The 44,213-nt window shown below is 60.0% G+C and carries 43 protein-coding genes, 1 tRNA gene and 1 pseudogene; 11 read left to right on the top strand and 34 right to left on the bottom strand.

Annotated elements, in window-relative coordinates; genetic code table 11:
- The first annotated feature begins 303 nt into the window (after nt 1–303).
- The 4 genes from P7F28_RS12715 (at nt 304) to P7F28_RS12700 (ending at nt 4,171) form a co-directional block, all read left to right on the top strand.
- Nucleotides 304–1,518: a DUF2863 family protein gene (locus tag P7F28_RS12715; RefSeq protein WP_277184840.1), complete on the top strand. Its 1,215-nt coding sequence runs from the start codon at nt 304–306 to the stop codon at nt 1,516–1,518.
- Nucleotides 1,519–1,714: 196 nt separating this feature from the next.
- Nucleotides 1,715–2,728: a response regulator transcription factor gene (locus tag P7F28_RS12710; protein ID WP_277184839.1), complete on the top strand. Its 1,014-nt coding sequence runs from the start codon at nt 1,715–1,717 to the stop codon at nt 2,726–2,728.
- 68 nt (nt 2,729–2,796) lie between these two features.
- Nucleotides 2,797–3,471, top strand: a complete 675-nt coding sequence (locus tag P7F28_RS12705) for an energy-coupling factor ABC transporter permease (protein WP_277184843.1) — start codon at nt 2,797–2,799, stop codon at nt 3,469–3,471.
- 124 nt (nt 3,472–3,595) lie between these two features.
- Complete coding sequence (locus tag P7F28_RS12700; protein WP_277184838.1) at nt 3,596–4,171, top strand: BspC domain-containing protein; 576 nt, start codon at nt 3,596–3,598, stop codon at nt 4,169–4,171.
- Between the two features lie 43 nt (nt 4,172–4,214).
- On the opposite strand, the gene P7F28_RS12695 is transcribed toward P7F28_RS12700, so the two are convergent.
- Both P7F28_RS12695 and yaaA read right to left on the bottom strand, forming a co-directional pair.
- The gene (locus tag P7F28_RS12695) at nt 4,215–5,366 is read right to left on the bottom strand and encodes a M14-type cytosolic carboxypeptidase (protein WP_277184842.1); all 1,152 of its coding nucleotides are present in this window, start codon (nt 5,364–5,366) and stop codon (nt 4,215–4,217) included.
- A 34-nt stretch (nt 5,367–5,400) separates the two neighbouring features.
- Nucleotides 5,401–6,180: a peroxide stress protein YaaA gene (gene yaaA / locus P7F28_RS12690; protein ID WP_277184837.1), complete on the bottom strand. Its 780-nt coding sequence runs from the start codon at nt 6,178–6,180 to the stop codon at nt 5,401–5,403.
- Nucleotides 6,181–6,236: 56 nt separating this feature from the next.
- Here yaaA and P7F28_RS12685 point away from each other — a divergent pair, with 56 nt between their 5' ends.
- The 6 genes from P7F28_RS12685 to P7F28_RS12660 all read left to right on the top strand — a co-directional run bounded on the left by P7F28_RS12685 (nt 6,237) and on the right by P7F28_RS12660 (nt 11,880).
- Nucleotides 6,237–6,737 carry a putative toxin-antitoxin system toxin component, PIN family gene (locus P7F28_RS12685; RefSeq protein WP_277184836.1) on the top strand — a complete coding sequence of 167 codons (501 nt, stop codon included), beginning with the start codon at nt 6,237–6,239 and terminating at the stop codon, nt 6,735–6,737.
- Nucleotides 6,738–6,777: 40 nt separating this feature from the next.
- Nucleotides 6,778–7,959 carry a pyridoxal phosphate-dependent aminotransferase gene (locus P7F28_RS12680; RefSeq protein WP_277184835.1) on the top strand — a complete coding sequence of 394 codons (1,182 nt, stop codon included), beginning with the start codon at nt 6,778–6,780 and terminating at the stop codon, nt 7,957–7,959.
- 63 nt (nt 7,960–8,022) lie between these two features.
- Nucleotides 8,023–8,811, top strand: a complete 789-nt coding sequence (locus P7F28_RS12675) for an oxepin-CoA hydrolase, alternative type (protein WP_277184834.1) — start codon at nt 8,023–8,025, stop codon at nt 8,809–8,811.
- 4 nt (nt 8,812–8,815) lie between these two features.
- Entirely contained in the window at nt 8,816–9,541 is a 726-nt protein-coding gene (locus tag P7F28_RS12670) for a histidine phosphatase family protein (protein ID WP_277184833.1), read from the top strand.
- Between the two features lie 26 nt (nt 9,542–9,567).
- The gene (locus P7F28_RS12665; protein WP_277184832.1) at nt 9,568–10,638 is read left to right on the top strand and encodes a phosphotransferase; all 1,071 of its coding nucleotides are present in this window, start codon (nt 9,568–9,570) and stop codon (nt 10,636–10,638) included.
- A gap of 12 nt (nt 10,639–10,650) precedes the next feature.
- Nucleotides 10,651–11,880: an acyl-CoA dehydrogenase family protein gene (locus tag P7F28_RS12660; protein WP_277184831.1), complete on the top strand. Its 1,230-nt coding sequence runs from the start codon at nt 10,651–10,653 to the stop codon at nt 11,878–11,880.
- Here P7F28_RS12660 and P7F28_RS12655 read toward each other — a convergent pair.
- The 28 genes from P7F28_RS12655 to P7F28_RS12520 all read right to left on the bottom strand — a co-directional run bounded on the left by P7F28_RS12655 (nt 11,861) and on the right by P7F28_RS12520 (nt 38,854).
- Nucleotides 11,861–12,322, bottom strand: coding sequence for a MaoC family dehydratase (locus P7F28_RS12655; RefSeq protein WP_277184830.1), 462 nt, complete (start codon nt 12,320–12,322; stop codon nt 11,861–11,863). The genes P7F28_RS12660 and P7F28_RS12655 overlap by 20 nt on opposite strands.
- Nucleotides 12,319–12,777 carry a MaoC family dehydratase gene (locus P7F28_RS12650; protein WP_277184829.1) on the bottom strand — a complete coding sequence of 153 codons (459 nt, stop codon included), beginning with the start codon at nt 12,775–12,777 and terminating at the stop codon, nt 12,319–12,321. The genes P7F28_RS12655 and P7F28_RS12650 overlap by 4 nt, the downstream gene beginning before the upstream one ends.
- A complete protein-coding gene (locus tag P7F28_RS12645; protein ID WP_277184828.1) occupies nt 12,774–13,859 on the bottom strand; it encodes an acyl-CoA dehydrogenase family protein in 1,086 nt (361 codons plus the stop codon). The genes P7F28_RS12650 and P7F28_RS12645 overlap by 4 nt, the downstream gene beginning before the upstream one ends.
- A gap of 10 nt (nt 13,860–13,869) precedes the next feature.
- Complete coding sequence (locus P7F28_RS12640) at nt 13,870–15,066, bottom strand: acyl-CoA dehydrogenase family protein (RefSeq protein ID WP_277184827.1); 1,197 nt, start codon at nt 15,064–15,066, stop codon at nt 13,870–13,872.
- Nucleotides 15,067–15,118: 52 nt separating this feature from the next.
- A complete protein-coding gene (locus tag P7F28_RS12635) occupies nt 15,119–15,586 on the bottom strand; it encodes a DUF1178 family protein (RefSeq protein WP_277184826.1) in 468 nt (155 codons plus the stop codon).
- A gap of 276 nt (nt 15,587–15,862) precedes the next feature.
- Nucleotides 15,863–16,447: an NUDIX domain-containing protein gene (locus P7F28_RS12630; protein ID WP_277184825.1), complete on the bottom strand. Its 585-nt coding sequence runs from the start codon at nt 16,445–16,447 to the stop codon at nt 15,863–15,865.
- A gap of 50 nt (nt 16,448–16,497) precedes the next feature.
- Nucleotides 16,498–16,818, bottom strand: a complete 321-nt coding sequence (locus P7F28_RS12625; protein ID WP_277184824.1) for a DUF2818 family protein — start codon at nt 16,816–16,818, stop codon at nt 16,498–16,500.
- Nucleotides 16,818–18,290 (bottom strand): NADH-quinone oxidoreductase subunit NuoN, encoded by a 1,473-nt coding sequence (gene nuoN / locus P7F28_RS12620; protein WP_277184823.1) that lies wholly within the window; start codon nt 18,288–18,290, stop codon nt 16,818–16,820. The genes P7F28_RS12625 and nuoN overlap by 1 nt, the downstream gene beginning before the upstream one ends.
- A gap of 25 nt (nt 18,291–18,315) precedes the next feature.
- Complete coding sequence (locus P7F28_RS12615) at nt 18,316–19,815, bottom strand: NADH-quinone oxidoreductase subunit M (RefSeq protein WP_277184822.1); 1,500 nt, start codon at nt 19,813–19,815, stop codon at nt 18,316–18,318.
- Nucleotides 19,816–19,827: 12 nt separating this feature from the next.
- Nucleotides 19,828–21,894 carry an NADH-quinone oxidoreductase subunit L gene (gene nuoL, locus P7F28_RS12610; RefSeq protein WP_277184821.1) on the bottom strand — a complete coding sequence of 689 codons (2,067 nt, stop codon included), beginning with the start codon at nt 21,892–21,894 and terminating at the stop codon, nt 19,828–19,830.
- Between the two features lie 18 nt (nt 21,895–21,912).
- Entirely contained in the window at nt 21,913–22,218 is a 306-nt protein-coding gene (gene nuoK, locus P7F28_RS12605; RefSeq protein WP_007588140.1) for an NADH-quinone oxidoreductase subunit NuoK, read from the bottom strand.
- 23 nt (nt 22,219–22,241) lie between these two features.
- Nucleotides 22,242–22,919, bottom strand: a complete 678-nt coding sequence (locus tag P7F28_RS12600) for an NADH-quinone oxidoreductase subunit J (RefSeq protein WP_277184820.1) — start codon at nt 22,917–22,919, stop codon at nt 22,242–22,244.
- A 96-nt stretch (nt 22,920–23,015) separates the two neighbouring features.
- Nucleotides 23,016–23,504, bottom strand: coding sequence for an NADH-quinone oxidoreductase subunit NuoI (nuoI, locus tag P7F28_RS12595; RefSeq protein WP_277184819.1), 489 nt, complete (start codon nt 23,502–23,504; stop codon nt 23,016–23,018).
- A 24-nt stretch (nt 23,505–23,528) separates the two neighbouring features.
- Nucleotides 23,529–24,593, bottom strand: a complete 1,065-nt coding sequence (gene nuoH, locus P7F28_RS12590) for an NADH-quinone oxidoreductase subunit NuoH (protein ID WP_277184818.1) — start codon at nt 24,591–24,593, stop codon at nt 23,529–23,531.
- Nucleotides 24,594–26,933, bottom strand: coding sequence for an NADH-quinone oxidoreductase subunit NuoG (gene nuoG, locus P7F28_RS12585; RefSeq protein WP_277184817.1), 2,340 nt, complete (start codon nt 26,931–26,933; stop codon nt 24,594–24,596). It abuts the gene before it with no gap.
- A gap of 50 nt (nt 26,934–26,983) precedes the next feature.
- Entirely contained in the window at nt 26,984–28,306 is a 1,323-nt protein-coding gene (gene nuoF, locus P7F28_RS12580) for an NADH-quinone oxidoreductase subunit NuoF (protein WP_277184816.1), read from the bottom strand.
- Complete coding sequence (gene nuoE, locus P7F28_RS12575) at nt 28,303–28,788, bottom strand: NADH-quinone oxidoreductase subunit NuoE (protein ID WP_277184815.1); 486 nt, start codon at nt 28,786–28,788, stop codon at nt 28,303–28,305. The genes nuoF and nuoE overlap by 4 nt, the downstream gene beginning before the upstream one ends.
- Before the next feature lie 155 nt (nt 28,789–28,943).
- Nucleotides 28,944–30,197 (bottom strand): NADH-quinone oxidoreductase subunit D, encoded by a 1,254-nt coding sequence (locus P7F28_RS12570; RefSeq protein ID WP_277184814.1) that lies wholly within the window; start codon nt 30,195–30,197, stop codon nt 28,944–28,946.
- Between the two features lie 9 nt (nt 30,198–30,206).
- Nucleotides 30,207–30,809, bottom strand: a complete 603-nt coding sequence (locus P7F28_RS12565) for an NADH-quinone oxidoreductase subunit C (RefSeq protein WP_277184813.1) — start codon at nt 30,807–30,809, stop codon at nt 30,207–30,209.
- Between the two features lie 20 nt (nt 30,810–30,829).
- Nucleotides 30,830–31,309, bottom strand: coding sequence for an NADH-quinone oxidoreductase subunit B family protein (locus P7F28_RS12560; RefSeq protein ID WP_006052903.1), 480 nt, complete (start codon nt 31,307–31,309; stop codon nt 30,830–30,832).
- A 61-nt stretch (nt 31,310–31,370) separates the two neighbouring features.
- On the bottom strand, nt 31,371–31,730 hold the full coding sequence (locus P7F28_RS12555; protein WP_277184812.1) for an NADH-quinone oxidoreductase subunit A: 360 nt from the start codon (nt 31,728–31,730) through the stop codon (nt 31,371–31,373).
- A gap of 197 nt (nt 31,731–31,927) precedes the next feature.
- Nucleotides 31,928–32,012: transfer RNA gene (locus tag P7F28_RS12550), tRNA-Leu, on the bottom strand.
- 126 nt (nt 32,013–32,138) lie between these two features.
- Nucleotides 32,139–32,510 (bottom strand): preprotein translocase subunit SecG, encoded by a 372-nt coding sequence (gene secG / locus P7F28_RS12545; RefSeq protein ID WP_277184811.1) that lies wholly within the window; start codon nt 32,508–32,510, stop codon nt 32,139–32,141.
- 67 nt (nt 32,511–32,577) lie between these two features.
- A complete protein-coding gene (gene tpiA, locus P7F28_RS12540; RefSeq protein ID WP_277184810.1) occupies nt 32,578–33,360 on the bottom strand; it encodes a triose-phosphate isomerase in 783 nt (260 codons plus the stop codon).
- 155 nt (nt 33,361–33,515) lie between these two features.
- Nucleotides 33,516–34,532 carry an NAD(P)H-quinone oxidoreductase gene (locus P7F28_RS12535; protein WP_277184809.1) on the bottom strand — a complete coding sequence of 339 codons (1,017 nt, stop codon included), beginning with the start codon at nt 34,530–34,532 and terminating at the stop codon, nt 33,516–33,518.
- A 182-nt stretch (nt 34,533–34,714) separates the two neighbouring features.
- The gene (gene pnp / locus P7F28_RS12530) at nt 34,715–36,859 is read right to left on the bottom strand and encodes a polyribonucleotide nucleotidyltransferase (protein WP_277184808.1); all 2,145 of its coding nucleotides are present in this window, start codon (nt 36,857–36,859) and stop codon (nt 34,715–34,717) included.
- A 320-nt stretch (nt 36,860–37,179) separates the two neighbouring features.
- Nucleotides 37,180–37,449: a 30S ribosomal protein S15 gene (rpsO, locus tag P7F28_RS12525; protein WP_277184807.1), complete on the bottom strand. Its 270-nt coding sequence runs from the start codon at nt 37,447–37,449 to the stop codon at nt 37,180–37,182.
- A gap of 178 nt (nt 37,450–37,627) precedes the next feature.
- Nucleotides 37,628–38,854 (bottom strand): branched-chain amino acid ABC transporter substrate-binding protein, encoded by a 1,227-nt coding sequence (locus P7F28_RS12520; RefSeq protein ID WP_277184841.1) that lies wholly within the window; start codon nt 38,852–38,854, stop codon nt 37,628–37,630.
- Nucleotides 38,855–39,041: 187 nt separating this feature from the next.
- Here P7F28_RS12520 and P7F28_RS12515 point away from each other — a divergent pair, with 187 nt between their 5' ends.
- The gene (locus P7F28_RS12515; protein WP_277184806.1) at nt 39,042–39,557 is read left to right on the top strand and encodes a hypothetical protein; all 516 of its coding nucleotides are present in this window, start codon (nt 39,042–39,044) and stop codon (nt 39,555–39,557) included.
- 60 nt (nt 39,558–39,617) lie between these two features.
- Here P7F28_RS12515 and P7F28_RS12510 read toward each other — a convergent pair whose 3' ends face one another.
- The 4 genes and pseudogenes from P7F28_RS12510 to P7F28_RS12495 all read right to left on the bottom strand — a co-directional run.
- The gene (locus P7F28_RS12510) at nt 39,618–41,162 is read right to left on the bottom strand and encodes a 2-isopropylmalate synthase (RefSeq protein WP_277184805.1); all 1,545 of its coding nucleotides are present in this window, start codon (nt 41,160–41,162) and stop codon (nt 39,618–39,620) included.
- Between the two features lie 390 nt (nt 41,163–41,552).
- On the bottom strand, nt 41,553–42,209 hold the full coding sequence (locus P7F28_RS12505) for a C40 family peptidase (protein ID WP_277184804.1): 657 nt from the start codon (nt 42,207–42,209) through the stop codon (nt 41,553–41,555).
- Between the two features lie 147 nt (nt 42,210–42,356).
- A complete protein-coding gene (locus P7F28_RS12500; RefSeq protein WP_277184803.1) occupies nt 42,357–43,955 on the bottom strand; it encodes an ABC transporter ATP-binding protein in 1,599 nt (532 codons plus the stop codon).
- Nucleotides 43,952–44,213, bottom strand: a pseudogene (locus tag P7F28_RS12495) (ABC transporter permease); the annotation flags it as partial. The pseudogene P7F28_RS12495 and the gene P7F28_RS12500, both read right to left, overlap by 4 nt.

Here is a 44,213-nt window from a genome sequence, read left to right as displayed (position 1 = left end):
AACTATCTTCACGTATCGACTGCGTTTCAAGACTCAAACCACCCGTCTGAACCGCCCCAGCAAAACATCCTGTTCCCGCTTCCTTCGCGTTCGTTGAATCGCGAAGGAACGGAATTCTAGTGGCCGCACGCCTTACATGCAAGGGGGTTACCGAGAAAATTTCAGCGACAGATAAACATGCTCCCTCATCGCGGCATCAGCCAAATGGCCAAGCGCATTGTGGACGCGGCGCGACACGGTTTAATGGACGGCCAAGCGACTACAATCGAAAGCTCATTGCCCCAATTTTTCTTGTACTCATATATGCGCTCGCGAATCGCAAAACGTATTCCCCCGGATGCCGACAAGCTCGTCAGCCTCTCTCTCGCGCTTTTTGCGTCGGGCAGCCGTGTCGAAGATCGCTTCTGGGAAGCTCGCCTCGACACGCTTATCGCCAAACTCGTGCGCAACGGCAATCAAACTACGCTTGATGCTGCGTTAGATCACCTTCAACAGAATCATCCCGATGCCTATGGCGCGCTCGCCGATATGGCCGAAACGCACAGCGAATCGTTCCGAACCGAAATCGACGGTGTTGCACACGAAGCACTGCTGATCGCGGCACCCGTGCTTGCGTGGACGCGTTATGCGATTCCATCCGGCACGCTCAAAGGCGACACGATCGATGCGCTGCGCACGCAACTGCAAGCGCACGTGCTCGCGGCAGGCGCGCAAGTAGCCGTCGCGCCCTATCTCTATAGCATCGACCAATTGCCGCGTCACCACGTCGATACCGCGCGCCTGGCGCAGCAGCTCATGCAAACGGCGCTCGGCGGTGCCACAGCACGGCTCAACTTGTCCGACCTGCCTGAAACCTCGCCGATTCTGGCCGATCCCCGTTTCCTGCTCGCCATGGTCGTCGTGCCGGAAGGCGCTGCGTTTTTCCGCTGGCAGGAGGATGACAACGGCAGCCGTGCGGAGCGTAGTCAGTGTCTCGAACAATGGTCGGCGCAGGGTGGCCCCAGCTTCGCTTCGATGCTTCCAGGCTGCGAGTTCGAATGTTTGCTGCCAGATGCCTACTATTCGGCCTGTCGTGATGCTGATGAGCAAGTTCGTCCGCATACCGTGCGCACCGCCGTCCGCTATCTCTTCGATACGCTCGGCACGGCTCCGCAGGAATTGCGCGCAGTCATTGCGGGTTTCGGCGAGCGCCGTATCGATGAATATCGGATTGGTTTTACGCGCCGGGGAAGCAACGATGTCATTTACGGCGTCGTTTGGCCGCTATATGGGCGCGAAAACGGCGAACTCGGCATGGAAGAAGACGACGCAGAACTCGAAGGCGCGAACGGGCCGGTCGAAGAAATCGTCGAGCTGCTCAAGAAGGCTGGCGTGACCGAAGTGCGTCGTCATGCGGGTCGATTCGAACCCGAGTTCTGCGATGACTGTGGCGTGCCGCTTTATGCCGATCCGCTCGGAGAAATCGTGCATGCGGAAATGCCCGAGGACGCAGAGCCTGCACAACCGCATTTTCACTGACAACGAGCAGTTATTTACTCGCCGAAGCAAACAAAAAACCTCGTGGGATCACGAGGTTTTGTGTCATTTGGCTTATACCATCCGGATAGGGGGCGCAATCGCCTGAAGTTTGTCAATATTGCCTCTGTCGCTGACACATCGTTGGCGCCGAGCTCCGACCAAATACGTCGGATTGGTAAAACAAAGGCATAAAAGCATGAAAATCAACGTTATGGGTCCGAATGCGGAGCGCCGCGCAGGTTTGAAGACTTTGCTGCGTCGTGTCGCCCGTCAGGCGCAGTTTTACGAATCGATCGAATGGCCGCCTCAACCCGAGTTGCATGGACGCGGAGACAAGCCGGACATGATCGTGATCGACTGGACGCCAGGGATGCGTCCCATGGAACTGCAGGCGCTTTTGAGCACAATGCCGGAGGTGCCTGCTGCCATCATGATCGATCGGCCCACCGCCGCACAGGTGCTCATGCTGCTGGCCGCCGGCGCAATGGGCATCATCCCGCGCGCGCTTGACCCGATTCTCGTACTTCGTGCATTCGAAATGGTGATGATCGGCGGACATTACATCCCGTCGGAAATTTTCGACGCCGAGCTTGGGCGCGAATCCATGCTTCGCCGTTCGCAGGATAAGGCAACGGTTTTGCGACGCATTCGCAAGGAACTGAGCTTGTCGCCGCGGCAGCAACAGATCATGCGTTGTGTCCATATGGGCAGCACGAACAAGATGATCGCCAGGATGCTGGGCATCAGCGAAGGCACCGTGAAAATCCATCTTACAGGTATCTTCCAACAGCTTGGCGCCACGAATCGCGCCGCTGCGGTGGCGATCTACAACGGCGTCCAGGCGTCGCATCTGGAAGTTCTGCGCAGCAACAGTGTTGAAGTGGATCGCGCCAGTGTCGAGCCTGTTGAACCTATTGCACCTGTTGAGCAGCCAGAAAGCGAAACGGGAGGTGATGGCGTTGCTGCGCCAGCAATCGCCGCGGTCATTACTCCAGTTGAAGAACCTGAACGTGAGAATGAACCCGCAACGGCGGCGGAGAAAGCCCGCGAAGACACGCCTGCGAACAAGCACATCGACCCCTCTGAACCGGCTCACGCTACGGGAACGAACATTATCCCGTTACCTATAGATCAGCCGCACTACTCGTTACTCAATCCACATAACTCGACATCGTTACCGCTGGCGGCCCAGCCTGACTCACCGTTCTAGCAACAAACGGCGAAAACGGGGCCGTGGTTTGCGCACACGATTCACGCGCAACGAGTAATATGCAAGGTATGGGGTTCTTCTACACACCACTACCGCTATGGCTGTCCGTCGGCAGTTGGATCGTTGCCGTGGGGCTACTTGCGCTCGTATTGCTACGGCGCCCGTTCGGGCGTCTGCAGGATGCCACGCTCCAACATGTCTGGCTTGGCATCATCGTCGCGATTACGGTTTTGTGGGCGTGCAACGCATGGTTCGATGACGGTCCCGTGATTCACCTGCTGGGCGCGACGCTCATGGTCACGTTATTCGACTGGCGGCTCGCCTTGATCGGCACGGCCGCGACCACGGGACTCGCAGCGGTCGTGCTGGACGCTTCCTGGCTTTCGGTGGCGACGACCTGGCTGCTGTTCGGCGCTTTACCTGTCACGGTTTCGACGCTGCTGCAACGCATGTCGCACGCGTGGCTGCCCCGCAATCTGTTCACGTTTATTCTGGGTCACGGCTTCATCACTTCGGGCGCGGCGGTTGCCGCTGCGTGCGGCTCGACGGTTTTGCTGGAGATGACGCTTGCAAACGGGCAAGTCGCCATTCCCCCCGCCTTCATGCGCGGCTCGATTCTGCTCGGTGCGGGCGAGGCGTTATTCACCGGACTTCTGACCATCCTCATCGCTGTGTACAAGCCGGCCTGGATCACGACTCACGACGTGCGCCGTTATCGGCTGGATCGCGGTCCACGCGTCTGAGCATTTCGAACACGGCGCCACTGGCCCGACTCAAGCGGCGAATCGCGCATAAAGTGCGATAAGATTGAACTCCTTCCCACTGCGCGGCATCTTACTTGCCCGTGTCTTCTTAGCGCCAGACCTGATGGAAAGTACCTTCGCACCGCGCCGGCTCCTGCGGCTCGTCGGCCGGTTGGCGGTATGCGTGTCGCTTGCATGCGCCGCGTCCGCCTTTGCCGATACGCTCGACGAGCGCAATGAACTGATTCACCACTTCGTCACCGATTTCAATGCCAATCCGCTTGCTGCGGATTGCGCCGCGCACGGCAGCTTCGTTGCCAGCACGTCTACAGCTTTCGATCACGTCGAGTTTCCTGCTTCATCGTTCGATCCGTCGCACTTCACCATCGAGCCGTGGAACGATTCGTTCGACGACAAGAAGCAGCGTATCAAGGTCGATAACGTCGTGACCGTCGAAGGTCAGGGCATGCCGAAGAGCGGTGATCGCGATCCCACGCCACTGAAATTCCGCTGCGGCTATGTCGGCAGTCAGATGCTCGCGTTCGGCTGGAACGATCCGGTGCCGCCGCTGCGTCCGCAAGCGCACGGAACAGCATCGCGCAGCACGAAGACCAAGCACGGCGTGAAGGGTAAGTCGTCGTCAGGCGGCAAGACGAAGAGCACGGCGAAGAAATCGACAACGACCAAGAAGAAGCACTGAAAGCCAAGGGCGTGAAGACCACGCCCTTTCGCTCATCGAAACATTACGATTGCAGTTGCCAGAGAATCGCCTGCAACATCGCCGCGCCGAGTGACGCGCTGCGCTCGCCGTTCCAGCCCACGCGCTCATCGGCGAGATTGGCGTTGTCCTTGAACGGCATTTCCAGCGTCAGCGACAAGCACTTGTACTCATTGCCGATGTACTTCGAAGCGAGCTTCAGCGCATCCGTCTGATACTTGCTCGACTCGTAACCGTGCACGTCCTGAAAGTCCGGGCTCGCCTGCTTGAAGAATTCGACGAAGGCCTTCTGCTCCTTCGCCTGCTTCTCGGTAAAGCCCGGCAGCATTTCCGATCCCGCGACGAACACGTACGGAATGGCTTCATCGCCGTGGATATCGAAGAACATGTCGCAACCGATCTCGCGGATCGCGTCGCGCACGACGAGCACTTCGGGGCTGCGTTCCGCGCCCGGTTCCATCCATTCGCGATTCAGATTCGCGCCCGCCGCATTGGTGCGCAGATTGCCGAGCACGCTGCCGTCCGGATTCATATTCGGCACGATATGAAACACCGCGCGATCGAACAGCGCGCGCGCCACCGGATCGCCCGACCAATCGCCCCAGCCCGCCAGGCGCTTGACCAGACCTTCGACGAACCATTCGGCCATCGTTTCGCCCGGATGCTGACGCGCGATGATCCAAATGTTTTTCTTCGGCGCTTCGCGTTCGTCGTCGGGCAAACCGAGCGTGAGCAGCGACATCGGGCGGCCTTGCACCGTTCTGCCGAGTTCGGTCAGCGCGGCGTGCGGCATCTGCTGAACCGCGCCCAGAAACTCCGAATGACGTTCCTCGCTGTACGGCTCGAAGTACGCGTAATAAATGCGATCGAAGTCCGGCTCGTGATCGATGGTCATCACGCGGCCATCGTATGAAGTCCGCACGCGGAACCAGTTGACGCGGTCATAGCTCGCGACCGCCTGATAGTCACGCCAGCCTTCGGGAAACGCGCACTGCGCGGCGTTTTCGAAAGTCATCACGAGCCGCTCGCCGCGCGCGCCCGAGACGCGGAAGTAGAACCACTGCGCGAAATCGGCGTGGCTGTCGGCGCGCACGCGCAAACGGATATCGGCGGGATCGTCGGCCTTGACGACTTCGATTGCGCCTGCGTCGAAATTGCTGGAAATGGAAATGCTCATCATCGCTTCCTTGCTGAACTGCCTGGCATCGCACTTATTCGGCGATGCGGCGGCGAAACACATACGTCGTATCGTTCGATGCCTTCGCGTCGAACTTATACCCTTCACTGTCGAAACCCTTGAGCGCTTCCGGCTCGTCGATGCGATTCTGCACCGCGTAACGCGCCATCATTCCGCGCGCGCGTTTCGCATGGAAGCTGATGATCTTGTAGCGCCCGCCCTTCCAGTCCTCGAACACGGGCGAGATGACCGGCGCACTCAGCAGCTTCGGCTTGACCGACTTGAAATATTCCGACGACGCGCAATTCACCAGCACGCGCGCGCCGCGCTGTTTCTTCAACTGCACGTTGAGCGCCGTCGTGATGCGCTCGCCCCAGAACGCGTACAAGTCCTTGCCGCGCGCGTTCGGAAACTTCGTGCCCATTTCCAGCCGATACGCCTGCAGCAAATCGAGCGGTCGCAGCAAGCCATACAAGCCGGACAGCACGCGCACATGGTTCTGCGCGAAGTCGAGATCGGCGGAAGAAAGCGATTTGGCCGCGAAGCCTTCGTAGACATCGCCGTTGAAGGCGAGCACGGCTTGCTTGGAGTTGTCCGCGTCGAATTGCTTCGACCATTCGGCGTAGCGCTGAAAATTAAGCGTGGCGAGCTGGTCGGAAATGCCCATCATCCCGCCGATCTGTTGCGGCGAAAGTGCGCGCAAACCGTGGATCAATTCAGCGGCGTCATCGACGAATTCGGGCAGCGTGTGCTTCTTGATATGCGGCGGCGTCTCGTAGTCGAGCGATTTCGCGGGCGAGAGAACGATTATCATGGAGGCTCGCCGGGTCGCTGCCGGCGATCATTGGCATAAACCCCCGATTGTATCGAATGGACAATTCCGCCGCGCCGCTGGCGCCTTCATCCCTGCCCTTGCGTGTCGTGCTGGATTCGAACGTGTGGATCGACATTCTCGTGTTCGAAGATCCGGCCACGCGGCCCATTCTTGCCGCACTGGAAGCGCGCACGCTCGAAGCGCTGATCGATGCGCGCTGTCTGAACGAACTCACGCGCGTGCTGGATTACCCACAATTTGCGCGCTATGACATCGATAAAGCTGAAGCGCTGTCGAAAGTCGCGCGTTTATCCACGCTCGTTGCGCCTGAAGCACCCGAAAGCGAGCGCCCGCTGCCCAAGTGCAAGGACCGCGACGATCAGAAATTCCTCGAACTCGCGCACGCCGCTCAGGCTGCGTGGCTGGTGTCGAAAGATCGCGCCGTGCTGAAATGCGCGCGGCGCGTGGCGCGCGACTTCGCATTCCAGATTGCCGAGCCGAAGCCCTTCGTGGCCGCCTTCGAGACGCACATCAACGCGACTGCGGCCATCGACTGACGCTTTTAAAATATCCGACAGAGACAACGCCACTTCCATCATGAACGCATCGCACGACTTGCCTCAAACGCCGCTCGAGTTGTCCTTTCCGTCGCGTCTGCCGAATGTCGGCACGACCATTTTCACTGTGATGAGCGCGCTCGCCGCGCAAAAAGGCGCGGTGAATCTTGGTCAGGGCTTCCCGGATTTCGATTGCGATCCGCGCATCGTCGATGCTGTTTCTTCCGCCATGCGCGAAGGCGCGAATCAATATCCACCGATGGCCGGCGCCGCGCCCTTGCGTCAGGCCATCGCGCGCAAGATCGACGCGCTCTACGGCCGCGCCTATGACGCCGACCGCGAAATCACCGTCACCGCAGGCGCGACGCAGGCGCTGCTCACCGCCGTGCTCTGCTGCGTGCATCCGGGCGATGAAGTCATCGTGATCGAGCCGATGTATGACAGCTACGTGCCGTCGATCGAATTGGCAGGCGGCAAGCCCGTGTTCGTTTCGCTCGAAGCGCCGGACTACGCGCTGCCTTTCGACAAGATCGCCGCCGCGATCACGCCGAAAACGCGCCTCCTGATGATCAACACGCCGCACAATCCGACCGGCCGCGTGTGGCGCGCGGAGGATATGCGTAAGCTCGAGGAGATCGTGCGCGGCACCAACGTGTTGATTCTCTCCGACGAAGTCTACGAACACATGGTCTACGACGGCGCGCCGCACGAAAGCGTGTCGCGTTATCCGGAACTGGCGCAGCGCAGTTTCGTTGTGTCGAGTTTCGGCAAGACGTTTCATGTGACGGGCTGGAAAGTAGGCTACGTGGCCGCGCCCGCCGCGTTGATGGACGAATTCCGCAAGGTGCATCAGTTCAACGTCTTCACCGTCAATACGCCGATGCAGGTCGGCCTCGCGCATTATTTGCAAGACCCGAGACCGTATCTCGATCTGCCCGCGTTCTATCAGAAGAAGCGCGACTTCTTCCGGGAAGGCTTGTCGAAAACGCGCTTTTCGCTCTTGCCTTGCGATGGCACGTATTTCCAGTGCGTCGATTATTCGAAGATCAGCGACATGCCCGAAGCCGAATTCGCGCAATGGCTGACGAGCGAAATCGGCGTGGCGGCAATTCCAGTGTCCGCGTTCTATCACGAGAGCCATGAATCGGGCGTGGTGCGCTTCTGCTTCGCGAAGAAGGAAGAGACGCTGGCACTCGCGCTGGAGCGGCTTGCCAAACTCTGATTGCATCGACATGCATCGACACTCGCGGCTCGCTTTATCGCTTACCCACATCGAGGAGCTCAGATGAGCGCCGAATTGCTAACAGATCGTCCCGCGGGCAGCGACACCACGCTCGTGCTCAAACTGTCGAATCCCGGCGCGCGTAACGCGCTGCATCCCGACATGTACGCCGCCGGCATTGAGGCGCTGAATACGGCCGAACGCGACAGCAGCGTACGCGCCATCGTGCTGACCGGCGCGGATAACTTCTTCTGCGCGGGCGGCAATCTGAATCGCCTGATGGAAAATCGCGCGATGGACGAGTTGGTGCAGGCGCAAAGCATCGACTTGCTGGCGGAATGGATCAGCGCGCTGCGTTCATCGACCAAGCCGATCATTGCGGCGGTCGAAGGCGCGGCGGCGGGCGCAGGATTTTCGCTTGCGCTGGCGTGCGATCTGATCGTCGCCGCCGATGACGCGCGCTTCGTGATGTCGTACGCACGCGTTGGCCTGACGCCGGACGGCGGCGCATCGTGGTTCCTGTCGCGCGCGTTGCCGCGCACGCTCGCCAGCGAAGTGCTGCTCGAAGCCAAGCCGATCGGCGCGGTGCGTCTGCATGAAGTCGGCGTGGTGAATCGGCTGACGAAAAAAGGCATTGCGCTCGATGCAGCCATCGCCTGGGCCGACGATCTCGGCGTGGTTTCGCCCAAAGCCATGGCGCGCATCAAGTCGCTGATCAACGCAGCCGATGTGCAACCGCTTGCCGCGCATCTCGACATGGAACGCGATAGCTTCGTCGATGCCCTGCATCACGGCGATGCGCTCGAAGGCATTACATCGTTCCTCGAGAAACGTCAGCCCAACTATCGATAGCGCCATGCCTCGCTACGAACTGCCCAAACGCCGCCGCATCTTCCTGATGCGCCACGGCGACGTCACGTATTTCGACGACACCGGCCGCGCCATCGATCCGGAAAGCGTGCCGCTCAACGAGCGCGGACGCGACGAAGCGAGCGCGGCGGGACGCGAATTTGCTGACCAACGCGTGCATTTCGATCGCGTGATCGTCAGCGGTTTGCCGCGTACGATCGAAACCGCGCGGCGCGTGTTGGCGGAAACCGGTCAATCGATCGAACCGGAAATCTGGCCAGAATGGCAGGAAATTCGCGGCGGCAAGTTGAAAGAGCTGACCACGCGCGATGTCGAGCGCGCGTTCCTTTCCGTGTTCGATGGCGTCGTGCCCGAAGACACGCGGTTTCTCGGCGGCGAGAGTATCGGCGAATTGCTGGATCGCGTCTTGCCTGCGGTTGCGCGTCTGCGTGGGGATGCGACGTGGGACACGGTGCTGCTTGTGCTGCACGGTGGCGTGAATCGTGCGCTGCTATCGCATGCGATCACGGCGGGCGGGCGCGCGTTCTACGGGCATCTGTCGCAGGCGACGGGCTGCATCAACGCACTCGATATCGGCGACAAACCCGGCGACTGGGTCGTACATGCGATCAACCATTCGCCGCCCTCGCCGCTTCACACCGGCGTGCGCAACACGACGATGGAACTGCTCTACGCACAATATCTGCGCTACAAGGCCGACGACGATAAATAGCGCCGCGCAGTATCACGGAGGAGACGATGACCGATTTCTCTGCATTCGAAGGTACGCGCGAGGTCAATGAACGTCAGCGCTTCGATGCCGATGCACTCACCGCGTGGCTTTCAAAGCACGTCGAAAGCTTCAAAGGTCCGCTGAAAACAGAGCAATTTGCGGGCGGCCAGTCGAATCCCACATTCAAGCTCATCACGCCGACGCGCAGTTATGTGATGCGCGCGAAGCCGGGTCCGGCAGACAAGCTCTTGCCATCGGCGCATGCTATCGAACGTGAATATCGCGTGATGGATGCACTGGCTTCCACCGATGTTCCCGTCGCGCACATGCTCGCGCTGTGCGAGGACGAAAGCGTGATCGGCCGCGCGTTCTACGTGATGTCCTATGTCGAAGGCCGCGTGTTGTGGGATCCGTCGCTGCCCGGCATGAAGCCCGCCGAACGCGCCGCGATCTACGACGAAACCAATCGCGTGATCGCCGCCTTGCATACGGTCGATGTCGAAGCGGCGGGACTATCGAACTACGGCAAATCGGGCAATTACTTCGAGCGGCAAATCGGACGATGGAGCAAGCAATATATCGCTTCGCAGACCGAAAAGATCGATGCGATGAATCGCCTGATCGAGTGGCTGCCACGGCATATTCCAGCATCGAAACGCGTTCGTCTGAGCGTCGTACACGGCGATTATCGGCTCGACAATCTCATCTTTCATCCGACCGAGCCGCGCGTGCTCGCCGTGCTGGATTGGGAACTTTCCACGCTCGGCGATCCACTCGCGGACTTCGCGTATCACTGCATGGCTTGGCACGTCGATCCGTCGCAATTTCGCGGCATCGCCGGACTGGATTGGAAAGCGCTCGGCATTCCCGATGAAACTGCCTATGTGCAGCGCTATCTCGACCGCACGGGCTTCGAGATCGAAGGCGACTGGAACTTCTATCTCGCCTACAACATGTTCCGCATCGCGGCGATTCTTCAGGGCATCATGAAACGCGTGGTCGATGGCACCGCGGCAAGCGAGCAAGCCATCGATGCAGGACGCCGCGCCCGCCCGATGGCCGAGCTTGCCTTGCAATACGCTCAACGCGTCAGATAATAAGGAAACCATATGGATTTCGATTACACGCCAAAAGTGCAGACCTTGCGCGAGAAGTTGCTGAGCTTTTTCGATGCGCATATTTATCCGAACGAGCAGGCATTCGCAGACGAAATCGCGACCAATCGCGCGGCGGGCAACGCGTGGGTGCCAACCGCGTTGATCGAAAAGCTGAAGGCGAAAGCGCGTGAAGAAGGCTTGTGGAATCTCTTCCTGCCCGACTCCGATCGTGGCGCGGGTTTGAGCAATCTCGAATACGCGCCGCTGTGCGAGATTATGGGACGCGTGCCGTGGGCTCCCGAAGTCTTCAACTGCAACGCGCCCGATACCGGCAATATGGAAACCATCGAGCGATACGGCACGGATGCGCAGAAAGCGCAGTGGCTCGAACCGTTGCTGCTCGGCGAAATTCGTTCAGCAATTCTAATGACCGAGCCGGAAGTGGCTTCATCGGATGCAACGAATATTCGATGCAGCATCACGCGCGATGGCGACAGCTACATCATCAACGGCCACAAATGGTGGTCCTCCGGCGCAGGCGATCCACGTTGCAAGCTGTATATCGTGATGGGAAAAACCGATCCCGATGCGCCCAAACACGCGCAACAATCGATGATCCTCGTGCCCGCCGACAGCGCGGGCGTCACGGTGCATCGCCCGCTGAACGTGTTCGGTTATGACGACGCGCCGCACGGCCATATGGACATCACGCTCGATAACGTGCGCGTACCGGCATCGAATATATTGCTCGGCGAAGGACGCGGTTTCGAGATCGCGCAAGGACGACTCGGGCCGGGCCGCATTCACCATTGCATGCGGCTGATTGGACTCGCGGAACGCGCGCTCGAACTCATGACCACACGTACGATGTCACGCGTTACGTTCGGCAAGCCGATCGCGCAGCACGGCGTGACGCAGGAGCGTATTGCGGAGTCGCGCATTCTGATCGAGCAGGCGCGCCTGCTCACGCTCAAAGCCGCTTACATGATGGACACCGTCGGCAATAAAGGCGCGCGCGGCGAGATCGCGATGATCAAGGTCGTGGCGCCAAACGTCGCGTGTCAGGTGATCGACTGGGCGATTCAGGCGCACGGCGCAGGCGGCATCTGCGACGACTTCCCGCTCGCCTACGCTTACGCGTGCGCGCGCACGCTGCGCCTCGCCGATGGACCGGACGAAGTGCATCGCAATGCCATCGCCAAGCTCGAAATGGCGAAGTACCTCAAAAGTGATGGCGCGTGATAAATTCGGCGATGCAGGCGGGCTTCTCCCCGCTTTCATCGGCGATGGTGACGAGCCACGTCACCTGCACGCCTGCGCCATCTATTTCGGATACCTTTTCAATTTCGAAAAATGCCCGCAACCGCGTGCCCACGCGCACCGGCGACATGAATCGCACGCGATTCGTGCCGTAATTCACGCTGATGCGTGATTGCAAAGGGACACATTGAACGAGCCACATCGGCACCAGCGAGAGCGTGAGAAAGCCGTGCGCGATCGTCCCGCCAAACGGCGATTCGCGTTGCGCGCGTTCGGCATCGAGATGAATCCATTGATGATCGTCGGTGGCATCGGCGAAACGGTTGACGCGCGCCTGATCGATCGTGGTCCATTCGCTGACGTAGCGCGCTGTGCCCGCTGCCGCGAAGACATCGGCGGCGCTTTTCAATACAGCGCCGCTCATGCCTGTGCGCCCGGTTCGCGCAGACCGAACAACGCGTTCGAATCCACCGTCAGAACCAGTTCGCCATCCTGATTATGTGCTTCCCAGCGCGTCGCGACGATCCCACGATCCGGTTTGCTTTTCGATACGCGCTTGTCGAGCACGCGCACTGTCAGCCGCACGGTATCGCCGACGCGCACGGGCTTGAGCCAGCGGATATTGTCCAGACCGGGCGAACCCATCGACGTGGAATCGGCTAGCATGTCGCGCACGAGAATGCCCATCATCGCGGAACAGGTGTTCCAGCCGCTCGCGACGAGTCCGCCGAAGTGCGAAGCTTTGCCCGCTTCTTCCGAGAGATGGAACGGCTGCGGATCGTATTTCTGCGCGAATTCGATGATTTCCTCGCGCGTGAAGGTGTGCGCGCTCAAGGTCACCGCGTCTCCGGTGTTGAAGTCTTCGTAGCTGTAGGTCATTCGCTTGTCTCCATTTTTGTTAATGACGCGAATCGTGCCAGATGATGATCGACATCGCCCAATGTATTTTCGACGATCGACAGGCGTTTGAACCAGTGCGCCGCCGCGACTTCGTTCGTCACGCCCATGCCGCCGTGCAACTGGATCGCTTGCTGACCGACGAAGCGCGCGGCCTGACCGACGCGTGCTTTTGCAGCGGAAATGGCGCGGGCGCGCGTTGCGGGATCGTCGCTCGTGTAGCGTGCGGCGGCGAGATACGTGATCGAGCGCGCCTGCTCCGCGTGAATCAGCATCTCGACCATGCGATGCTGCAAGGCCTGAAAACGCGCGATCGGCTGGCCGAATTGCTGGCGTGCCTTTGTGTATTCGACGGTCGCGTGATTGAGCGCATCGAGCGCGCCTAACGCTTCGGCGCAGAGCAAGAACGTCGCGTAATCGGCGACTTTTTCTAATGCTTCAGCGCCGGCTATTTGAGTTGCCGATGTATCGCGGAAGGTCAAAGTAGCGGCGCGCTGGCCGTCGATTGTGCGATATTCCGTGATCACACTTTCATCGCGTTCGACGAGGTATAGCTTCACTTCGTTGTGGTGACGTGCAGGCACGATCCAGTAATCGGCTTGCGCGCCGTGCTGGACCATCGATTTGATGCCATTGAGTTTGCCGTTTTCGTTGGCGATAGTTTGCATATCGAACAAATCGTAGCGCGAATGTGGCTCATTGAACGCGACGGATAAGCGCAATTCGCCACGCGCCGCGCGCTCCATCAATCCTTCGTCATACGAAGCAATCTTTAACGCCTCGATTCCTACTACCGTCGCCCAATACGGCTCGACGACGAGCGCACGGCCCAACTCCTGCATGACCACGAGCATATCGACCGGACCACCATCGAAGCCGCCCTGCGCTTCCGGCACCGGCAATGCAAGAAGCCCAAGTTCAGCGAACGCGCTCCAGTGCTTCGCATCGACGCCCTGCTGGGACGCGACGATTTTCTGCCGCGCATCGAACGTGTATTCGCGGTCGAGATAACGGCGCAGCGCATCGCGGAACTGCTGCTGTTCATCGGTGAAATTGAAGTTCATGCGCCGTTCCTCACAGTCCGAGAATCATCTGCGCGATGATGTTCTTCTGTATCTCGTTCGAACCGCCATAAATCGATGTCTTGCGGAAGTTGAAGTACAGCGCGGCGAGCGGCGCGGCATCGTCGTCGCCGGTGAGGCTGGTGGCGCGCTCGCCTTCGAGAAACGCGGGATCGAACGCGGCGGCTTGCGGACCGATGGCATCGAACATCAATTCGGTCAGCGCCTGCTGCACTTCGGTGCCTTTGATCTTCAACATCGATGCTTCCGGCCCCGGCCCCTTCCCGTCCGCCTCGCTCGCGATCACGCGCTGCACGGTGACTTCGAGCGCCATCAATTCGATTTCGACCGATGCGACTTTCGCGCCGAATAGCGGATCGTGCAGCAACGGCTTGCCGTGCTTCATGCGATTCATCGCCAGCCGCTTGAGAAAAAGCAGTTCGCGCTTCGATTGCCCGACACGTGCGATATTCGTGCGCTCGTGCCCAAGCAAATACTTCGCAAGCGTCCACCCGCGATTTTCCTCGCCGACGAGATTGCCGATGGGCACGCGCACATCATCGAAAAAAATCTCGTTGACCTCGTGATCTTCGTCGAGCGTGATGATCGGCCGAACGGTGATACCCGGCGATTTCATATCGATCAGCAGGAACGAGATGCCTTCCTGTTTCTTGGCGTGCGGATCGGTGCGTACGAGGCAGAAGATCATGTCGGCGTGCTGGCCGAGCGTGGTCCACGTCTTTTGACCATTGACGACGTAGTGGTCGCCATCGCGTTCGGCACGCGTACGCAACGAAGCGAGATCGGAGCCTGCGCCGGGTTCGGAGTAGCCCTGGCACCACCAGTCGGTGCCATCGAGAATGCGCGGCAGAAAGCGCGCCTTTTGCGCGTCGGTGCCGTATTTCATCAGCACAGGCGCGACCATCGATACACCGAACGGCAGCACGGCGGGCGCGCCGGCGCGCGTGCACTCCTCGTCCCAGATATGTCGCTGCGTCACGTCCCAGCCCGGCCCGCCGAATTCCTTCGGCCACGCAGGCGCGGACCAGCCGCGCGCGCCGAGCAGCTTGTGCCAACTCGCGTAGTCATCGCGATCGAGACGTTTGTGATTGAGGACTTGGTCGCGCAGCGTGCGCGGCAGACTGGCATCGAGCCAGGCGCGGATGTCGGCGCGAAAGGCGTCGTCCGCAGGGGAAAAACTCAGGTCCATGCGCGGTGTCTCCTGATGGCCCGAACCGGCAACCGGAGATGCCGCGCAGTGACTACTGCAGCGGCTCTTTCAGTGCGGCCGGAACAGGCAACGGCATCACATCGATCCCTTCTTCCAGCAAGGCGTGCGCATCTTCGGGCGTCGTGACGCCGCGAATATTGCGCGCGGGCGCTTCGTTATAGTGGATGCGCCGCGCCTCTTCGGCAAACCGCTCGCCCACGTTCTCGGTCTTCTCGATCAACTCGCGAATGGCGTGTATCGCCTGCGCTTGCATCGACTCGGCTTCCTGCGACTGCGGTTGCATTTGCGACTGCGATTGCATTTGCGGAAGCGGCTCCGCCTCGCCACGCGCCGATGTCAGATTCAGCCGCGGTGCGGACGGCACACGGCTCACATCCGTCACCGAACACACCGGACACGCGACCAAATGGCGCGACAACTGCGACTCGAACTCTTCAGTCGATGCGAACCATCCTTCAAAGCGATGTTCGTGCGAGCACTTTAAATCGAGGACCTTCATGCTGATGGATTTCTTGAAGTTTATCTCAAAAAGGCGCTTTGTGAACGATCGTGCGGAATGATCTATCCCGCGCCACTCGTACATGGCCGATAACCGAATCTCGATTCTAACTGGTTGAATTCGTTGATGCCTCGACCTACCCGTTCGGCCTATGACGTGGCCGTACCGGTTTCCGGTATTTTTGTACCTGAAAGCGGTACTTGGAAGCATCTTCCCCACAAAAAATGGCGCTCCGGCCAAAGCCTGAAGCGCCATTCGGCCGAGCCAGCAACCAAGTTACTCGCCCGCCTTCCACTCCCCCGACCGCAGCTTCTCCAGCCAGAAGACGCCGATGATCGTCTTCACATCGCTGATGCTGCCGTCTTTCACCCAGTCCATCAGTTGCTTCTCATCCGCGATGAACGTTTCGAGGAATTCGCCTTCGTCGAGTTTGGCATCGCCGGCGGTGAGACCGCGCGCCAGATAAAGGTCAATGAACTCGGTCGAGTAAGAAATCACCGGATGGATCCGCGTCAAAAAAGTCCACTCGCGTGCCGTATAACCAGTCTCTTCCTGCAACTCACGTTTCGCGCACGTCAGCTCATCTTCGTTCGGATCGAGCTTGCCTGCCGGAAATTCGAGCAGCACCTTCCCGACCGGATATCGAAACTGACGTTCGAGCAGCACGCGTCCATCATCGAACATGGGGAGAATCATGACCGCGCCGGGATGCTCGACGAATTCGCGCGTCGCGTGCTTGCCGTCCGGCAACTCGACGGTATCGCACTTGAGCGTGAGGAATTTCCCGGTGTGAAGCGTCACGCTTTCGACCTTCTTTTCCAGAAGGCCGTCATCGTGATCAGGAAAAGTGTGATCTGCCATTTTGAGCCCTTTGCCTTGTGAGCAAAAAAGCCGCGAACGGCGCGTGGCCGTCAGCGGCGTTTGACGAGGTATTGGTACGTGAAGCCCGGAAAAGCGAACACCACGAAAAGACTGAAGGTGATGGCATAGAACTGCCATTCCTGATCGAAGCGGTTGCCGGCGCGCGCTTCCAGCATGAAGCCGAGCGCGCCGACCGCGAAATACAGAACGATAAGCTCGCCGATACGAATCCACGCACTCTTCTTCGGCGCTTTGCGCCCCGTCGCCGCCGGAAGCGGCACGGGCACGACGCCAAAAAGACGCTGATTCACGAACGGCAGGTTGGCGCACACGAACGCCAACAGCACGATAAACCAACCCGCAGCCGACATTACAGCGGCAGCGTATGCGTGATCGCCGTCAGGCAAGCCGACATCAGCGGACCCGGCACCAGACCGAGCACCAGCACGGCCAGACCATTGAACGTCAGCAGCGACCGATTCAGCCCGCCCGCGACGATCGGCGACGTGTCTTGCGGTGCATCGAAATACATCAGCTTGACGATACGCAGGTAGTAGAACGCGCCCACCAGCGACGTCAGCACGGCCAGCACAGCGAGCCACGTCAAACCGGCGTTCATCGTTGCTTCGAGCACAGCGAGCTTCGCGTAGAAGCCGACCGTCGGCGGAATGCCGGCGAGCGAGAACATCATGATCATCATGACGAAGGCGAACACCGGGCTGCGCTGATTCAGGCCCTTGAAGTCATCGATCATTTCGGCTTCGAAGTCACGGCGCGCGAGCAGCATGACCACACCGAAGCTGCCAAGCGTCGTCACCAGATAGACGATGCTGTAGAACATGGCCGAACCGTATGCGCCGGCCGCGCTGTTCACCTTGCCATCGACCACGCCCGCGAGCAGGCCGAGCAGCACGAAGCCCATGTTGGAGATGGCCGAGTAAGCCAGCATCCGCTTGATGTTCTTCTGCACGATACCCGTGATATTGCCGACGATCAGCGACAGCGCCGCCAAAATCACCAGCATCTCCTGCCAGTCCACCGCGAACGGCAGCAGGCCCATCACGAGGAAACGCAGGCCCCACGCGAACGCCGCGACCTTCGGGCCACCACCGGTGAGCAGCGTCATGGCCGTCGGCGCGCCTTGGTAGACGTCAGGCACCCACATATGGAACGGCACCGCGCCCATCTTGAACGCCACGCCGGCGACGATAAAGATCACGCCGAACAGCAACACCGCGTCGTTGATACGACCCGATGCCACCACCTTCAGCACTTCGTTCAGTTCGAGCGAACCGGTCGCGCCGTACAGCATCGAAATGCCGTAGAGCAGGAAACCGGATGCGAGCGCGCCGAGCACGTAGTACTTCATCGCCGATTCGTTCGACTGCGGCGCATCCTTACGCAGCGCGATCACCGCATACAGCGACAGCGACATCAGTTCGAGGCCGAGATACAGCGTGAGGAAGTTGTTGCCCGAGATCATCACGCACTGGCCGAGCAGCGAGAACAGGCCCAGCAGGAAGAAGTCGCCACGGAACAGATCGCGGTCTTCCAGATACTTGCGCGAGTAAATGATCGACACCGCGTAGCCGAGACACACCACCGCTTTCATCGCGCTCGCGAACGGATCGACGACATACATGCGCGTGAAGAAGTAACCCGGCGTCGGATTGAGCGCGGTGAAGGCGAACCACACACCGACCACAATCGTCGAAACGACCGCGATCAGATACGTGGTGCCGCGGCTCTTCGGGCCGAAAACCGTGTCATTCAGCCAGGCGATGACGACCGCAGCCATCAGAATCGCGTCGGGCCACAACATACTCATAGGGGCGTTTTGCATGATCTTTTAGTTCCTCCGCACGGCGTTACTGAGCCAGCGGCAGCTTGGACTGCGCGACGTGGGAGAGCAGGTTTGCCACCGACGCGTGCATCACATCGGTGAAGGGCTTCGGATACAGGCCCATGTAAAGCGTGAAGGCTGCCAGCACCACGAGCATGAACATCTCACGCTTGTTGATGTCGGTGAGCTTGGCGACGTGGTCGTTCGCGATCGCACCGAAGTACACGCGCTTGTACATCCACAATGTGTAAGCCGCGCCGAGAATCAGCGTGAACGTGGCGAGGAACGCAATCCAGAAGTTGTACTTCACGGCCGCGAGAATCACCATGAATTCGCCGACGAAACCGGAGGTGCCCGGCAAGCCGCAGTTGGCCATCGCGAACAGCATCACGAACGCGGCGAACTTCGGCATGACATTGACCACACCGCCGTAATCCGAGATCTGACGCGAGTGGACGCGGTCATACAACACGCCGATGGACAGGAACATCGCGCCCGACACGAAGCCGTGCGAGATCATCTGAATGATCGCGCCTTCCATGCCGAGCTGGCTCGACGGTCCGAACATGAAGAAGCCGAGCGTGACGAAGCCCATGTGCGCAATCGACGAATACGCGACGAGCTTCTTCATATCGGCCTGCACCATCGCGACCAGACCGATGTAGATCACCGCGATCAGCGACAGCGTGATAACCACGGGCGCGAGGAAATGGCTCGCGTCCGGTGCGATCGGCAGCGAGAAGCGCAGGAAACCGTACGCGCCGAGCTTCAGCATGATCGCGGCCAGCACGACGGAGCCGCCCGTCGGTGCTTCGACGTGGGCGTCAGGCAGCCAGGTGTGGACCGGGAACATCGGCACCTTCACGGCGAAAGCCAGGAAGAACGCGATGAATAGCAACACCTGCGGCGTCATGCCGATCTTCGCGGCGTGCCACGTGGCGAGATCGAACGTCTGCGTCTGTGTGTACAGGTACAGCAGCGCGACCAGCATCAACAACGAGCCGGCCAGCGTGTACAGGAAGAACTTGAACGCCGCGTACACACGGTTTGGTCCGCCCCACACGCCGATGATGATGTACATCGGAATGAGCGTGGCTTCGAAAAACACATAGAACAGCAGGCCGTCCGCCGTCGAGAACACGCCGATCATGATGCCCGAGAGGATCAGGAACGCGGCCATGTACTGCGACACGCGCTCGGTGATCACTTCCCAACCGGCGATCACGACGATCACCGTGATCAGCGCGGTCAGCACGACGAACCACATCGACAGGCCGTCAACGCCCAGGTGATACGTGATGTTGAAGCGCTCGATCCAAGTCGTTTGTTCGACGAACTGCAGCGCGGCCGTCGAGGTATCGAAGCCGGTGATGAGCGGAATCGTGACGATCAGCCCGAGCACCGAGCCGATCAGCGCGACCCAGCGCGCGGGCGCCGGATTGCGGTCGTTGCCAACTGCGAGGACCAGCAGGCCGAAAACGATCGGCAGCCAGATCGCGACGCTAAGAATCGGAAATGAATGCATGGGTCCCTCGCCTTATTTGCCGCCGAGCGTCACAAACAGGGTCAAGAGCCCCAACATGCCAATGATCATGGCAAACGCGTAGTGGTAGATGTAGCCGGATTGCAGGAAGCGGATCACGCCGGCGAACCAGCCCATGAAGCGCGCACTGCCGTTAACGATGCCGTCGATGACGACCACATCGCCCTCTTTCCAAAGACCGCGACCGATCGCGACCGCGCCCTTGGCGAACACGACTTCGTTGATCTTGTCGCAGTAGTACTTGTTGTCCAGCAGCGTGTAGATCGGGCCGAACCGCTTCGCGATGACCGGCGGCAGATCCGGGCGCTTCATATACAGGAACCACGCGACGACCACGCCCGCGAGCGCCAGCCACACCGGCAGACCCGCGACCGAATGCAGACCCATCGCGAACCAGCCGTGGAATTCCTCGGCCATTTCCTTCAGCGCTTCGTGATGCTCACTGATGAAGATCACCTTGTCGAACGCGACGCCGTGCGAGAAGAAATCGCCGTAGAGCATCGGGCCGATCATGATTGCGCCGATGATGACCGACGGAATCGCCAGCAGGATCAGCGGCAGCGTCACCACCCACGGGCTTTCGTGCGGGATATGCGGACCGTGGCCGTGACCATGATCGTCGTGACCGTGATCGTCATGACCGTGGCCATGCGCCTCGGCCTGACCCATCGGCGAGTCGGGGTGCTTCGGACCGCGGAAACGCTCCGGACCGTGGAACACGAGGAAGTACATGCGGAACGAGTACAGCGCCGTGACGAACACGCTCGCCACCACCGCAAAGTACGCGAAACCCGAACCCGGCAGATGCGAGAGCTTCACCGCATCGATGATCGAGTCTTTCGAATAGAAGCCGGAGAAGAACGGCGTGCCGATCAGCGCCAGCGAACCGAGCAGCGACGTGATCCAGGTGATCGGCATGTACTTCGCCAGACCGCCCATATTGCGCATGTCCTGATCGTGGTGCATGCCGATGATGACCGAGCCCGCACCAAGGAACAACAGCGCCTTGAAGAACGCGTGCGTGCCAAGGTGGAACACGGCAACCGGATACGCCGATACTCCGAGCGCCACCGTCATATACCCAAGCTGCGACAGCGTCGAATAAGCGACCACGCGCTTGATGTCGTTCTGCACCACGCCGAGGAAGCCCATGAACAGCGCGGTAATCGCACCGATCACCGTTACGAAGGACAGCGCCGCATCCGAATGCTCGAACAGCGGCGACATGCGCGTCACCATGAAAATACCGGCCGTCACCATGGTCGCCGCGTGAATCAGTGCGGAGATCGGCGTCGGGCCTTCCATCGAATCCGGCAGCCACACGTGCAGCGGGAACTGCGCCGACTTACCCATCGCGCCGATGAACAGGCAGATACACGCGGCCGACAGCAAACCCCAATCCGTGCCCGGGAAAGTCATGGTCGCGAGCTTGTCGCTTTGCGCGAACACGTCCGTGTAGTTCAGCGAACCAGAGAACGCCAGCAGCAAGCCGATGCCAAGCAGAAAGCCAAAGTCACCCACGCGATTGACGATAAACGCCTTCATGTTGGCGTAGATCGCGCTTTCACGCGTGAAGTAGAAGCCGATCAGCAGATACGACACCAGACCCACCGCTTCCCAACCGAAGAACAGTTGCAGGAAGTTGTTGCTCATCACGAGCATCAGCATGGAGAACGTGAACAGCGAGATGTACGAGAAGAAGCGCTCGTAACCCACTTCTTCGTCCGCCATGTAGCCGATCGTGTAGACGTGCACCATCAGCGAGACGAAGGTCACGATGACCATCATCATGGCCGTGAGGGTATCGACCAGGAAGCCGACTTCCATTTTCAGCGAGCCGACGTTCATCCATTCGTAGATGGTCGCGTTGAAACTCGCGCCGTGGATCACGTCGTTATAAACGATCGCCGAGAGAATGAACGAGATGAAGACCCCGAGGATCGTGACGCTGTGCGCGCCCTTCCGCCCGATCGCCTTACCGAGCAAACCCGCGATCAGCGAGCCTGCGAGCGGCGCAAGCGGAACCGCGAGCAGGAGGTTTTCGTTGAGTGTCGTGGACATAACTAGCCTGGCCTGAAATTAACCTTTGAGCTGATCGAGGTCCTCGACATTGATCGTGTCGAGGCTGCGGAACAGGGTCACGAGAATCGCGAGACCGATCGCGGCTTCAGCCGCGGCCACGGTCAGCACGAAGAACACGAAGATCTGGCCGTGAACATCGCCCAGATAGTGTGAGAACGCGACGAAATTGGTATTCACCGCGAGCAGCATCAGCTCGATCGCCATCAAAATGATGATGACGTTGCGGCGGTTCAGGAAGATGCCGACGATGCTGATCGCAAAGAGGATCGCACCGAGCACCAGGTAATGGGCAAGACTCAACATTTTTGATTTATCTCCTTCCGCTCTCAGCCCTTGTTGTCCACCGTGCCCGCGCCGATGTTGCCGGTGACTGCCGGTTCCGTCGACGCGTCGGGCGCTTGCGTTTCCGCCGGCATCTTCACCAGACGCACGCGATCTTCGCGGCGCACCTTGACCTGCTGGCTGACCGTTTGCGTTTTCTTGTCCTTCTTGTCGCGGATCGTGAGGGAGATAGCCGCGATGATCGCGACCAGCAGCACGAGACCGGCGATTTCGAACGCGAAAATATAGTCCGTGTAGATGACCTTGCCGATCAACTGCGTATTCGGCATTACCGACGCACCCGTCACCGCAGCCGAGGTCTGCGGCGAGAACGTCGCGCCGTAGCCGTGCCACAGAATCAGCGCCGTTTCGATCACGATGATCGCGCCGACGATACTCGCCAGCGGCACAAAACGTTTGAAGTCGCGCCGCAATTCGTCGATGTTGATGTCCAGCATCATCACCACGAACAGGAACAGCACCATCACCGCGCCGACGTAGACGAGAACCAGCAGGATCGCGAGGAATTCGGCCTGCAACAGCATCCAGATCGCGGCCGCGTTGAAGAACGCGAGCACGAGGAAGAGCGCAGACGACACCGGGTTGCGCGAAGTGATCACCTTCAGCGCCGACAAAGTCAGCAGCAGCGCGAAGATATAGAACAGTACGGTTGTGAATTCCATGATTACCGGTTCATCGTTAGGCTTTGTGGGTCGGCGCTTTCGGGCAAGTCTCGCCTTTAAGCGCGTGCCTCGGTACTACATCTCTCTCCCGAGCGATCAACGGTAAGGCGCATCTGCCGCCTTCGATGCAGCGATTTCCGTTTCGTAACGATCGCCCACCGCCAGCAGCATGTCCTTCGTGAAGTACAGATCGCCGCGCTTTTCGCCGTGGTATTCGAGGATATGCGTCTCGACGATCGAATCCACCGGGCAGCTTTCTTCGCAGAAACCGCAGAAGATGCACTTGGTCAGATCGATGTCGTAACGCGTCGTGCGGCGCGTATTGTCCGCGCGCGTTGCCGATTCGATCGTGATGGCCAGCGCCGGGCACACCGCTTCGCACAGCTTGCAGGCGATGCAGCGCTCTTCGCCGTTTTCATAGCGGCGCAGCGCGTGCAGACCGCGGAAGCGCGGCGAAATCGGCGTCTTCTCTTCCGGGAACTGCACCGTGATCTTGCGCTGGAACGTGTACTTGCCCGTCAGCGCGAGACCCTTCAGCAGTTCGGTCAGGAAGAAGGTCTTAAAGAAGTTTTGGATTGCGTTCATGATGGTTTCGTCGCTCTCGTTCCGTTACTTCCAGATGTTGAGCGGCGACATGATCCAGAAGCCGACCACGACCACCCAAATCACCGATACCGGCAGGAACACCTTCCAGCCCAGACGCATGATCTGGTCGTAGCGGTAACGCGGGAATGTCGCGCGCGCCCAGATGAAGACCGACAGCAGCAGGAAAACCTTGAAGACGAACCAGAACACGCCCGGAATGAACGACAGGAAGCCGAACGGTGCGTCCCAGCCGCCGAGGAACAGCGTCGTGGCGATCGCCGAGATCACGATCATGTTGATGTACTCGGCGAGGAAGAACAGCGCGAACGCCATACCCGAGTAATCGATCATGTGGCCCGCAACGATTTCCGATTCGCCTTCCACCACGTCGAACGGGTGACGGTTCGTTTCAGCGATACCCGAGATGAAGTACACGACGAACATCGGCAGCAGCGGCAGCCAGTTCCACGACAGGAAGTTGATGCCCCAACCCGCGAACATGCCACGCTGCTGCGACATCACGATTTCCGACATGTTCAGCGAACCGGCGACCATCAGCACCACGACGAGCGCGAAGCCCATCGAGATTTCGTAGGACACCATCTGCGCCGCCGCGCGCATAGCACCGAGGAACGCGTACTTCGAGTTCGACGCCCAGCCCGCCAGAATCACGCCATACACGCCGATGGACGAAATCGCCATCGCGTACAAGAGACCGGCGTTGATGTTGCCGAGCACCGCCTGCGCCTGGAACGGGATCACCGCCCACACGGCAAAGGCCGGAACCACGGTCATGATCGGCGCGATCATGTAGATCCATTTGCTGGCGGCGGTCGGCTGAATCACTTCCTTCAGCAACAGCTTCAGCACGTCGGCGATCGGCTGCAGCAAACCTGCGGGACCGACGCGGTTCGGACCGAGACGCACATGCATCCAGCCGATGAGCTTGCGTTCCCACAGAATCAGGTACGCGACGCACAGCAGGATCACCACCGCCACCACGAGAATGCGGACCAGTGCCCACACCGTCGGCCATGCGACGCCCAGAATCTGCGTGCCGCCTGCGTTGATCGTATCGAACAAGCCCATTTACGCCTTCTCCACTACCAGTTCACCGAACAGGCCGCCGAGTGCGGCGCCGGCTGACGTGCCCGCCGATACGCGGACCACCGACTCCGCCAGATTCGCATCGCGAACGGCGGGAAGCGTCACAGACAGATTGCCTTGCTTGATGCGCACGGCGTCGCCGTCCTTCAGACCGAGCTTGTCGAACAGCGACGTCGGCAGACCGGCGACATTGGCATCGCGGGCGGCGGCCGTCAGATGCAGCGACGACGCGCGGCGCACGAGTGCGTCGGCGTGATAGATCGGCACATTGGCAAGACGTTGCAGGCCGCTGCCGTTCAGCGTCACGTTCGATGCCGCGCGCTTGGCCGTCACGGTCGTCTTGTTCGACAGACGCGCGGTCAGTTCACCCGTGCCGAGTGCCGCGACGCGCACTTCTTCGGCGGTGTCGAAGTCGAAGCCCGGCAAGCCGAGGATCGAGCCGAGCACGCGCAGAACCTTCCAGCCCGGACGCGTATCGCCCAATGCGCGCACTACGCCGTTGAACGACTGCGCCGTGCCTTGCGCGTTGACGAAGGTGCCCGATGTTTCGGTGTGCGGCGCGATCGGCAGCAGCACATCGGCGTAATCGAGACCGTGCTTGAACGGCGACATCACGACGACCATTTCCGCAGCCTTCAGCGCGGCGATGGCTTGCGCGGGATTGGCCGTATCGAATTCGGGTTCGGCGTTCAGCAGGACATAACCCTTGCGCGGTTGCTCGAACACTTCGCGTGCGTTGAGACCGCCTTCGCCCGGCAGTGCATCGACGAGGTACGCGCCGACCGAGTTCGCGCCTTCCGTGAGGAAGCCGAGCGTCGCGCCGGTGTTATCGGCGATCCATTGCGCGGCGGCCTGAATCTGCGCGAAATCGGGATGCTGAACCGCGACGTTGCCGAGCAGCACCACGCGCTTCTCACCCGCCGACAGCGATGCCGCCACATCCTTATGCGCCGCCGATACTTCGCGGCCCGCGAACGCTTCCGGCAACGCGGCACCGCGCGCTTCCGACACAGCCGCTGCGATACCCGCCAGTTGATCGAGCCACGCCGACGGCGCCGCGACCAGGCGATGCGCGGTCGGGATCAGCGAGTCGTCGTTGCTGGCGTTAAGGAACGTGACCATTGCGCCGTTCTTCGCGGCCTGACGCAGACGTGCGGCAAACAGCGGATGATCGCGACGCAGGAACGAGCCGATCACGAAAGCAGTGTCGATCATCGTCAGGTCGGCGATGCTCACGCCGAGCCACGGTGCGCCTGCGCCGACCGGTGCGGAAAAGTCACTCTGACGCAAACGGAAATCGACGTTCGGCGTACCGACGCCTTCAGCCAGTTGCTTCAACAGATGCAGTTCTTCGACCGTGCTGTGCGGCGTAGCCAAGGCAGCGATGGCATTCGCGCCATGATCCGCCTTGATGCCCTTCAGCCCCTTCGCCACGTATTCGAGCGCAGTCTGCCAGTCGGTTTCGATCCAGTTGCCGCCTTGCTTGAGCATCGGCGTGGTCAGACGCTCGTCGCTGTTCAGGCCTTCGTACGAGAAGCGATCCTTATCCGAGATCCAGCATTCGTTGATGGCTTCGTTTTCCATCGGCAGGACGCGCATCACGCGGTTGTTCTTCACCTGCACGACCAGATTCGCGCCAACGGAATCATGCGGACTCACCGACTTGCGGCGCGACAGTTCCCACGTCCGCGCGCTGTAGCGGAACGGCTTGCTGGTAAGCGCGCCGACCGGGCACAAGTCGATCATGTTGCCCGACAGTTCCGAGTCCACCGTCTTGCCGACGAACGAGGTGATTTCCGAATGCTCGCCGCGGCCCAGCATGCCGAGTTCCATCACACCGGCCACTTCCTGACCGAAGCGCACACAGCGCGTGCAATGGATACAGCGCGTCATCTCTTCCATGGAGATGAGCGGACCGACGTTCTTGTGGAACACCACGCGCTTTTCTTCGCTATAGCGCGACTGCGACTTGCCGTAACCAACGGCCAAGTCCTGCAATTGGCACTCGCCGCCCTGATCGCAGATCGGACAATCGAGCGGATGGTTGATCAGCAGGAATTCCATCACCGACTGCTGTGCTTTCACAGCCTTGTCGGACGTGGTGCGCACGACCATGCCGTTCGATACCGGCGTCGCGCACGCGGGGACGGCCTTCGGCATCTTCTCGACTTCGACGAGGCACATCCGGCAATTCGCCGCGATCGACAGTTTTTTGTGATAGCAGAAGTGCGGAATGTAGGTGTCAACCTTATGCGCAGCCTGGATGACCATGCTGCCTTCGGCTACCTCGACCTTCTTGCCGTCAATTTCCAGTTCAACCATGATGGATAGTGATCCTCAACCCTGTCTGGCGCATCTGACTGCGCGCCTGATTACGCGGTAAGCGCTTCGGACGACGCATGATGCGCGTGCCCGCCGACGAGACAATGCTTGTGCTCGACGTGATATTCGAATTCGTTCCAGAAGTGCTTGAGCATGCCGCGCACTGGCATGGCTGCGGCATCGCCGAGCGCGCAGATGGTGCGGCCCATGATGTTTTCCGCGACCGAGTTCAGCAGATCCAGATCTTCCTTGCGCCCGAGACCGTGCTCGATACGATGCACCACGCGATACAGCCAGCCCGTACCTTCACGGCAAGGCGTGCACTGACCGCACGACTCTTCGTAATAGAAGTACGACAGACGCAGCAGCGAGCGCACCATGCACCGCGTTTCGTTCATGACGATGACCGCGCCCGAGCCCAGCATGGACCCTTGCTTGGCGATCGAATCGTAGTCCATGTCGGTGGCGAGCATGGCTTCGCCCGGAATCACCGGAGCCGACGATCCACCGGGAATCACCGCCTTGATCGACTGGCCGCGCACGCCGCCTGCCAGTTCCATCAGCGTGGCGAACGGCGTGCCGAGCGGAACTTCGTAATTGCCGGGACGGTTCACATCGCCCGCTACGGAGAAGATCTTCGTGCCGCCGTTGTTCGGCTTGCCAATTTCGAGGTAATTCTGCGGGCCGATTTCCAGCAGGAACGGCACCGCGGCGAACGTCTCGGTGTTGTTGATGGTAGTCGGCTTGCCATACACGCCGAAGCTCGCCGGGAACGGCGGCTTGAAGCGCGGCTGACCCTTCTTGCCTTCCAGCGATTCAAGCAGCGCGGTTTCTTCACCGCAGATATACGCGCCGTAACCGTGATGCGCATGCAGCTCGAACGAGAAACCGGAGCCGAGAATGTTCGCGCCGAGATAACCGGCCGCGCGCGCTTCTTCCAGCGCCGCTTCGAACACGCGATAGACCTCGAAGATCTCGCCGTGAATGTAGTTGTAGCCGACGGTAATGCCCATGGCGTACGCGCCGATGGCCATGCCTTCGATCAGCGCATGCGGATTCCAGCGCAGGATGTCGCGATCCTTGAATGTGCCCGGCTCGCCCTCGTCCGAATTGCAGACGAGATACTTCTGCCCCGGAAACTGACGCGGCATGAAGCTCCACTTCAGGCCGGTCGGGAAGCCCGCACCGCCACGGCCGCGCAGACCCGACGCCTTGACGTCGGCAATCACCTGCTCGGCCGGAATCTTTTCTTCGAGAATGCGGCGCAGTTGCTTGTAGCCACCGCGCGCAACGTAATCTTCGAGATGCCAGTTCTCGCCGTTGAGGCCGGCGAGGATCAGTGGCTTGATGTGACGATCGTGGAGAGACGTCATTTCGAAAGTTCCTCGATCAACTGGTCGATCTTCTCGCGGCTCAGGAAGCTGCACATGCGGTGATTGTTCACCAGCACGACAGGCGCATCGCCGCACGCGCCGAAACACTCGCCTTCCTTCAGCGTGAATTTGCCGTCGGGCGTGGTTTCGCCGAAATCGATGCCAAGTTTCTGCTTCAGATATTCCGCCGCGCTATCCGAACCACCGTCCGGACCAAGCTGGCAAGGCAGGTTCGTGCAGAGCGTGATCTTGTGCTTGCCGACCGGCTTCAGTTCGAACATGGTGTAGAACGTAGCGACTTCCTGTACCGCGACAGGCGGCATGCTCAGGTAATCAGCCACGAACTGCATGATGTCGGGCGAGAGCCAACCATGCTCGTCCTGGGCAACAGCCAATGCCGCCATCACCGCCGACTGCTTCTGCTCGCGCGGATATTTCGCAACACAGCGATCGATTTCTTTCAGGCCTTCAGCTGAGATCATTTTCAGACACGACTCTTTCAATTCCTACCGAACGAAAACCTGCCGCACACTTCGTTTGCAGCAGACCTGGCGTCCTGCGGTTTCCTGTTATTGCTTCTGCGCTTCGGTGCGCGGCGGCGCTTTCTGTCGCGCCCCGCACAAGCGATCGAATGTCTTCAGCGATCGATCTCGCCGAACACGATGTCCTGCGTCCCGATGATCGTCACGGCATCCGCGATCATGTGGCCGCGCGCCATTTCGTCGAGCGCTGCAAGGTGCGCATAGCCCGGCGCGCGAATCTTCAAGCGATACGGCTTGTTCGCGCCGTCCGACACCAGATAGATGCCGAACTCGCCCTTCGGATGCTCGACGGCCGCGTACGTTTCGCCTTCAGGCACATGGAAACCTTCGGTGAAGAGCTTGAAGTGGTGAATCAGCTCTTCCATGTTGCTCTTCATGCCGACGCGCTTGGGCGGCGCAACCTTGTGATTATCGACCATCACAGGGCCGGGATTCTTGCGCAGCCACTCAATACACTGTTTGGCGATGCGAACGGACTGACGCATTTCTTCGACACGCACCAGATAACGGTCGTAGCAATCGCCATTCACGCCAACCGGAATATCGAAGTCGAGCTGGTCATACACTTCGTAAGGCTGCTTTTTGCGCAAATCCCATTCGATGCCCGAGCCGCGCAGCATCGCGCCGCTCAAGCCCATCTGCAGCGCGCGCTCCGGACTTACCACGCCGATACCGACCAGACGCTGCTTCCAGATACGGTTGTCGGTGAGCAGCGTTTCATACTCATCAACACAGCCCGGAAAGCGCGTGAAGAAGTCGTCGATAAAGTCGAGCAGCGAACCCTGGCGCGTCTCGTTCATCTTGTCGAGCGCCTTCGCATTGCGAATCTTGGACGCCTTGTATTGCGGCATTGCGTCAGGCAGATCGCGATACACGCCGCCCGGACGATAGTACGCCGCGTGCATACGCGCGCCGGACACTGCCTCGTACACATCCATCAGATCTTCGCGCTCGCGGAACGCGTAGAGGAACACCGCCATTGCGCCGACGTCGAGCGCGTGCGAGCCGATCCACATCAGGTGGTTCAGCACGCGCGTGATTTCGTCGAACAGCACGCGGATGTACTTCGCGCGAATCGGTACGTCGATGCCGAGCAGCTTTTCGATCGCCAATACATAGCCGTGCTCGTTCACCATCATCGACACATAGTCGAGACGGTCCATGTACGGCACGGATTGAATGAAGGTCTTGGTTTCCGCGAGCTTCTCGGTCGCGCGATGCAGCAGACCGATGTGCGGATCGGCGCGCTGAATGACTTCGCCGTCGAGTTCGAGCACGAGGCGCAACACGCCGTGCGCTGCAGGGTGCTGCGGGCCGAAGTTCAGCGTGTAATTCTTGATCTCTGCCATGGCGCTCTCTTAATGTTTCAGACCGCCGTAGCGATCTTCGCGGATCACGCGCGGCGTGATTTCGCGCGGTTCGATCGTCACGGGCTGATACACGACGCGTTTCTCTTCCGGGTCGTAGCGCATTTCGACGTAGCCGGAAATCGGGAAGTCCTTGCGGAACGGATGGCCGATAAAGCCGTAGTCCGTCAGGATGCGGCGCAGGTCCGGATGGCCTTCGAACACGATGCCGTACAGGTCGAACGCTTCGCGCTCGTACCAGTTCGCCGAGGTCCAGATATCGACCACCGACGGCACGATAGGCACTTCGTCGTCCGGAGCAAATACGCGAACGCGAAGACGCCAGTTGTTCGTAATGGAGAGAAGATGCAGCACCGCGGCGAAACGCGGGCCTTCGTAGACGCCGTCGCCGTAGGTCGAGTAATCGACGCCGCACAGGTCCATCACCTGCTCGAAACCGAGCGAGCGATCGTCGCGCAGTTGCTTGCAGACGTCCAGATAGTTTGCCGCCTTGACGACAACCGTCAACTGCCCCAGCGACTCGGTGATGCTCTGAAGACGGCCGCCAAATGCCGTCTCGAGCTTAGCTTTGAGGGTCTCGAGTTTGCTTGCCATAGTTGGGGAGGCTTGAGCCCTTACTGACGGGCGATGGTGTTGGTGCGGCGAATCTTCGCCTGCAACTGGATCACGCCGTAGACCAGCGCTTCGGCGGTCGGGGGACAGCCGGGGACGTAGACATCGACGGGAACAATCCGGTCGCAGCCACGCACGACGGAATACGAATAGTGATAGTAGCCGCCGCCGTTCGCACACGAGCCCATGGAGATCACCCAGCGTGGCTCGGCCATCTGGTCATAGACCTTGCGCAGTGCGGGCGCCATCTTGTTGCACAGCGTGCCGGCAACGATCATGACGTCCGACTGACGCGGACTCGGGCGGAACACCACACCGAAACGGTCCAGGTCATAGCGGGCCGCGCCCGCGTGCATCATCTCGACCGCGCAGCATGCAAGCCCGAACGTCATCGGCCACAGGGAGCCGGTGCGCGTCCAGTTGATCAGCTTGTCAGCCGTGGTGGTGACAAAGCCTTCCTTCAAGACCCCTTCGATACTCATTTGTTTTCACTCCAGATGAGCGGTCAGCCAAGGCCGCTCATGAATCCGGTGATTTTTCCCGTTACTCCCAGTCCAACCCGCCTTTTCTCCAGATGTAGGCAAAGCCGAGCAGGAATTCGAGCAGAAAGATCATCATTGCCATGAAGCCGGGCCAGCCGATATCGCGCAGGGCAACGCCCCACGGAAACAGGAACGCGGTTTCGAGGTCGAAAATGATGAAAAGAATTGCGACGAGATAGTAACGCACATCGAACTTCATACGCGCGTCTTCGAACGCTTCGAAGCCGCATTCGTACGGCGCGTTCTTCTCGGTGTCGGGCTTGTTCGGACCGAGGATCTTGCCGATGCTGATCAACGCAATACCTAAACCAAGGCCCACCAAAAGAAACAAGAAGACGGGGTAATAGGGTGCGAGGTTCAAGGCTATCCTCTGATCGGTAGTGTAGGTCTGTTGTTGATTGGGCACTTCTGCCGGGACAACCACCCGGCACCGGGATCGATCTGAGATCAAGCCCGAAATCACTTGGGACCGCTCACTATACCAACGAATACGTAAGGGTACTCCAGAAGTGACAATGCCAGCCGAAGCGATGCAAGCGGCTGGCATTGGATAACTTTTGGTGCCGACGGCGAGACTCGAACTCGCACAGCTTTCGCCACTACCCCCTCAAGATAGCGTGTCTACCAATTTCACCACGTCGGCACTGCACTGCAATCCGGGAAAACAACTTCTAAATCGCCGCGAATCGCTTCAAGACTTGAATTATAACTAGCCGCTGTGAATTGTTCAACGCACAAAAAGCGGAAAAGGCGAAAAATTTGTCTTGGCTTACTTCGGCACGTCCGAACCCGGCGCCGAGGATACAACCGGTGCCGAAGCGGGCGCCGAGCCGGCATTCGCTGCTGCCGGTGCGGATGTCGGCACAGGTGCCGAACCGAGCACGCCGGCAGAAACCTGCGGCTTGTAGCTGCCGATGTACGTCAACGCAAGCGTCGTCACGAAGAACACGGCTGCGAGAATAGCCGTCGTGCGTGACAGGAAGTTGGCGGAACCCGTCGCACCGAACAGACTGCCCGATGCGCCACTGCCGAACGCCGCGCCCATATCCGCGCCCTTGCCGTGTTGCAGCAGCACAAGCCCGATCACACCCAACGCCGACAACAACTGGACGACGATAATCAAAGTCTTCAAATACAGCATTTCAACTCACCTAAACTTGATGTTTCCGTGACACTCGCGTGTCGCAATAGTCGCTCTCTTCCGTTGCTCAGGCCGCTTTTTGCAGAACGGTCTGTGCAGCCTGGCAGATCGCGAGAAAATCTTTCGACTTGAGCGACGCGCCGCCAATCAGCCCGCCGTCGATATCTTGTTGCCCGAACAATTCCTGTGCGTTTTCCGGCTTCACACTGCCGCCGTATAGAATCAGCACGTTTGCCACCGATGCGCCCTTTGCGGCCAGCTTGCCGCGCAGGAACGCATGCACTTCCTGAGCTTGCGCCGCCGTCGCGCTCTGACCCGTGCCGATGGCCCACACCGGTTCGTAAGCGATCACGATGCGCGCCGCCTGCTCTTCCGTCAACACAGTCAACACCGCGTCAAGCTGCGTGGCGATGACTTCCTGCGTCAGCCCTTCGTCGCGCTCTTCGAGCGTTTCGCCGACACAGACGATGGGCGTCAATCCCGCATCCAACGCGCGCCGCGCTTTCTCAGCGATCAGTTCCGGCCCTTCGAAGTGATACGCGCGCCGCTCCGAGTGCCCGACGATCGCGTAAGTCGAACCGAAGTCCGTCGCCATATCCGCAGCGACTTCGCCGGTGTACGCGCCATGCGCATGTGCCGATACATCCTGCACGCCCCAGCGCACGACCGATCCGCTCAGCAGCGCCTGCGCTTGCCCCACGTAAGGAAACGGCACGCAGACGCCGACGTACACATCGTTCTGCAAAGCCGATGCACCGGCAGCGACCTCGGTCAGCAAACCCGCATTGACATCGATGCGGCCATGCATCTTCCAGTTACCCACCACCAGTTTCGCTCGTTCTCTGGACATAAGTCTCGCCACTCGGCGGCGGCTTCAGTGAACCGCCCTGTTTATTGGAATGAACCGCTGGGACCAGCTAACTGCTTGCAAAACAGGCGATTTTACTGTGATACCGCGAAACCGGTCAAACCGCCGAAACCGATCGCGCAACAATGACTGCGTGTTCAGCCTGCGTCTTCCCAGTCCAGCACGATCTTGCCGACGTGCGTACTGCTTTCCATCAGCGAGTGCGCAGCGGCGGCTTCGCTGGCCGGAAACACTTGATGAATCACCGGCTTGATGCGCCCCGCTTCGATTTCCGGCCACACGCGCTCTTTCAGCTTCGCTGCGAGTTTCGCCTTGAACGCCACCGGACGCGGCCGCAACGTCGAGCCGGTAATGACGAGCCGGCGACGCAGAATATCGTTCAGATTGATTTCTGCTTTCGCGCCGCCCAGCAACGCGATCACGCAAATACGACCGCCATCGGCGAGTGATTTCAGTTCGCGCGGCAGATAATCGCCTGCGACCATATCGAGAATCACATCGACACCACGATCGTTCGTGAGCGAGCGCACCACTTCGACGAAATCCTCCGTCTTGTAGTTGATCGCGCGCTCTGCGCCGAGCGCTTCGCACGCGCGGCATTTTTCATCGCTGCCAGCCGTCGCGAACACGCGATGCCCGAGCGCCTTCGCAATCTGAATCGCCGTCACGCCGATACCGCTCGATCCGCCCTGCACCAGCAGCGTCTCTTCCTCGCCGTTCTCGCCCGCACCGAGATGCGCGCGCTCGAACACGTTGCTCCACACTGTGAAGAACGTCTCCGGCAGCGATGCCGCCTCAATATCCGTCAGCCCTTGCGGCACCGGCAAACACTGCTCCAGCGGCGCGACAGCATATTCGGCATAACCACCGCCCGCGAGCAACGCGCACACGCGATCGCCCTTCTTCAGCCCGAACGGATTGTGCTTCGGATCGAAATCGCCATCGACGATCTCGCCCGCCACTTCCAGCCCCGGCAAATCCGATGCCCCCGGCGGCGGCGCATACGCGCCCTTGCGCTGAAACACATCCGGACGATTCACGCCCGATGCCGCCACTTTGATCAGCACTTCGTTTTTGCCCGGCGCGGGCGTCGGGCGTTCGCCCAGTTTCAAGACTTCGGGTGCGCCAAATTCGGTGATTTCGACGGCCTTCATATCCTCTCCTGGATGCACGCGTGCTGCGTCTGGACTATTTCGAACCCGATGGCACTGTGTACGCGAAGCACACCACAGTGCCATCGAGTCCGACGATGCGTCCGACATAGACTAGCCGGACGAGCGTCAGACAAGAAAACGGCCGGCTCGCAAGCGCGGCCGGCCGTCACCACCTTAACGCATTACTGCTGCGGCTGCGTCGGTTCCGTCGATGCGGCGGCTTCGTTCAGCAGCGCCTTGGCCGACAGACGCACGCGGCCCTTCTCGTCCGTCTGAATGACCTTGACCTTCACGACCTGGCCTTCCTTCAGGTAATCGTTGATGTCCTTCACGCGCTCGTTGACGATCTCCGAGATATGCAGCAGACCGTCCTTGCCCGGCAGGATATTCACGATCGCGCCGAAGTCGAGCAGCTTGAGCACCGGGCCTTCGTAGACTTGGCCGACTTCCACTTCAGCCGTGATGTTCTCGATACGCTTCTTCGCTTCCGCCATGCCTTCCGCGCTGGTGCTCGCGATCGTCACGACGCCATCGTCCGAAATGTCGATGGTCGTGCCCGTCTCTTCCGTCAGCGCGCGGATCACCGAACCGCCCTTGCCGATCACGTCGCGGATCTTTTCCGGGTTGATCTTGATGGTGATCATGCGCGGCGCGTAGTCCGACAGTTCCGTGTTCGTGGTCGGCACGGCTTCGGTCATCTTGCCGAGGATATGCATACGGCCTTCCTTCGCCTGCGCGAGCGCGACCTGCATGATTTCCTTGGTGATGCCCTGAATCTTGATGTCCATCTGCAGCGCGGTCACGCCTTGCGCCGTGCCGGCCACCTTGAAGTCCATGTCGCCGAGGTGATCTTCGTCCCCCAGGATGTCAGTCAGAACCGCGAACTTATTGCCTTCGAGGATCAGGCCCATCGCGATACCCGCGACGTGCGCCTTCATCGGCACGCCGGCGTCCATCAGCGCGAGGCAGCCGCCGCACACGGAAGCCATCGACGAGGAACCATTCGATTCCGTGATTTCCGACACCACGCGGATCGAGTAACCGAATTCGTCGGCGCTCGGCAGGCATGCGACCAGCGCGCGCTTGGCCAGACGGCCGTGGCCGATTTCACGACGCTTCGGCGAGCCCACGCGGCCCGTTTCGCCCGTTGCGAACGGCGGCATGTTGTAGTGAAGCATGAAGCGCTCGCGGTATTCGCCTTCGAGTGCGTCGATGCTTTGTTCATCGCCCTTCGTGCCAAGCGTCGCGACGACCAGCGCCTGCGTCTCACCACGCGTGAACAGCGCCGAGCCGTGCGTACGCGGCAGCACGCCGGTACGGATTTCGATCGGACGAACCGTGCGCGTGTCGCGGCCATCGATACGCGGCTCGCCGTTCAGAATCTGCGTACGGACGATCTTCGCTTCGATATCGAACAGCACGTTGCCGACCGAAGCCTTGTCCGCTGCAACCGTGCCGCTCGCGGCAGCGTCTTCTTCCAGCTTAGCCGACGTCGCTGCGTAGACTTCCTTCAGCTTGGTCGAACGCGCCGTTTTGTTGCGCAGTTGATAAGCCGCTTCGAGTTCCGTCTGAGCGATCGCCGTGACGCGCGAGATCAGCTCTTCGTTCTTCGGCGCCGGCTTCCAGTCCCATTCCGGCTTGCCGCCTTCGCGCACCAGTTCGTGGATCGCGTCGATGGCGGTTTGCATTTGCTCGTGGCCGAACACGACCGCGCCGAGCATCACTTCTTCCGACAACTGCTGCGCTTCCGATTCGACCATCAGCACCGCGCGTTCCGTACCGGCGACGACCAGATCCAGCGCCGATTCCTTCATCTGCGCGCGCGTCGGGTTCAGCACGTATTCGTTGTTCAGATAAGCCACACGCGCCGCGCCGACCGGACCGTTGAACGGCAGACCCGACACAGCCAAAGCAGCCGATGCGCCGATTAGCGCCGGAATATCAGCCGGAATCTCCGGATTCAGCGAAATGACGTGAATCACGACCTGGACTTCGTTGTAGAAGCCTTCCGGGAACAGCGGACGCAACGGACGGTCGATCAGGCGCGAAATCAGCGTTTCGCCTTCCGACGGACGGCCTTCGCGACGGAAGAAGCCGCCCGGAATCTTGCCGGCGGCGTAGGTCTTTTCGAGGTAATCGACGGTCAGCGGGAAGAAGTCCTGACCCGGCTTGGCGGTCTTCGCGCCAACAACGGTCGCGAGCACGACGGTATCTTCGACATCGACGATCACCGCGCCGCTTGCCTGACGAGCGATCTCGCCCGTTTCGAGGCGAACATTATGTTGGCCCCACTTAAATTCTTTGACGATCTTATTGAACATTGACATTGTGACTCCTTCTTCATGTGCGCCAGCGACGCCACATGGCGACACCGGCGGGACGATCGCGAGCCACGCTTGAGAGGTGTGTTATGCCATTCCAGCGCGGCACTGAATGATGCTGATGTGCGCGCCGCGCTGGAATGACACAAAGCTCCGCTGCGAGGCTGGACCGGGTGACTTCATCCGGGTAAAACTTATCTACTGCCGCAGAAACGGACCGAACCACGATCCGTCACCACTTCACGACTCAAACGCGCAAAAACAAAGTGCCTGTATCAGCGGACTGACACAGGCACTTCGTATTAAAACCGGCCGAGTGGAGCCAATTACTTGCGCAGACCCAGCTTTTCGATCAGCGAGCGATAACGATCTGCGTCCTTGCCCTTCAGGTAGTCGAGCAGCTTACGACGACGGCTCACCATGCGCAGCAGACCGCGGCGGCTGTGGTGATCCTTCGAGTGTGCCTTGAAGTGGAGCGTCAGTTCGTTGATGCGGCTCGTGAGCAGTGCGACTTGCACTTCGGGAGAGCCGGTGTCATTGGTGCCGCGCGCGTATTCGGCGACGATATCGGACTTCTTGATTTCTGCTACGGACATTTGCTGTTCCTTTGAATCTACAGGCGGTCACGGAAGAAAGGCCGTGCCGTGGTTGTTGCTGAAAAAATGGGCTTTAATTCAAGCCCTTATGCTAATTTACAACTCCGAAATCGGACCAGGCCGAAAACGAAGCGCGAAGTATAGCACAGTGCGGTGTCTCTTTGACTGCCTTCCGGTTCTATGGGCGCGTCATCTTGCAGGTCGTCGGCTGGGCGGTTTTCGCGGCGGGGATGTCGAGGAGCGTGTGGAAACCGTAGCCTGAGCCTTCGTTGTCGAAAGTCACGCCGGGCGTACCCGCTTTGTCCATCTCCATCACGTATAGGGGCTGGATCAGTTGATGATCTTCCGCGCGCATCGTCGAGGGGTGGAAACCTTCGCCGTCGAATTTCATACCTTCCAGCGTGCGCGCGACTTTCAGCGGATCGGCGCTTTGCGCGCGAGTCATGGCCGCTGCGAGCATTTCGACCATCAGCGGCATGCGCGCCACCAGATAATCGTCCGATGCGGCCGGATAGCGCGCCCGGAACGCGCGATAGTACGCGTCGGACGCCGCGCCGCCCGCGTTCGGATGCCAGTCCGCGACCGCGATCACGCGCTTCACGCCGGCATCGCCGAGTGCTGCGGGTGCGCCGAGGCTGTTGCCGTAGAACGTATAGAACTTCGTGTCGAGGCCCTGTTCGCGTGCGGCTTTCACCAGCAGCGTGAGATCGTTGCCCCAGTTGCCGGTGATCACCGCGTCCGCGCCGCTCGCGCGAATCTTGGCGATGTAAGGCGCGAAATCTTTCACCTTACCGATCGGATGAAACTCGTCGCCTGCAATGGCGATATCCGGCCGCTTTTCCCTGATCGCGCGCTGCGCCTCGCGGCTCACATCGTGACCGAAGCTGTAGTCCTGATTCAGCAGATACACCCTCTTTACCGCGCGATCCTGCTTGAGCGCATCGGCGAGTGCGTCCATGCGCATGCCCGCGTGGGCATCGAAACGAAAGTGCCAGAAACTGCACGATGCGTTGGTTAGCGCGGGATCGTCGGCCGAGTAGTTGAGGAACACGACGCGCCGACCCGGTTCGCGCGCGTTTTGCTTGTCGACCGCCGCCACGAGCGCCGCCGCGACTGCCGAACTGTTGCCCTGCATCACAAAGCCGATTTTGTCGTCGATGGCCGCACGCAGTTGCACCAGGCTTGCCTCACTGCTGCCCTTCCCGTCGAGCACGACGAGTTCGAGCGGATGCATGCCATCGGCTAATTTCACTCCGCCCTTCGCGTTCACGCGCTCGATGCCGAAGCGCAGATTGCGCTCGACCATCGCGCCGGCGTTGGCGAACGGGCCGGACATGCCTTCGATCAACGCGAGTTTCACGGGTGGCAAATCGGCGGCTTGGACGCGCGATACAAGCGCCACCATCGCGATCAGGCATGCGGTCAGCCGAAACCATCGCTTGGACATCGATTTATCTTTTGATGTTGAGGGAAGCGCGGATCATAGCCCGATATGCGCGAATGTCGCGGCATTCCGGCGAATGTTTTAGGCCGCGCGCGTGTCAAAATCACATCAAATGTTCATCGAATGAAATCAGTACGCGGAGGCTTCAATGCTGCATCGAACCAAACAACTGCGTAGCGCGCTTGCGGGCGTGAGCGTCGCACTGTTGCTGTCGGCTTGCGTGCAGCCGTGGCAAGCCGTGCCGCCGGGCGCGGACGCGTCGGCGTTGACGGCGCGGCTCGGGCCGCCGCGCGAAATCTATGACTTGCCCGACGGCGGCAAACGGCTGATGTGGCCGACGCAACCGCTCGGCGAAGTCACCACCGCCGCCGATGTCGATTCGTCCGGCAAGATCGTCAACGTGCGTCAGGTGCTCGACGAAAACGAGTTCTACAAGGCGCAGATCGGCGTGTGGACAAAGAAAGACGTGCTGGTGAATTTCGGCCGTCCGGTCGAAACGTCTTACTTTCCGCTAATGAAGCGCGAGGTCTGGACGTATCGCTACATGGAGGCGAACATCTGGTACATGATGTACAGCTTTTATTTCGACGATCAGGGCATCGTCAGGCTGACGCAGAAGACGCCTGATCCGCTGCATGATCCGGATCGACGCAACATGTTCTAAAACGACAAAAGCCCTCGAATCGAGGGCTTTTGCTTTAAACGTCGATGAGGTCGATGAAAATCAAAGCTGCGGGTTGAGCTTTTCGACCTTCGAATGCAGCTTGTTCAACGCCGCGATATACGCCTTGGCCGATGCCGCGACGATATCCGGGTCCGTGCCCACGCCATTCACAATCCGTCCGCTCTTCGACAAGCGCACCGTCACTTCGCCCTGCGCCTGCGTGCCGGTGGTGATCGCGTTGACCGAGTACAGCACCAGCTCCGCGCCGCTTTCGACCTTCGATTCGATCGCGTGAAGCGTGGCATCGACCGGACCGTTGCCGCGTGCTTCGCCGGTCAATTCGGTGCCTTCCACTGCGAACACGACCTTGGCCTGCGGCTGCTCGCCGGTTTCCGAATGCTGCTTCAGCGACACGAAACGGAAGTGTTCCTTCGCCTGCGCTTCCGCCGATTCCTCGGAGACGATCTGCATGATGTCTTCATCGAAGATTTCGGCTTTGCGGTCCGCGAGTTCCTTGAAGCGCGCGAACGCGGCGTTCACGTCGGCTTCGGATTCGAGCGTCACGCCGAGTTCTTCAAGACGCTGCTTGGACGCGTTACGGCCCGACAACTTGCCGAGCACGATCTTGTTCGCGCTCCAGCCCACGTCTTCCGCGCGCATGATTTCGTACGTGTCGCGGGCCTTCAACACGCCGTCCTGGTGAATGCCCGACGCGTGCGCAAACGCGTTCGCGCCGACCACGGCCTTGTTTGGCTGCACGACAAAACCCGTGATCTGCGATACCAGCTTGGACGTCGGCACGATCTGCGACGTATCGATACCCAGATCCAGCCCGAAATAATCCTTGCGCGTCTTCACCGCCATCACGATTTCTTCGAGCGACGTATTGCCCGCGCGCTCGCCGAGACCGTTGATCGTGCATTCGACCTGACGCGCGCCGCCGATCTGCACGCCCGCCAGCGAGTTCGCCACGGCCATGCCGAGGTCATCGTGACAGTGAACCGACCACACGGCTTTGTCCGAATTCGGCACGCGCTCACGCAGCGTCTTGACGAGGTTGCCGTACATCTCCGGCACGCCGTAACCGACCGTATCCGCGATATTGATGGTGCGCGCGCCTTCGCTGATCACCGCTTCCAGCACGCGGCACAGAAAGTCGATATCCGAACGGCTGCCGTCTTCCGGCGAAAACTCGACATCGTCCGTGAACTTGCGCGCGAAGCGCACCGCGAGACGCGATTGCTCCAGCACCTGTTCCGGCGACATGCGCAGCTTCTTCTCCATATGCAGCGCGGACGTCGCGATAAACGTATGGATACGGAACTGATTTGCAGGCTTGAGCGCATCGGCGGCGCGCTGGATGTCTTTGTCGTTCGCGCGGGCCAGCGAGCAGACCGTGCTGTCCTTGATCATCGAAGCGATGGTGTGGATGGCATCGAAATCGCCGTTCGAGCTGGCGGCGAAGCCCGCTTCGATCACATCGACCTTCATGCGCTCCAGCTGCTTCGCGATGCGGATTTTCTCTTCCTTCGTCATCGAAGCGCCGGGGGATTGCTCGCCGTCGCGCAAGGTCGTATCGAAAATGATCAACTTGTCTGATGCCATGTCGGGCTCCTGTGGGGAGATTTATCGCTTAGTTGGAAGTGTAGATGGGAAAAGCAAAAGGGAATCCGGGTGTTCGCGCCACCGCTGGCGTCGAAAACCTTCTTGAACGAGCAGACGGGAGGCGAGACAGATCAGCGCGGTAGGCGCGCTAGTAGCGATAGCGCGCCTAGGAGCGCACCAGCCGGGAACAGCGAGAAGGGGAACGAGAAAAAGTTCATTCGGCGAATATAGCGGCTTTTAGGAACGCACGCAATGAGGCTTTCCGATCGTGCCGATTGACGGCGCTTGCTGCCTGGTTTGCTGCCTGATTTTTCCTATAGTCAGCGATAGAAAAGCAAAAAGCCTGCATCCCAATGGAGTGCAGGCTTTTCGATATGACGCGTACGACGCTTACTGACCGATCGTGGCGCTCACGCGCTGACGCAGGTCGCTGCCGTCGTTGAACTGTGCGTTCTCGATACGGCGCGCACCCTGAAAGCGCTTTTCCCAGTAGCCGTCGTCCATATCATCGACGCGGATCGTGCTGCCGGTGGACGGCGAATGCACGAACTTGTTGTCGCCGATATAAATGCCGACGTGCGAGAACGAGCGGCGCATCGTGTTGAAGAACACGAGATCGCCCGGCTTCAGATCACTCACGGTGACCTTTTCGCCGACACGACTCATTTCTTCGGCGCGGCGCGGCAACGTCATGCCAAGCGTGTCCTGAAACACGTAGCGTACGAAACCGCTGCAATCGAGGCCGGAATCCGGAGTGTTGCCGCCCCAGCGATAGCGCACGCCGATCATATTGAGCGCGCCGACGACCACGTCGCCTGCCTTGCTCGCCACGCCGGACAGAAACGACTTCGCGCCACTTTGTGTGGCCGGTGCGTCTGCGCTGACTGTTACGTCGCTGGATCTGTAAGAGAGGGTGCCATTGCTGGCATTTTGGCTATTACTGCTGACTTCGTCGGCGAACGCGCCGGAAGCTGTTGTCATCAGAAGGCCGATCAACATGCTGGCGGCGACCCGCGCGCATGTTTGCGTCATTTTTAGTGGCTGCATCGGTCGGTAGGTTTTACAATTAAAATCAGATAAATCAGGGAGATACGTGAAAGTTTGAACGCATACTAGCCACAAATTATTTAACTGTCAAAAGAAATAGGAAAATACAATTGAGCGCGACACCCAATTGACGAAAAAGAAAGATTTTTAGGAATCCAGTGCTGCCCGCAGAAGCTTCCTTGTGTAATCTTCTGAAGGGTTCGAAAAAATCTTCTCTACCTCGCCGGTCTCGACAACAATTCCATTTCTCATGACCGCAACGCGGTGCGCCATCGCGCCGATCACCTGTAAGTCGTGGCTAATAAACACGTATCCGAGATTGTGCTTCTTCTGAATGTCGGCTAAAAGAGCGAGAACTTGAGTCTGTATCGATACATCGAGTGCGCTGGTGGGTTCATCGAGTATCAGAATGCTGGGTTCGAGCACCAAGGCGCGCGCGATCGCAATGCGCTGCCGCTGACCGCCTGAGAACTCGTGCGGATAGCGTGTAAGCGCGGTCCGGTCCATTCCCACTTCCCGCAGCACCGCGACAACCTTGGCGTTCCGCGCGGCCGCATCCAGTTCCGGGCGATGCAGCGCCAGCCCTTCCCCCACGATCCGCTCCACCGTCTGCCGTGGCGATAGCGAGCTGAACGGGTCCTGAAACACCACTTGCAGATTCGAGCGCAGCACAGTCTTTTCGCGTCCGCGATAGTCACCGAGCGCGCGGCCCTGAAACTGCACCGTGCCGTTCGATGTGCGCTGCAAGCCGAGTAACGCCAGTGCCAGCGTCGATTTCCCCGATCCCGATTCCCCGACGATACCCAGCGTCTCGCCCTGCTTCACCGACAGCGTCACATCATCGACGGCTTTGAAGTGGCCGCGTTTGAACCAGCCTTCGAAGCCGGGCAAGCGCGTGGGGTAATCGACGGAAATGGCTTTGGCGTCGAGCAGAACGGGCGCGATCGGCAGCACGGGCAACACCGTGCGCTTCGGCTTGCTCTGCAACAGCCGCTGCGTGTAGGGATGCTGCGGCGACGTGAAAATCGACTCGACCGTGCCGCTTTCCACCAACACGCCCTTCTCCATCACCGCCACGCGCTCAGCGAAGCGCCGCACGAGGTTGAGATCATGCGTAATCAGCAGCACCGCCATGCCGCGCTTTTCGGCTTCGTCGCGCTGCAGTTCGAGCAGCAATTCGACGATCTGCGCGCGAATCGTCACGTCGAGCGCGGTGGTGGGTTCATCGGCGAGGAGAAGACGCGGACGGCACGCGAGCGCCATCGCGATCATCACGCGCTGACGCTGCCCGCCCGATAGCTGGTGCGGATAGCTATCGACGCGCCTTTGCGGCTCGGTGATGCCCGTGCGCTCCAGCAGCGCAATCGCACGCTGACGCGCCTCGCGCGGCGTCGCGCCATCGTGAAGCTGAATGGTTTCGCCGATCTGATCGCCGACCGTATAGAGCGGATTCAGCGCGGTCATCGGCTCCTGAAAGATCATCGCGATGTCGGAACCGCGCAGGCCGCGCATCTCGCGTTCGCTCTTGCCGAGCAACTCGTCGCCGCCGAAGCGGATCGAGCCGCTGAGTTCGGCGTCGCGGATCAGACGCAGGATCGACAGCGCGGTGACGCTCTTGCCCGAGCCGGATTCGCCGACCAGCGCGACGCGTTCGCCGGCGTTGATGTCGAGATTCACGCCATCGACGGCAAGCGTCTCGCCAAAGCGCACGCGCAGGTCTTTGATGGACAGCAACGGCTCGCTCACTGTCCGCCTCCCGCTTTCACGGCATCGGCGATGCGCGTGTCGAGCGCGTTGCGCAAGGCATCGCCCATAAAGGTGAGGAGCAGCAGCGTCGCGACCAGCACGCCGAAGGTGGACAGCGAGATCCACCAAGCATCGAGATTGGCCTTGCCTTGCGCGAGCAATTCACCAAGCGATGGCGTCGGTGACGGCACGCCGAGGCCGAGAAAATCGAGACTCGTCAGCGCGAGAATCGCCCCGCTCATGCGGAACGGCAGGAAC

The organism is Caballeronia sp. BR00000012568055, from assembly GCF_029439455.1.
In the GTDB taxonomy this organism is placed as follows: Bacteria; Pseudomonadota; Gammaproteobacteria; order Burkholderiales; family Burkholderiaceae; genus Caballeronia.
Note: the sequence above shows the minus strand (reverse complement) of the source record. Positions and strands in the feature narration are given on the sequence as shown.

What these genes read in the sequence shown, in the direction of transcription:
- P7F28_RS12510 (WP_277184805.1), bottom strand. Translation starts at nt 41,162, where the DNA reads ATGGCATCAGACAAGTTGATCATTTTCGATACGACCTTGCGCGACGGC.
- P7F28_RS12700 (WP_277184838.1), top strand. Translation starts at nt 3,596, where the DNA reads ATGGAAAGTACCTTCGCACCGCGCCGGCTCCTGCGGCTCGTCGGCCGG.
- P7F28_RS12665 (WP_277184832.1), top strand. Translation starts at nt 9,568, where the DNA reads ATGACCGATTTCTCTGCATTCGAAGGTACGCGCGAGGTCAATGAACGT.
- P7F28_RS12570 (WP_277184814.1), bottom strand. Translation starts at nt 30,197, where the DNA reads ATGGCAGAGATCAAGAATTACACGCTGAACTTCGGCCCGCAGCACCCT.
- P7F28_RS12635 (WP_277184826.1), bottom strand. Translation starts at nt 15,586, where the DNA reads ATGAAGGTCCTCGATTTAAAGTGCTCGCACGAACATCGCTTTGAAGGA.
- nuoG (WP_277184817.1), bottom strand. Translation starts at nt 26,933, where the DNA reads ATGGTTGAACTGGAAATTGACGGCAAGAAGGTCGAGGTAGCCGAAGGC.
- P7F28_RS12640 (WP_277184827.1), bottom strand. Translation starts at nt 15,066, where the DNA reads ATGGACCTGAGTTTTTCCCCTGCGGACGACGCCTTTCGCGCCGACATC.
- P7F28_RS12650 (WP_277184829.1), bottom strand. Translation starts at nt 12,777, where the DNA reads ATGACCTACAGCTACGAAGACTTCAACACCGGAGACGCGGTGACCTTG.
- secG (WP_277184811.1), bottom strand. Translation starts at nt 32,510, where the DNA reads ATGCTGTATTTGAAGACTTTGATTATCGTCGTCCAGTTGTTGTCGGCG.
- nuoI (WP_277184819.1), bottom strand. Translation starts at nt 23,504, where the DNA reads ATGAACGCAATCCAAAACTTCTTTAAGACCTTCTTCCTGACCGAACTG.
- nuoF (WP_277184816.1), bottom strand. Translation starts at nt 28,306, where the DNA reads ATGACGTCTCTCCACGATCGTCACATCAAGCCACTGATCCTCGCCGGC.
- P7F28_RS12565 (WP_277184813.1), bottom strand. Translation starts at nt 30,809, where the DNA reads ATGGCAAGCAAACTCGAGACCCTCAAAGCTAAGCTCGAGACGGCATTT.
- P7F28_RS12680 (WP_277184835.1), top strand. Translation starts at nt 6,778, where the DNA reads ATGAACGCATCGCACGACTTGCCTCAAACGCCGCTCGAGTTGTCCTTT.
- nuoL (WP_277184821.1), bottom strand. Translation starts at nt 21,894, where the DNA reads ATGTCCACGACACTCAACGAAAACCTCCTGCTCGCGGTTCCGCTTGCG.
- P7F28_RS12535 (WP_277184809.1), bottom strand. Translation starts at nt 34,532, where the DNA reads ATGAAGGCCGTCGAAATCACCGAATTTGGCGCACCCGAAGTCTTGAAA.
- nuoN (WP_277184823.1), bottom strand. Translation starts at nt 18,290, where the DNA reads ATGCAAAACGCCCCTATGAGTATGTTGTGGCCCGACGCGATTCTGATG.
- P7F28_RS12615 (WP_277184822.1), bottom strand. Translation starts at nt 19,815, where the DNA reads ATGCATTCATTTCCGATTCTTAGCGTCGCGATCTGGCTGCCGATCGTT.
- P7F28_RS12520 (WP_277184841.1), bottom strand. Translation starts at nt 38,854, where the DNA reads ATGGTGGCGCTTGTATCGCGCGTCCAAGCCGCCGATTTGCCACCCGTG.
- P7F28_RS12710 (WP_277184839.1), top strand. Translation starts at nt 1,715, where the DNA reads ATGAAAATCAACGTTATGGGTCCGAATGCGGAGCGCCGCGCAGGTTTG.
- P7F28_RS12660 (WP_277184831.1), top strand. Translation starts at nt 10,651, where the DNA reads ATGGATTTCGATTACACGCCAAAAGTGCAGACCTTGCGCGAGAAGTTG.
- nuoE (WP_277184815.1), bottom strand. Translation starts at nt 28,788, where the DNA reads ATGATCTCAGCTGAAGGCCTGAAAGAAATCGATCGCTGTGTTGCGAAA.
- P7F28_RS12600 (WP_277184820.1), bottom strand. Translation starts at nt 22,919, where the DNA reads ATGGAATTCACAACCGTACTGTTCTATATCTTCGCGCTGCTGCTGACT.
- rpsO (WP_277184807.1), bottom strand. Translation starts at nt 37,449, where the DNA reads ATGTCCGTAGCAGAAATCAAGAAGTCCGATATCGTCGCCGAATACGCG.
- P7F28_RS12695 (WP_277184842.1), bottom strand. Translation starts at nt 5,366, where the DNA reads ATGAGCATTTCCATTTCCAGCAATTTCGACGCAGGCGCAATCGAAGTC.
- P7F28_RS12630 (WP_277184825.1), bottom strand. Translation starts at nt 16,447, where the DNA reads ATGGCAGATCACACTTTTCCTGATCACGATGACGGCCTTCTGGAAAAG.
- pnp (WP_277184808.1), bottom strand. Translation starts at nt 36,859, where the DNA reads ATGTCAATGTTCAATAAGATCGTCAAAGAATTTAAGTGGGGCCAACAT.
- P7F28_RS12675 (WP_277184834.1), top strand. Translation starts at nt 8,023, where the DNA reads ATGAGCGCCGAATTGCTAACAGATCGTCCCGCGGGCAGCGACACCACG.
- P7F28_RS12715 (WP_277184840.1), top strand. Translation starts at nt 304, where the DNA reads ATGCGCTCGCGAATCGCAAAACGTATTCCCCCGGATGCCGACAAGCTC.
- tpiA (WP_277184810.1), bottom strand. Translation starts at nt 33,360, where the DNA reads ATGTCCAGAGAACGAGCGAAACTGGTGGTGGGTAACTGGAAGATGCAT.
- P7F28_RS12560 (WP_006052903.1), bottom strand. Translation starts at nt 31,309, where the DNA reads ATGAGTATCGAAGGGGTCTTGAAGGAAGGCTTTGTCACCACCACGGCT.
- P7F28_RS12705 (WP_277184843.1), top strand. Translation starts at nt 2,797, where the DNA reads ATGGGGTTCTTCTACACACCACTACCGCTATGGCTGTCCGTCGGCAGT.
- nuoH (WP_277184818.1), bottom strand. Translation starts at nt 24,593, where the DNA reads ATGGGCTTGTTCGATACGATCAACGCAGGCGGCACGCAGATTCTGGGC.
- P7F28_RS12685 (WP_277184836.1), top strand. Translation starts at nt 6,237, where the DNA reads ATGGACAATTCCGCCGCGCCGCTGGCGCCTTCATCCCTGCCCTTGCGT.
- P7F28_RS12625 (WP_277184824.1), bottom strand. Translation starts at nt 16,818, where the DNA reads ATGTCGGCTGCGGGTTGGTTTATCGTGCTGTTGGCGTTCGTGTGCGCC.
- P7F28_RS12670 (WP_277184833.1), top strand. Translation starts at nt 8,816, where the DNA reads ATGCCTCGCTACGAACTGCCCAAACGCCGCCGCATCTTCCTGATGCGC.
- yaaA (WP_277184837.1), bottom strand. Translation starts at nt 6,180, where the DNA reads ATGATAATCGTTCTCTCGCCCGCGAAATCGCTCGACTACGAGACGCCG.
- P7F28_RS12655 (WP_277184830.1), bottom strand. Translation starts at nt 12,322, where the DNA reads ATGAGCGGCGCTGTATTGAAAAGCGCCGCCGATGTCTTCGCGGCAGCG.
- P7F28_RS12515 (WP_277184806.1), top strand. Translation starts at nt 39,042, where the DNA reads ATGCTGCATCGAACCAAACAACTGCGTAGCGCGCTTGCGGGCGTGAGC.
- nuoK (WP_007588140.1), bottom strand. Translation starts at nt 22,218, where the DNA reads ATGTTGAGTCTTGCCCATTACCTGGTGCTCGGTGCGATCCTCTTTGCG.
- P7F28_RS12505 (WP_277184804.1), bottom strand. Translation starts at nt 42,209, where the DNA reads ATGCAGCCACTAAAAATGACGCAAACATGCGCGCGGGTCGCCGCCAGC.
- P7F28_RS12645 (WP_277184828.1), bottom strand. Translation starts at nt 13,859, where the DNA reads ATGAACTTCAATTTCACCGATGAACAGCAGCAGTTCCGCGATGCGCTG.